The organism is Pseudomonas sp. Teo4, from assembly GCF_034387475.1.
Classification (GTDB): Bacteria; Pseudomonadota; Gammaproteobacteria; order Pseudomonadales; family Pseudomonadaceae; genus Aquipseudomonas.
In genome coordinates this window covers 1-55985 of sequence record NZ_JAXCIL010000006.1, presented here as the reverse complement: position 1 = coordinate 55985, position 55985 = coordinate 1, and the positions used below count along the sequence as shown (strand labels likewise).

The following is a 55985-nucleotide window of genomic DNA, read 5'->3' as shown; positions in this document are numbered from 1 at the left end:
CATCGGCCAGTGGTGCGAGCGCCGCTTCGGCGTGCCAACCGGCTGGCTGGACGCCGACCGCCACATCCTGCCGGTCAACGGCACCCGTGAGGCGCTGTTCGCCTTCACCCAGGCCGTGGTCAACCGCGCCGACGACGGCCTGGTGGTCAGCCCCAACCCGTTCTACCAGATCTACGAAGGCGCAGCCCTGCTGGCCGGCGCCACGCCACACTACCTGCCCTGCCTGGAAGCCAACGGTTTCAACCCGGACTTCGACGCAGTGCCAGCCGAAGTGTGGAAGCGCTGCCAGATCCTGTTCCTGTGCTCCCCAGGCAACCCGACGGGCGCCCTGGTACCCATGGACACCTTGAAGAAGCTGATCGCACTGGCCGACGAGCACGATTTCGTGATCGCCGCCGATGAGTGCTACAGCGAGCTGTACTTCGACGAAGACGCCCCGCCACCCGGCCTGCTGACCGCCTGTGCCGAACTGGGCCGCAGCGATTTCGCGCGTTGCGTGGTGTTCCACAGCCTGTCCAAGCGCTCCAACCTGCCTGGCCTGCGCTCGGGCTTCGTCGCTGGCGACGCCTCGATCATCAAGCCTTTCCTGCTGTACCGCACCTACCACGGCTGCGCCATGCCGGTTCAGACCCAACTGGCCAGCATCGCGGCCTGGCAGGACGAGGCCCACGTGCGCGAGAACCGCGATCAGTACCGTGCCAAGTACGATGCCGTGCTGGATATCCTGCAGCCGGTGCTGGACGTGCAGCGTCCAGATGGCAGCTTCTACCTCTGGGCCAAGGTGCCGGGCAGCGACGCCGACTTCACCCGCGACCTGTTCGAGGCGCAGCATGTGACCGTAGTGCCGGGCTCGTACCTGTCACGTGAGGTCGATGGTGTGAACCCAGGCGCTGGCCGCGTGCGCATGGCGCTGGTTGCGCCGCTGGCAGAGTGCATCGAGGCGGCAGAGCGGATTCGCGAATTCCTGCAAAACCGCTGACGGGTGGGGGGCCGCTGTGCGGCCCACGCTCGCATTGACTTATGTAGCGCCATCCGGCAATGGCGCTAGCCAATGCTCTGGCTTCCACTCCAACCTGGAATCCAGAGCATGCTTGAAATCATCGGTCAACAGCATCAACTGCCCCTTGCTGCCGAATACTCCAGCCCCGCCGACCGCAGTCGCCAGAAACGCTCCATCGGCTTTGCTGACAAGTTCTGGCCGACGGGCAGCACCCTACGCATATCCTTCGTCAACGAGCCAGGCAAAGCCCTGAAGAATGCGATCTTCGAGGCGGCGTGCACATGGCTGCCATTCGTCAACCTACAGTTCAAGCTCGTCGAAGACGACCTCTTTGAAGCTGAGATAAAGATCCACACCGGTGGCGATCCAAGTCAAAACCACTCCATGTATGGCACGGAGTCCCGAAAGGCTGCCGGAGCATCAATGGTGCTAGGCGTAACGCCAGACATGGACAGCTTCGAATACACCGTGATCCATGAGTTCGGCCACGCTTTGGGTATGCAGCATGAACACCAGCATCCAGAAGCCGACATACCCTGGGACATCCCAAAGGTTTACGCCTATTACGCAGCCAAAGGCCATGACCAGGAAACGGTCGATGAGTCCGTACTGGGCAAAAGCGATGATCCGCACATGAAAATCACCCCTTATGACCGCAACTCGATCATGCATTACCCGATAGACCAAGCGCTGACCCTGGGGGATTGGGAGGTCGGCATCAACCGGCAGATCAGCGAGAAGGACAAGGCCTTCATGCGCATGATCTACCCAAAGAGCTGATCACCTGACCTGCCCCAGGTTCGCTTCGCTCAAATCCAGCTCGCCCAGCACTTGGCGGACCACTTCGTCGCCCACCAGGTGCTGGCGATGCAGGTTGTACAACTCCAACCGCTGCGCCCGCAGCGCCCGCAAGCGCAAGCGCCGCTCCAGCAAGTCCATCTGCTCGGCCAGGGCTCTGGCCTCGGCGGTGTCGTTGTAGCTGTTCAATTCATCCCGATATTCAGCCATCAACCGTGCCTTGAGCTCGGTAGCCAAGGTCGCTTGCGCGGCATCCTGCGGAGCGCTGGTATCGATCACCTCTTCGGCCTCCAAGGCATGGATGGCGGCCTCAGCGGTGCGGCGCCAGGCTTCCTGGACCTCCTGATGAAGGCGCTCGTCAGGCGTTTTGGTTACGCCACGCAGCAAGAAGGGCAACGCAACACAGGCCGTGATCAATGACAGCAGAATGACACCGGCGGCAATGAAGATCAGCAGGTCACGCTCTGGGAAGGCCTTGCCCGCCCCGATCAGCAGCGGGATCGACATCACACCGGCCAGCGTCACTGCCCCTCGCACACCGCCCAGCGTCAGCAACCAGCAGGAGCGCGCGGTCGGCAACAGCACCAGCGCCGGTTTGCCGCGCCAGCGACGCACCACCCCCACGCCGCGCCAGATGCTTTGCACCCAGATGAAACGCAGCAGGATCAACGCCCCGAAAATGGCCAGGACATCCAGGCAGCGCCAGGCCAGGGTCGGCCAAACCGTCGTCTCGTGGCTGACCACCGCCTTGATGATGTCAGGCAACTGCAGCCCCAACAGCAGGAAGATCAAGCCGTTGAAGGCGAACTCCAGCAGCGACCAGACACTGCGGTTGAGTAACCGGGTGCTGGTCTGGCGTGGCAGCAGGTCGAGCCAGCTCTGCATCATGCCAGCAGCCACGGCCGAGAGAATGCCGGACACGCCGAGGCGCTCGGCCAGCACGTAAGCGGCGAATGGCAGCAACAACATGAACACCACGTGAGTGGCCGGGTCATCCCAGCCACGAGCGATCATCCAGGTCCGCAGGCGACCGATCAGCCAGCTCAAGGCGACACCGACGGCCAGGCCACCCAAGGCCACCAGCACAAACGTGAAGCTGGCCTCGGTCAGCGAAAACACGCCGGTAATGGCCGCTACCAGCGCAAACTTGAAGGTCACCAGGCCTGAGGCGTCGTTCATCAGCGCCTCGCCCTGGAGCATGTGCATCAGCGGCGTGGGCAGGCGGTCCTGGGTAATCGCCGAGACGGCCACGGCATCGGTCGGCGACAGCACGGCGGCCAAGGCGAAGGCCACCGGCAACGGAATCGTCGGCAGCAGCCAGTGAATGAAGTAGCCCGCCCCAACCACGGTGAACAGCACAAGGCCCACGGCCAAGGCGACCACCGGCCCGCGAATGCGCCACAGCTCGCGCTTGGGCATACGCCAGCCATCGGCGAACAACAACGGCGGCAGGAACAAGAACAGGAACAGCTCAGGGTCCAGGGCAACATGCAGCCCGAGGGTCGGCCAGGCCAGCAATGCCCCCGCCGCGATCTGCACCAGTGGCAACGGCAACGGGATGACTCGCCCGACCAGTTTCGACACGCTTACCAGCGTCAGCAAAATGAGCACGGTGTAGGCTGACTGCATCCGTAAAGGCTTCCTTTGTGAACCAGAATCGACATCAGGGCGAAACATCGCCATTGAAACAATATGTTAGCGGCGACTGGCGATCATGGGCCGCTGCACGATAGTCGCAGGCGGGTGGTGAATATGTAACATGATGATTCTTAGATTTGGCTATCGCCCGGGTCCGTCCTGGGCCAGCGTAGTCGCCAATGGGTAGGCCGTGGCGACTGAGGTATGTCTGAGATCGAGCGCCGCCCGCGCGGCGCATCGCGAGCAAGGCTCGCTCCTACGTTTGTTTCGGGCCAGTTATGCCTGCGCGATTTGCGCGCGAACGCCCTGGCGCATGGCTTGATTTCGAGTCGTATACACAAGGCGGTCGCGCGCGCTTGTCACAGACGTTATTGGCCGTAAACAAACGTAGGAGCGAGCCTTGCTCGCGATGCGCCGCGCGGGCGGCGCTCGGTTCGTGCAGCACTGCAAAACTCAACTCATACCCCCGTGGCACTGAAAGGATCGTTCCCGCATAATCCCCCGACTGACTTTCGGAAAAATGGAGAGATTGGGGAAGCCTGTCATCCCCAATGCACACGATGACCTACACGCTCTACGGCATCAAAGCCTGCGACACCATGAAAAAAGCCCGCACCTGGCTTGAAGAACAAGCCGTCGGCTACGAATTCCACGACTACAAGACCCAAGGCATCGACCGCGACAGCCTGAACCGCTGGTGCGACGAGCACGGCTGGGAAACCATCCTCAACCGTGCCGGCACCACCTTCCGCAAGCTCGACGACGCCAGCAAGGCCGACCTCGACCAGGCCAAGGCCGTCGAACTGATGCTGGCCCAGCCGTCGATGATCAAACGCCCGGTGCTCGACCTTGGCGCACGTACGCTGGTTGGCTTCAAGCCTGACCTGTACGCCGCCGCACTGTCCTGAGCCCCTCCCCTATTTCGCACGAGGTAATCACATGTCCACTACCCTGTTCAGCCTAGCCTTCGGTGTCGGCTCCCAGAACCGCCAGGGCACCTGGCTCGAAGTCTTCTACGCCCAACCGCTGGTCAACCCCAGCGCCGAGCTGGTCGCCGCCGTTGCGCCGATCCTTGGCTACGAAGGTGGCAACCAGGCCATCGCCTTCACCAACGCCCAGGCTGCACAACTGGCCGAGGCCCTGAAGGGCGTCGATGCCGCCCAGGCCGCCCTGCTGACCCGCCTGGCCGAAAGCCACAAGCCGCTGGTCGCCACCCTGCTGGCTGAAGATGCCGCGCTGACCTCGACTCCAGAGGCCTACCTGAAGCTGCACCTGCTGTCGCACCGCCTGGTCAAACCACACGGCGTGAGCCTGGCTGGCATCTTCCCGCTGCTGCCGAACGTCGCCTGGACCAACCAGGGCGCCGTCGACCTGAGCGAACTGGCCGAGCTGCAACTGGAAGCGCGCCTGAAGGGCGAGCTGCTGGAAGTGTTCTCGGTGGACAAGTTCCCGAAGATGACCGACTACGTGGTCCCGGCCGGCGTGCGTATCGCCGACACCGCCCGCGTACGCCTGGGCGCCTACATCGGCGAAGGCACCACCATCATGCACGAAGGCTTCGTCAACTTTAACGCCGGTACCGAAGGCCCAGGCATGATCGAAGGCCGCGTCTCGGCCGGCGTGTTCGTCGGCAAAGGTTCGGACCTGGGCGGCGGCTGCTCGACCATGGGCACCCTGTCCGGTGGCGGCAACATCGTCATCAAGGTCGGCGAAGGCTGCCTGATCGGCGCCAACGCCGGCATCGGCATTCCGCTGGGCGATCGCAACACCGTTGAAGCTGGCCTGTACATCACCGCCGGTACCAAGGTGAACCTGCTCGACGAGAACAACGAGCTGGTCAAGGTGGTCAAGGCCCGCGACCTGGCCGGCCAGACCGACCTGCTGTTCCGTCGCAACTCGCTGAACGGCGCCGTGGAGTGCAAGACTCACAAGTCGGCCATCGAGCTGAACGAAGCACTGCACGCCCACAACTGAGAACCCTGCACGGTTTGAAGTGATAAGATCGGGTCTGGCGTAATGCCAGACCCGATTTTCATTCCAGGCCCCGCGAACATGTTCCAGCCCTCCCCCTGGCGTGCCGACTTCCCCGCCATCGCCGCTCTGCAACGGCAGCACCAGACCTACCTGGACAGCGCCGCCACCACCCAGAAGCCCCAGGCCCTGCTTGATGCCCTGAGCCACTATTACGGCCATGGCGCGGCCAATGTGCATCGTGCCCAACACCTGCCCGGCGCCCTGGCCACCCAGGCATTCGAAACCAGCCGCGACAAGGTCGCCGCCTGGCTCAATGCCGCCGACGCCCAGCAGATCGTGTTCACCCACGGTGCCACCTCGGCGCTGAACCTGCTGGCCTATGGGCTGGAGCACCGTTTCGAGGCGGGCGACGAAATCGCCATCAGTGCCCTGGAGCACCACGCCAACCTGTTGCCCTGGCAGCAACTGGTACGACGGCGCAACCTGCGCCTGGTGGTACTGCCGCTGGACGAGCACGGCCGCATCGACCTGGACCAGGCACTGCAGTTGATCGGGCCCCGCACCCGGGTGCTGGCGGTCAGTCAGCTCTCCAACGTGCTGGGCACTTGGCAACCGCTACCGGCCCTGCTCGCCCATGCCCGCGCCCAAGGCGCAGTTACCGTGGTCGACGGCGCGCAAGGGGTGGTCCACGGCCGCCATGACGTGCAACAGCTGGGCTGCGACTTCTATGTGTTCTCCAGCCACAAGCTTTATGGTCCGGAAGGGGTCGGCGTGCTCTATGGCCAGCGCCAGGCCCTCGACCTGCTGCGCCACTGGCAGTTCGGCGGCGAGATGGTGCAAATGGCTGATTACCAGAGCGCCAGTTTCCGTCCGGCACCTTTAGGATTCGAAGCGGGTACGCCGCCGATTGCTGGTGTCATCGGCCTGGGCGCAACCCTGGACTACCTGGCCAGCCTTGACGTCCATGCCGTCGAAAACCATGAGGCGAGCCTGCACCAGCACCTGCTGCGAGGCCTGGCAGACCGCGACGGCATTCGTGTTTTGGGTACGCCCCAAGCAGCCCTGGCCAGCTTTGTGATTGAAGGTGTGCACAACGCTGATATCGCCCATCTGCTCACTGAACAAGGCATCGCTGTGCGCGCCGGCCATCATTGTGCAATGCCCTTGCTCAAGGGGCTGGGGCTGGAGGGGGCGATCCGGGTGTCGCTGGGTATCTACAACGACAGCGACGACCTGCAACGGTTCTTCGCTGCGCTCGATCAAGGCCTGGAGCTGCTGCGATGAGCCTGCCTGAACAAGCGCAACAGGCGCTGGACAGTTTCGAGCAGGCGCGCGGCTGGGAGCAGCGCGCACGCCTGCTGATGCAGTGGGGCGATCGCCTGGAGCCGCTGGAGGACGCTGACAAGACCGAGAGCAATCGGGTGCATGGTTGCGAGAGCTTGGTGTGGCTGGTGGCCAGCCAGGTCGACGGCCAATGGCGGTTCAAGGCTGCCAGCGATGCCCGGTTGTTGCGTGGATTGCTGGCGCTGCTGCTGGTGCGGGTTCAAGGGCTGTCCAGTCAAGACCTTGCCAACCTGGACTTGCGCGCCTGGTTCACCCAATTGGGCCTGGAGCGGCAGTTGTCGCCTTCGCGCAGTAACGGGTTACATGCGGTGCTGCAACGGATGGCTGAGTTGGCTCTGAATCTGCCTTGAACCCATCGCCGGCAAGCCGGCTCCCACAGGGTTACGCGACCCAGTGGGAGCCGGCGCAGCCTGCGATGGGCTGCATAGCAGCCCTAGTTCGCGATCATGCGAGGGCTTCGCCCTCGATCGCAGGCTGCGCCAGCTCCCACGGATCTCTCACCAAATCAATGAAATAGCTGTTGTTTGATAGGAGCGGGCTTGCCCGCGAAGAAGTCTACGCAATCTATTCCGGCTTGACCCGCTCCGACGGCCGCCGCGCCCCCGCCACCAGTTTCTCCACCGCCTTGCTCGCCGCCACCATGCCGAACGTCGCGGTCACCATCATCACCGCGCCAAAGCCCCCGGCGCAGTCCAGGCGCACGCCTTCACCGACAAAACTCTTCTGCAGGCACACGCTGCCATCGCCTTTCGGGTAGCGCAGCTGTTCGCTGGAGAACACGCAAGGCACGCCATAGTTGCGGCTTACGTTGCGCGAGAAGTTATAGTCACGGCGCAGGGTCGAACGTACCCGCGAGGCCAGCGGGTCGTTGAAGGTCTTGTTGAGGTCGCCGATCTGGATCTGGGTCGGGTCGATCTGACCACCGGCACCACCGGTGGTGACGATGGCGATCTTGCGCCGACGGCACCAGGCAATCAACGCGGCCTTGGCCATCACGCTGTCGATGCAGTCGATGACGCAGTCCATCTGCTCGGTGATGTATTCGGCCATGGTGTCGCGGGTGACGAAATCCGCCACCGCGTGCACCGTGCACGCGGGGTTGATCGCCCGCAGGCGCTCGGCCATTACCTCGACTTTTGGCCGCCCCACCTGCCCTTCCAGGGCATGGGCCTGGCGGTTGGTGTTGCTGACACACACGTCGTCCAGGTCGAACAGGGTGATCTCACCCACGCCGCTGCGGGCCAGGGCTTCGGCCGCCCATGAGCCGACCCCGCCGATGCCGACGACCGCCACATGGGCGCGGCTCAGCCGTTGCAGGCCTTCGTCGCCGTACAGCCGGGCAACGCCGGCAAAGCGTGGATCTTCTGTGCTCATGTTGGTACCCCGAAAAAACCGGCGCGCATTATAGGCCAAGAGCGCTTGCGGCCTCCATCGTTAGGAAAGTGCCTGGCAACCCTGCTTTAATGTCCTATCCCTTTTACAGAAATGGACGACGATGTCTTCACGCAAATTCGGCCTCAACCTGGTGGTGGTCCTGGCCATTGCCGCGCTGTTCACCGGGTTCTGGGCGCTGATCAACCGCCCGGTCTCCGCGCCTGCCTGGCCCGAGCAGATCTCCGGTTTCTCGTACTCGCCATTCCGCCTCGGGGAGAGCCCGCAAAAAGGCCAGTACCCCAGCGACGATGAAATACGCCAAGACCTGGAGCAGATGAGCAAGCTGACCGACAGCATCCGCATCTACACCGTCGAGGGCACCCAGGCCGAGATCCCACGCCTGGCCGAAGAGCTTGGTTTGCGCGTTACCTTGGGAATCTGGATCAGCCCGGACCTGGAGCGCAACGAACGCGAAATCACCAAAGCCATCGAGCTGGCCAACAACACACGCAGCGTAGTCCGTGTGGTCGTGGGCAACGAGGCACTGTTCCGCGAAGAGGTCACGCCCGAGGCGCTCATCCAGTACCTGGACCGGGTACGTGCGGCAGTGAAGGTGCCGGTCACCACCAGTGAACAATGGCACATCTGGAAGGAACACCCGGAAATTGCCAAGCATGTCGACCTGATTGCCGCGCACATCTTGCCCTATTGGGAATTCGTCCCGATGAAGGACTCGGTCAAGTTCGTGCTCGACCGCGCCCGTGAGCTCAAACAGCAGTTCCCGCGCAAACCACTGTTGCTGTCGGAAGTGGGTTGGCCAAGTAATGGCCGCATGCGCGGCGGTGCCGACGCCACACAGGCCGACCAGGCCATCTACTTGCGCACGCTGGTCAATACGTTGAACCGGCGCGGCTACAACTACTTCGTCATCGAGGCCTATGACCAACCCTGGAAGGCCAGCGACGAAGGGTCGGTGGGCGCCTATTGGGGGGTCTTCAACGCCGAACGCCAGCAGAAATTCAACTTCGACGGGCCGGTGGTGGCGATCCCGCAGTGGCGAGCCTTGGCAGTCGCCTCGGTAGTGCTGGCGATGATCGCGCTCACCGTACTGCTGATCGATGGCTCGGCCTTGCGCCAGCGCGGGCGCACTTTCCTCACCTTCATCACCTTCCTGTGCGGGTCGGTGCTGGTATGGATCGCATACGACTACAGCCAGCAGTACAGCACCTGGTTCAGCCTCACCGTGGGTGTGCTGCTGGCGCTCGGCGCCATGGGGGTGTTCATCGTCCTGCTGACCGAAGCCCATGAGCTGGCCGAGGCGGTCTGGATTCACAAGCGTCGTCGCGAGTTCCTGCCGGTGCAGGCCGATAGCGCCTATCGGCCGAAGGTTTCGGTGCATGTACCGTGCTACAACGAGCCGCCGGAAATGGTCAAGCAGACCCTCGATGCCCTGGCCGCGCTGGATTACCCGGACTATGAAGTGCTGGTGATCGACAACAACACCAAAGACCCCGCCGTATGGGAGCCGCTCAAGGCCCACTGCGAGAAACTGGGCGAGCGCTTCAAGTTCTTCCACGTCGCCCCGCTGGCTGGCTTCAAGGGCGGCGCGCTCAATTACCTGATTCCGCACACGGCCAAGGACGCCGAAGTGATCGCGGTCATCGACTCGGACTACTGCGTCGACCGCAATTGGCTCAAGCATATGGTGCCGCACTTCGCCGACCCCAAAATCGCCGTGGTGCAGTCGCCCCAGGATTACCGCGACCAACACGAAAGTGCCTTCAAGAAGCTCTGCTACAGCGAGTACAAGGGCTTCTTCCACATCGGCATGGTCACCCGCAACGACCGCGACGCGATCATCCAGCACGGCACCATGACCATGACCCGGCGCAGCGTGCTGGAAGAGCTGGGCTGGGCCGAATGGTGCATCTGCGAAGATGCCGAGCTGGGGCTGCGCGTATTCGAGAAGGGCCTGTCGGCAGCCTATGCCCACAACAGCTACGGCAAGGGCCTGATGCCCGACACCTTCATCGACTTCAAGAAACAGCGCTTCCGCTGGGCCTATGGCGCCATCCAGATCATCAAGCACCACGCCAGCGCGTTGCTACGGGGCAAGGACAGCGAACTGACCCGTGGCCAGCGCTACCACTTCCTGGCCGGCTGGCTGCCATGGATCGCCGATGGCATGAACATCTTCTTCACCGTCGGCGCACTGCTATGGTCGGCGGCGATGATCATCGTGCCGCACCGGGTCGACCCACCGCTGATGATCTTCGCCATCCCGCCGCTGGCGCTGTTCTTCTTCAAGGTTGGCAAGATCATCTTCCTCTACCGACGGGCGGTCGGCGTCAACCTCAAGGACGCCTTCGCTGCGGCGCTGGCTGGCTTGGCGCTGTCGCACACCATTGCCAAGGCGGTGCTGTACGGGTTCTTCACCAGCAGCATGCCGTTCTTCCGCACACCGAAGAATGCCGACAGCCATGGGCTGATGGTGGCGATTTCCGAGGCGCGGGAAGAGCTGTTCATCATGCTGTTGCTGTGGGGCGCTGCGGCCGGGATCTACCTGGTGCAGGGGCTGCCGAGTTCGGACATGCGTTTCTGGGTGGCGATGCTGCTGGTGCAGTCGTTGCCGTATCTGGCGGCGTTGGTGATGGCGTTTTTGTCATCGTTGCCCAAGCCAGCGGACAAGATCGCAGAGCCGCAGGAGGCCTGATTTCTTGGGCTGCCTTGCAGACCTATCGCCGGCAAGCCGGCTCCCACAAGGGCTCACTGCCAGCCTGTAGGAGCCGGCTTGCCGGCGATGGGGCGGTACAGGCAACTCAAGACAGTTGCTCCCACAAGGGCTCACTGCCAGCCTGTGGGAGCGGGCTTGCCGGCGATTGCCCCGTGCCGACCCACCTTGTTTGATATAAGATAACGCCCCTCAGTTTTCCCCGCCTTGCCTTGCCCCGGAGTCCCCCATGACGGCCCCAGCCGAGCTCTCGCCTACCCTTCAACTGGCCTGCGACCTGATCCGTCGTCCCTCGGTCACCCCCGTCGACGCCGACTGCCAGGCGCAGATGATGAACCGCCTGGGCGCCGTCGGCTTCCAGCTTGAGCCGATGCGCATCGAGGACGTCGACAACTTCTGGGCCACCCACGGCACTCAGGAAGGCCCGGTGCTGTGCTTCGCCGGCCACACCGACGTGGTCCCCACCGGCCCGGTGCAGCAGTGGCAGCATGAGCCTTTCGAAGCCCTGATCGATGCCGACGGCATGCTCTGCGGCCGGGGCGCCGCCGACATGAAAGGCAGCCTGGCCTCCATGGTGATCGCCAGCGAGCGCTTCGTGCAGGATTACCCGAACCACCGCGGTAAGGTCGCTTTCCTGATCACCAGCGACGAGGAAGGCCCGGCCCACCACGGTACCAAGGCTGTGGTCGAGCGCCTGAAGGCGCGCAACGAACGCCTGGACTGGTGCATTGTCGGTGAACCGTCGAGCACCACCCTGCTCGGTGACGTGGTCAAGAACGGCCGTCGCGGCTCGCTCGGCGCCAAGCTGACCGTGCGTGGCAAGCAGGGCCATGTGGCCTACCCGCACCTGGCCCGTAACCCGATTCACCTGGCCGCACCGGCCTTGGCTGAGCTGGCTGCCGAGCACTGGGACGAAGGCAACGCGTTCTTCCCGCCCACCAGTTTCCAGATTTCCAACCTCAACTCCGGCACCGGCGCCACCAACGTCGTGCCGGGCGAGCTGACCGCGCTGTTCAACTTCCGCTTCTCCACCGAGTCGACCGTCGAAGGCCTGCAGGCTCGTGTTTCGGCAATCCTCGACAAGCACGAACTGGAGTGGTCGATCGACTGGGCGCTGTCCGGCCTGCCGTTCCTCACCGAACCAGGCGAGTTGCTGGATGCCGTGTCGGCCAGCATCAAAGGCGTCACCGGCCGCGATACCCAACCGTCCACCAGCGGCGGCACCTCGGATGGCCGCTTCATCGCCACCATGGGCACCCAGGTCGTCGAACTGGGCCCGGTGAACGCCACCATCCACCAGGTAGATGAGCGAATCCTGGCCAGCGACCTCGACCTGCTGACCGAGATTTACTACCAGACCCTGGTCCGGTTGCTCGCCTGATGCTTGCCTGCCCTCTCTGCCAGGCCGCCCTGACGCGGCTCGACAATGGCGTCGTGTGCCCTGCGGGGCACCGTTTCGACCGCGCCCGCCAGGGTTACCTCAACCTGCTGCCGGTGCAGCACAAGAACAGCCGCGACCCAGGCGATAACCAGGCCATGGTCGAGGCACGCCGCGACTTCCTCGACGCCGGGCACTACGCCCCGGTGGCGCGCCGCCTGGCTGAACTGGCTGCCGAGCGCCAGCCCGGCGCCTGGCTGGACATCGGCTGCGGCGAAGGCTATTACACCGCGCAAATCGCCCAGGCACTGCCGGCCGCCGACGGTTACGCCCTGGACATTTCCCGGGAAGCCGTCAAGCGTGCCTGCCGCCGTGAGCCGTCAGTCACCTGGATGGTCGCCAGCATGGCCCGCGTGCCACTGCTGGACGCCAGCTGCCAGTTCATCGCCAGTGTATTCAGCCCGCTGGACTGGGCCGAAGCCAAACGCCTGCTCAGCCCGGGCGGCGGTCTGATGCGAGTTGGCCCCACCAGCGGCCACCTGATGGAATTGCGCGAAGTGCTCTACGATGAAGTACGCCCCTACGCCGACGACAAGCATCTGGCCCTGGTGCCGGAGGGCATGGCCCATGCCCACAGCGAAATCCTCGAGTTCCGTCTGAGCCTGGCCGACCCCAAAGCCCGTGCCGACCTGCTGGCCATGACCCCGCACGGCTGGCGCGCCAGCGCCGAAAAACGGGCGCGGGTAATCGACCAGCCCGAGCCGTTCGAGGTGACGGTATCCATGCGGTATGACTATTTCGTGCGCCAAGACTGAGCAAACCCGGAGCCCTTATGCGCCAACCTGATATCGAGATTTACCTGAAGGACGCCGACGTCGACCACAAGCAGATTGCCGAGTGGCTAGGCCAGGCAATCGGCCCTTGCAGCGACTGGCAACAGAAAGGCCAGACCTTCAAGTGCAAGGCCGGTAACATTCCAGTCACCTGGCTACCCAAGGCTGTAGGGAAATGGAACAGCTTGTATCTGGAGAGTGACCAGACCCCATGGGACGATGACGTCGCATGCGCCCGCGCTGCATTCGTTGCCCTGGGCGTGGAAGTGCGCTGTGCGCCGGGTGGCTGGGTAGAGGAAGATGGTGAAGAAGATGCCGACCGCTGGGTCCGCATCAGCGCCGACGGTGAAGAAGAGATCACCTGGCGTACTTGAACACTTTCTGGGTAGGAGCTGGCTTGGCTGGTGATCGCCGGCAAGCCAGCTCCTACAACCCGGGGCTCAGAGCCCGACTACGTCCTCGGCCTGCAGGCCTTTCTGGCCCTGCACGCAGGCGTATTCCACCCGCTGACCTTCGACCAGGGTACGATGCCCCTCACCGCGGATCGCCCGATAGTGGACGAATACATCCGCACCACCTTCGCGCTGAATGAAGCCATAGCCTTTGGCATCGTTGAACCACTTTACATTCCCAGTCTCACGAGACGACATCTGAACTACTCCGGATTTTTATTGTGAAGATCGCCTTGCAGACACAGGGTCACTGACCTGTGCCGACGCCGCTTGCCGAAATATCCTGCAAGTGGCAGGCCGAGTATATGACACAGAACAAAAAAATTTCATGACTGCCCCGCCAATTACCGTATTTTGCCGAACTTGCGCAGATACGGCAGACTAACTGGCTGGAAATTCACTGAAATTCACACCCAAGGCACACACCCCATGACTCGTTCCCCCCTGCGCCGCCTGATCTTCGGCGCCCTGCGTCGCGTGCTTTACCTGTGGGTGCGCTCCGAGACCATCAACCAGTCGTCCTTGACCCTCAAGCTCGACCGCGGTCGCCCGGTGTTCTACGCCTTGCCATCGCCGTCGCTCACCGACCTGGCCGTGATCGACCGCGAATGCACCAAAGCTGGGCTGCCACGCCCGGTACTGCCCGTGACCGTGGGCAGCCTGCACGAGCCTGCCGCCTTCTTCTACCTCACCCCCGACCCGGACTGGCTGGGCCGCCAGGACAAACGCGGCGCCCCGCCCACCCTGGAGCGCCTGGTCGCGGCCGTGAGCCAGCACGCCGAGGAAGATGCGCAGATCATCCCGGTCAGCGTGTTCTGGGGCCAGACCCCTGCCAGCGAATCCAGCCCCTGGAAACTGCTGTTCGCCGACAGCTGGGCCGTCACCGGCCGCCTGCGCCGATTGCTGACCATCCTCATTCTGGGGCGCAAGACCCGCGTGCAGTTCTCCGCGCCCATTCACCTGCGTGAACTGGTGCAGCACAACAAAGGCCACGAACGCACCGTGCGCATGGCCCAACGCCTGATGCGCGTGCACTTTCGCAACCTCAAGACGGCAGTCATCGGCCCCGACCTGTCGCACCGGCGCAACCTGGTCAAAGGCCTGGTCCACGACCCACTGGTACGCCAGGCCATCAGCGACGAGGCCGAGCGCGAGAACATTCCGTACGCCAAGGCCGAGGCCCAGGCGCTGCGCTATGGCAACGAAATCGCCTCGGACTACACCTACACCGCCATCCGCTTCCTTGAAGTGGTGCTCAGCTGGTTCTGGAACAAGATCTACGACGGCATCAAGGTCAACCATATCGAACAGGTCCAGGGCATCGCTCCCGGCCACGAAGTGATCTACGTCCCCTGCCATCGCAGCCACATCGACTACCTGTTGCTGTCCTACCTGCTGTTCCGCAACGGCCTGACGCCGCCGCACATCGCCGCCGGCATCAACCTCAACATGCCGGTCATCGGCGGCCTGTTGCGCCGTGGCGGGGCATTCTTCATGCGCCGCACCTTCAAGGGCAACCCGCTGTACACCGCCGTGTTCAACGAATACCTGCACACCCTGTTCACCAAGGGCTTCCCGGTGGAGTACTTCGTCGAGGGCGGCCGCTCGCGCACAGGGCGCATGCTGCAACCGCGCACCGGGATGCTGGCCATCACCCTGCGCAGCTTCCTGCGTTCGTCGCGCACGCCAATCGTTTTCGTACCGGTGTACATCGGTTACGAGCGGGTGCTCGAAGGCCGTACCTACCTGGGCGAACTGCGTGGGGCCAGCAAGAAGAAAGAGTCGATCTTCGACATCTTCAAGGTGTTCGGCGCGCTGAAGCAGCGCTTTGGCCAGGTATACGTCAACTTCGGCGAGCCGATCCGCCTGGCTGGGTTCCTGGACGCGCAGCAGCCCGGCTGGCGCGAGCAGGAACTGGGCCCGCAGTTCCGCCCGGCCTGGCTCAACGAGACCACCACGCGCCTGGGTGAGACCGTCGCTCGCCACCTCAACGAGGCGGCGGCGGTCAACCCGGTCAACCTGGTGGCCCTGGCGCTGCTGTCGACCAGCCGTCTGGCTCTGGACGAACGTGCCCTGACCCGTGTGCTCGACCTGTACCTGGCCTTGCTGCGCCAGGTGCCCTATTCCGAGCACACCACCTTGCCCGAAGGCGACGGCCAGGCCTTGATCGAACACGTGCGCGGCATGGACCTGCTCGCCGAACAGAAGGACGCGCTGGGCCGCATTCTCTATCTGGATGAAGCCAACGCGGTCTTGATGACCTATTACCGCAACAACGTCCTGCACATCTTCGCCCTGCCCGCGCTGCTGGCAAGCTTCTTCCTCAGCAGCTCGCGCATGAGCCGCGACCTGCTCGGCCAATACGTGCACGCGCTCTATCCATATCTGCAGGCCGAGCTGTTCCTGCGCTGGACGCCTGAACAACTGGACGAAGTGATCGACCAATGGCTGGCTGCGCTGGTCGAGCAGGGCCTGCTGCGACAGGAGAACGAGGTGTACATGCGCCCGGCACCGAGCTCACGGCAGTTCGTCTTGCTGACCCTGCTCGCCAGAACCATTACCCAGACCCTGCAGCGCTTCTACATGGCCACCTCACTGCTACTCAACAGTGGGCAGAACACCCTGAGCGCCGAAGAACTGGAAGATCTGTGCGTGATGATGGCCCAGCGCCTGTCGATCCTGCATGGACTGAATGCCCCGGAGTTCTTCGACAAGACTCTGTTCCGCCACTTCATCCAGACCCTGATCGAACAAGATGTGCTGCGCCCGGACAGCAGCGGCAAGCTGGGCTATCACGACAAGCTCGGTGAATTGGCAGAAGGTGTTGCCAAACGTGTGCTGTCGGCAGAACTGCGCCTGTCGATCCGCCAGGTGGCGCTGCACCGCGATGAGCCTGCGGATATCGCCCACGGGTAGTTTTTCACCCTGCTCCGAAGCCTTGAGAGGGACCAGCATCAACGTGCCGTAACAGCACCTCCCTCTCAAGTTACAAGGAGCATTGATATGCCAAGAATAAAGTCGCTCACCGTCGAAGTCGTTGCCGCCGACGACAATCAGCTTCCACTTTCCGGTCAACTTCACTTGAGTCTGTATGACGACTCACTGGCGGATGCGCCGGAGAACATTATTTCCGAACTACGTCTGCGCTGTGGCGAGTTGCCGATCACACTCGAACTACCCTTCGAGTGGAGCCAGATCGACCAGCGCCACACCTATGCCCTCTCTGCGAGCGTGCTAGAAGACGGCCAACTGCAGTACTTCAGTAGCATCCACCACCCCGTGGAGGCGGGAGTTGGTACATACCGAGTTACCGTCGACAAGATCAAGCCGGACACCAACGGCATCCACGACGGCAACCACGTGGACTGACCACCCGGCCGGGAAAATCCGCTAAAGTCCCTGGTGTTGGCCACAAGCCAGCGCCAAGGACACCGGAGATCCCATGAAAAAGCTCTTTATGCTGTGTTGCGCATCCTTGCTCGCAGCCTGTTCCAGCCATACCCCCTCCAATCAGGCCAGCCTGGATGGTGAAGTCTTCTACCTGCAACGTATTGCCCTGCCGCCTGCCGCCACCTTGAGCGTGGAACTGCAGGATGTCTCGCTGATGGATGCTCCTGCCGTGACCCTGGCCCGCCAGGCCGGCCCGGTCAAAGGCAATGTACCGCTGCCGTTCCACCTCACCTATGACCCAGCCCAAGTCAAACCTGGCCACCGCTATGCGGTCAGCGCTCGCATCGAACTGGACGGCAAGCTGTTGTTCATCAACACCGAGCACCACGGCGTTAAACTCGACGGCAGCGACCAGCAGCCAGTGCGAATCAAAGTCGACCCGGTTCGCTGAGCCCGTACATTTTCGTTGATAAGGAAATACTCATGATTCGCGCCTCCCTGCGCTTCACCACCCTGTGCGCCGGCCTGCTGCTGTCGGCCAGCGCCCTGGCCCTGTCGCTCGGCGACCTGACCCAGAAGGACGCCACCGGCGGCTTGAAGGATGCCCTCACCCAAGGCGCACAAATTGCCGTCAAGCAGCTGAGCACCCCGGGCGGGTTCAGCAACAACCCGGACGTGCGCATCGAACTGCCGGGCAACCTGGGCAAGGCCGCCAAGGCGATGAAGATGTTCGGCAAGGGTGAACAGGTCGAAGCCCTGGAAACCAGCATGAACAAGGCGGCTGAAGCAGCCGTGCCGCAAGCCCAGGCGATTCTGGTGGATGCTGTGAAGAACATGTCGGTGACCGACGCCAAGGGTATCCTGAGCGGTGGCGACGACTCGGCCACCCAGTACCTGAACAAGAGCAGCCGCGAACAGATCCGTGCCAAGTTCCTGCCGATCGTCAAGCAGGCCACCGACAAGGTTGGCCTGGCTCAGCAGTACAACAACTTCGCCGGCCAAGCCGTTGCGCTGGGCGTGGTCGATGCCAAGAGTGCGAGCATCGAGAACTACGTGACCGAGAAAGCGCTGGATGGCCTGTTCGAAATGATTGGCAAGCAAGAGCAGAGCATTCGCCAGAACCCGGCTGAGGCGGCTACCAGCCTGGCCAAGAAGGTGTTTGGCGCCCTCTGATGGCCTGATCGCCAGCAAGCTGCTCTCAGGGTTCAACACACAACTGATTGAATCAGTTGGGAACCTGTGGGAGCCGGCTTGCCGGCGAAAGGAGGGCAAAGCCCTCCCCTTCGATAATCAGCCCTTCTTCACCCTGAACCACGCCGCATACAACGCCGGCAGGAACAGCAGCGTCAAAACGGTCGCGACAATCAACCCGCCCATGATCGCCACAGCCATCGGCCCGTAGAACACGCTGCGCGACAGCGGAATCATCGCCAGCACCGCCGCCAGCGCAGTCAGCACGATGGGGCGGAAACGCCGCACCGTGGCTTCGATGATCGCCTGCCAACGGTCCAACCCCGCTGCGATGTCCTGCTCGATCTGGTCCACCAGAATCACCGAGTTGCGCATGATCATCCCTGCCAGGGCAATGGTGCCGAGCATGGCGACGAAGCCGAAAGGCTGGCGGAACACCAGCAGGAACAAGGTCACGCCAATCAGCCCCAACGGCGCGGTAAGGAACACCATCACCGTGCGCGAGAAGCTGCGCAGCTGGATCATCAGCAAGCTCAACACCACCACGATGAACAACGGCATGCCGGCGTTCACCGACTTCTGACCGCGCTCGGAGTCCTCCACCGTGCCGCCGACCTCCAGCAGATAACCGTCCGGCAACTTGGCCTTGATGTCGTTCAAGGTCGGCTCGATCTGCCGCACCAGTGTCGCCGGCTGTTCGTTGTCGTAGATGTCTGCACGCACGGTGACGGTCGGCAAGCGGTTGCGGTGCCAGATAATGCCTTCCTCGAAGCCGTATTCCAGGGTCGCCACCTGCGACAGGGCCACGCTCTGGCCGTTGTCGGTGGGCAGCGCAAGGCTGCCGAGGTTGCCCAGTTCGCCACGCTCCTGCTGGGTACCGCGCAGAAGAATCTCGATCAGCTCGTTGTCTTCACGGTACTGGCTTACCGACGTACCGGTGAGCGAGCTCTGCAGGAAGGTCGACAGGTCCGCGGTGCTCACCCCCAGGGCACGCGCACGGTCCTGGTCGATTTCCAGGAACACCGCCTTGCTCGGCTCTTCCCAGTCCAGGTGCACGTTCACCACATGCGGGTTCTCGCGTACCTTGTTGGCCACCTCGCGGGCCAACGCCCGGGCTTTCTCGATGTGCTCGCCGGTGACCCGGAACTGCACCGGGTAACCCACGGGCGGGCCGTTTTCCAGACGCGTGACACGGGCGCGCAGGTCGGGGAACTGCTGGTCCATGGTGTTGATCAACCAGCTGCGCAGGCGCTCGCGGTCCTCCATCGACTTGGCCAGGACCACGAACTGGGCGAAGCTGGCGGCGGGCAGTTGCTGGTCCAGCGGCAGGTAGAAGCGCGGCGAACCGGTACCCACGTAAGCTACGTAGTTGTCGATGCCTTCCTGCTGCTTGAGCAGTGCTTCCAGTTGCTTGACCCGTTCGGCGGTGTTGCTCAACGAAGCGCCTTCGGCCAGTTTCAGGTCGACCATCAGCTCGGGCCGACCGGAGGCCGGGAAGAACTGCTGGGGCACGAAACGGAACAGCAGGATGCTGCCGACGAAGGCCGCGATGGTCAGCAGGATGACCGTCTTGCGGCGCCGCACGCACCACTCCACCACACGCCGCACGCGTTGATAGAACGGCGTCGCATACGGGTCTGGCGCATGGCCGTCCTTGCCGTGCCGCGCCGCATGCAGCTTGGCCAGGTCCGGCAGCAGGCGCTCGCCCAGATAAGGCACGAACACCACCGCCGCGATCCACGACGTCAGCAGCGCAATGGTGACCACCTGGAAAATCGAACGGGTGTATTCACCGGTGCTCGATGCCGCCGTGGCAATCGGCAGGAAACCCGCAGCGGTAATCAAGGTGCCGGTGAGCATCGGGAACGCCGTGCTGCTCCAGGCGTAGCTGGCGGCCTTGAGCCGGTCGAAGCCTTGCTCCATCTTGATCGCCATCATTTCAACGGCAATGATCGCGTCGTCCACCAGCAAGCCCAAAGCCAGCACCAAGGCACCGAGCGAAATCTTGTGCAGGCCGATGCCGAAGTAATGCATGGCGGCAAAGGTCATGGCCAACACCAACGGGATGGCCAAGGCCACCACCAGGCCGGTGCGCAGCCCGAGGGAGAAGAAGCTCACCAGCAGCACGATGACCAGGGCTTCCACCAGCACCTGCACGAACTCGCCGACCCCGGCCTTGACAGCTGCAGGCTGGTCCGACACCTTGCGCAGCTCCATGCCGGCTGGCAGGCTGCGGGCCAGGCGCTCGAACTCGCCCTCCAACGCCTTGCCCAACACCAGGATGTCGCCCCCCTCCTTCATCGACACCGCCAGGCCAATGGCATCCTCGCCCATGAAGCGCATGCGCGGGGCGGGTGGGTCATTGAAACCACGGTGCACATCGGCGACATCGCCGATGCGGAAGGTACGATCGCCTACCCGGATGGGGAATTGGCGAATCTGGTCGACACTGTCGAAGCGCCCACTCACCCGCAGTTGCAAACGCTCGCTGGGGGTTTCGAAGAAACCTGCGGTGCTGACCGCGTTCTGTTCGCGCAGGGCTTGCTGCACGGCCTCCAACGGCACCCCGATGGTCGCCAGCTTGAGGTTGGACAGCTCGATCCAGATCTTCTCGTCCTGCAGGCCGATCAGCTCGACCTTGCCCACATCCTTCACCCGCTGCAGCTGGATCTGGATACGGTCGGCGTAATCCTTGAGCACGGCGTAGTCAAAGCCTTCGCCCGTCAGCGCATAGATATTGCCAAAGGTGGTGCCGAACTCGTCGTTGAAGAACGGCCCCTGGATTTCCGGCGGCAGGGTGTGGCGAATGTCCGCGACCTTCTTGCGGATCTGGTACCACAGCTCGGGGATATCCTTGGAGTGCAACGAGTCGCGGGCCATGAAGGTGACCTGAGACTCGCCGGGGCGGGAGAACGAAACGATCTTCTCGTACTCGCCCGTTTCCATCAGTTTTTTCTCGATGCGCTCGGTGACCTGGCGCGACACTTCTTCAGCGGTGGCGCCCGGCCACAGAGTGCGGATGACCATGGCCTTGAAGGTGAACGGCGGGTCTTCGCTCTGCCCCAGCTTGGTGTAGGACATGGCGCCAATGGCCGCCAACAGAATCATCAGGAACAGTACGATCTGGCGGTTACGCAACGCCCATGCGGAAAGGTTGAAACCCATCGGGACTTACTCCTTGGCCGTCAGGTTCACCACACGGTTGGTGCGATCCACAGGCCGCACCTCCTGCCCCTCGCGTAGCACATGGCCGCCGGCGGCGACCACCCAGTCGCCAGGGTTGAGGCCTTCGAGCACCGGCACGCTGTCGGTGCCATAGGCCCCAAGGCGCACAGTGGCCCGTTCCAGCCGGCTGTCCTGGGTAACCCGCCAGACATAGGCCTGACCGTTCTCCGCAGTCACGGCCGACAGCGGCACCGACAGCGGGATGACCCCGTCATGGGCGATGAACACCCGGGCACTCTGGCCCAACTCGGCGGGAGCCTGGGACGAGGTGAAGGCGATACGGGCAGCGAAGGTACGCGAACGCGGGTCGGCGGCAGGTGACAGCTCACGAATGCGTCCCTGGAACCGTTGGTTGGGATGCGACCACAGCTCGACACTCACGCTTTGCCCCACGCTGAAGCGGGCAAACTGCTGCTCCGGCAGGCCGATGGCCACCTCGCGCTCACCATCGGCGGCCAGGGTGAACACGGTCTGCCCGGCCGCGACCACCTGGCCGACTTCCACCTGACGCTTGGCAATCACCCCCGCCTGTGGCGCACGCAGCACCGCGTACTCAGCCTGGTTGCCAGCCACGTCGAACTCGGCCTTGGCCTGTTTCAGGCGTGCCAGCCCGGCACGGTAGAGGTTTTCGGCATTGTCGTACTGGGAGTGGCTGACCATCTGCCGGTCCAGCAGCTTCTGGTAGCGATCACGCTCGGCACGCACCAGCGACAGGTTGGCTTCGGCCGCCGCCAGCTGGGCGCGGTTGGCCTCCAGCTGCAGACGCACATCCTGCGGGTCGAGTTCGGCAAGCGGCTGGTCGGCCTTGACCCGCTGCCCCTCTTCGACCAAACGTTTGCTGACCTTGCCGCCAATACGGAACGCCAGCTCCGGCTCGAAGCGCGCACGTACTTCACCGGGGTAGCTGTCGGCGGAAGCTTCTGCGGGTTGCGGCTGCACGACCAGCGCCGGACGTGGCATGGCCGGTGGAGCGGCTTCCTGGCCACACGCCGTCAACAGCAAGACGGCGACAGCGGGCAGGGCGAGGGACAAGGCATGACGCAACATGATGAATCCTTTCGCGAAGAGCGCATCGAATATTTATACTGACGAGTATATTAAGTCAGGTAACCAGTGCCGGGAAGCCGGTGCCGGAAAGAAAATCGACATTAACGATTGGTCTGCCCTTGCAGCCGGATGCCGCCTGAACCGGTAAGATGGACGACTTTTCAACCAGATGCGGACTCCAATGCCCAACGACGCACCCAACGGCCCGGGCCGGCCCAAGGACCTGGCCAAGCGCGAGGCCATCCTCGAAGCGGCCAAGTCGCTGTTCCTCAGCCTTGGCTACGCCAACACCAGCATGGATGCGGTCGCTGCGGCGGCAGGTGTTTCGAAACTCACGGTCTACAGCCACTTCAACGACAAACAGACGCTGTTCGAGTCGGCGGTCATGGCTACCTGCCAGAACCAGTTGCCGGACTTGATCTTCGAGTACCCGCATGGGGCTGCGCTGGAGGATGTGCTGCTGAACATCGCCCGTGGCTTCCAGGCGCTGATCAGCAGTGACGAGGCGGTGAAACTGAGCCGTTTGATCATTGCCCTGGGCAGCCAGGACCCGGCGTTTGGCGAGTACTTCTACGAAGCCGGCCCCAAGCGGGTACTGGCCGGGATGGAAGCGTTGCTGCGCGCTGTGAACGAGCGGGGGTTGTTGCGCATCGACAATCCATTGAGCGCGGCAGAGCACTTCTTCTGCCTGGTCAAGGGCGCGCCGGATTACCGCTTGCTGCTGGGCTGCGCGGGGCCGCTTGAAGGGGATGAAGCCGAGGCACATGTGCGCGAAGTGGTCGGGGTGTTCATTCGGGCGTTTCAGGCCTAGACATCTGTGGGAGCGGGTTTACCCGCGAACAGGGGCAAAGCCCTTGCCATTCACCGCGATGGCGGCATTGCGGGTAAAACCGCTCCCACAGGCTAAGTGACAAGCGTCAGAAACACCCGATCAGGCCTTCAGCGCCTTCTTCGGGTAAATGTCGTACCGGCTCGACTTCCCTTCCAGGCTATGACTCGGCTTCGGCCCCTCGATAATCGGCGCCTTGCGCGGGCGCTTCACCACCACCCGGTGGCTGGCCAATGCCAGCGCCGCTTCCAGCAGCGCCGGCGCATCCAGGTCATCGCCCACCAACGGCCGGAACACGCGCATTTCCTTCTTCACCAGCGCACTCTTGTCGCGGTGCGGGAACATTGGGTCGAGGTAGATCACCTGCGGCGGCTCGCCTTGCCAGGCGCGCATGTGCTCGATGGCATTACCGGTCAGCAGGCGCATGCGACCGACGATTGGCGCCACTTCGTCATCGGCCCGCGCGCGCGCCAGGCCATCTTCCAGCAATGCGGCAATCAGCGGCTGGCGCTCGATCAGCGTCATCTGGCAGCCCAGGCTGGCCAACACGAACGCATCCTTGCCCAACCCCGCCGTGCAGTCGAGCACCTGCGGCCGAACGCCCTGTGCGATGCCCACGGCCTTGGCGATCATCTGCCCGTTGCCACCGCCGAACTGCCGCCGATGCGCAGCCTGGCCCTCGACGAAGTCCACGCGCACTGGCCCTGGCGCCTGCGGCCCCAACTGCTGGATCTGCAAGCCATCGGCGCCGATCTGCACGGCAAACGCTGCCTCGTCGTGTTCCAGCGGGAAGCCCAGGCGTTCGGCCCACTGCGCCGCCAGAGCGGTGAACTCAGCCGACAATGCCTCGACCCTGATACCCGTGCCCTGCTCTTGCTCTACCATCGACACCGCACTCGCAAAAAATTGATGACGCCACTCATGAATCACCGGCCAAGGCCGATACAGGCAATATCCCGCTATTCTGCCAGAGCACAACGCGCACGACTGCCATGTCAGAAAATCTTCCCATCGGCTTGACCTACTTGTCGCCTGTCGGCAACTACGGTCGGCAGAATACCCAGGCACTCGGGGGCGTCAGCCACCTGTGGCAGGATTTCTTTGCCCGCGCCATGGCCGAGCAGCAGGATGAAAGCGTCGATACCTTCAGCCAAGCGCTGGTGCAGTACGACAAGGACAGCGGCGAACCCATCGGCGGGGCCAGAGCGTTGGCGTTGATCGATGCCCAGCGTGCCTGCAGCGTCCACGATACCGTCGTGGAACCACCTGAACCGCTGTTCCTGCCCAAGGCCGAACTCGAGGCCAACCTGCTGGAGCCGGCCCCCGAACCGTTCAGCGCCGCCGAGCTGATCGCTCAGCAACGCCAGCTCGACCTGAACAACAGCTGGTTACGCCCGGTGGTGATGAGCCAAGGACACCCGCAACCCGAGCCTGGCCCTGGCCCTTCCCCGCGTCCGCTTCACCTGCCCATCGCCGAATTTGAAATGAACCTGCTCGACCCGGCGCCGGAGCCCTTCGACCAAGCCACCCTGGCCAAACAGCAGCATGACCTGGAGTTCGACACCCATTGGGCGCGCCCGGTGGTGCTGAACAACGTGCGCGTTCACGCCTGAGGTCAGCGGCGGAACAGGTCATTGAGCTGGGCGAACGGCAGTGCCTGCTCCCCATAACTGAACGTGCCCTGATCGCGGACTTCCTGTGCCGCACGCTGCAAGGCGCCCAGCGCCGCACGGGCCATTGAAGAACCCACACTGATGCGGCGTACGCCAAGGTCCTGCAATTGGTTGACACTGAGCGGCACGCCCGCCAAACCCATCAGGACATTCACAGGCTTGGGCGCCACCGCCTGGACCACCGCCCGTATCTCGTCGACGCTGCGTAGCCCAGGGGCATAGAGCACATCGGCCCCCGCCTCGGCGTAGGCCTGCAGGCGAAGAATGGTGTCATCCAGGTCCATGCGCCCGTGCAGCAGGTTCTCGGCGCGTGCGCACACAGTGAAGGGGAATGGCAGGCTACGCGCAGCCTGCACGGCGGCACGTACTCGCTCCACCGCCAGGCCGAAATCATAAATCGGCACATCGCTGCGGCCACTGGCATCTTCGATCGAACCACCCACCAGGCCCGTCTCGGCGGCGCGCAGGATAGTCTGGGCACACACCTCTGGCAGGTCGCCAAAGCCATTTTCAAGGTCGGCCGCGACGGGCAACGGTGTGGCATCGACGATTTCGCCCGCGTTATCCAGCGTATCGTCCAGGGTCAGGGCGCCTTCGGCGTCGGGCCGGCCAAGGCTGAAAGCCAGCCCGGCACTGGTGGTGGCCAGCGCCTCGAAGCCCAGGCTTGCCAACAGCTTGGCCGAACCGGCATCCCAGGGGTTGGGGATGACGAACGCGCCGTCGCGCTCATGCAGCGCCTTGAAGGCTTCGGCTCGCAGGGTTTGCACATCCATGGTCACAACCTCCGGCAGATCAGGGAGTGGTCAGAGTAGTCCCAATTGTTCGACCTCAGGGGCGCGCGGCAATTCCGGCAAGGCTGCCAGGCCAGGCAAGCGCGTCATCAGACGTTGATGAAAACGTTGCGCCAGTGCGGCCGCCAGGCGGTTGTCGGCGGTATGCAGGAACATGTACGGGCTCCGCCCCTCCTCGATCCAGGACGCGACCTTGTCGACCCACGGCGTAAGGAACGTCTCGTTGGCCTCAAGCTCCGGCAGGCCGATGAAACGCACCTGTGGATGCTGGCTGAAAGCTGCGGGTCGGGGCGGCACCTTCGGTTTTTTCGACTGGGCGTGCAACACGCCGGGGTCGCGCGAGGTGCTGCTGAACAAGGCGCGCGGGTCCAGGCAGATGCGCTCCACACAGCGCTCGCGCAACAGGCGGTTGAGCAGGCGCTCTTCATCGCCGCGGGCAAAGAACGCGTCATTGCGCACCTCTACCGCCACCGGCACCCCGATCTCATCCAGAAAGTGGCTTAACTCGGCCAACCGCGAAGGGCCGAACTGCGCAGGCAACTGCAGCCAGTATGGCGATACCCGCTGGCCCAGCGGCGCCAGCAGGCGCGTGAAGTCGAACGCCGACTCCAGCTGATCGCGCAAGTCGCCGCCATGGCTGATATCACTTGGGAACTTGGCGGTGAAACGAAAATGCTCAGGCATGACCTGCGCCCACCGTGCCACGGTACTGGGTGCAGGGCGTGCATAGAAAGTGGTGTTGCCTTCGACAGCGTTGAAAACCTGGCTGTAAAGACCAAGGAGTTCGCCAGTACGGGCGTCAGCGGGGTACAGGTAGTCGCGCCAGGCGTTTTCGCTCCAGGACGGGCAACCCACGAAATAAGGCAGAGGTGAGGGTGTCATCCCTCAAATGTACAGGTCGAGCCCCAGTACTTCCATGTCCCAGTCGGTAAAACCGGCCGTGTTCAGGTAACTGGCCAGTGCGGTCGCCGTACGACGGTCTCGGGCGCGGGGGAAAATCATGTCTTGCTGGCGGGCAGGCAAACCGCCACTGAGTCGACGTGGCGCGGATTGCTCGTCGATGGTTTCCTCGATCACCTCAGCATCATCGATGGACTCATCGCGTACCGGAGCCTTGCGCGGTGCACGCTTGATCGGATAGGACTGCGATGAGAAACCGTCGATACGCATGGAATGAGCACTCAGGACCAATGATGGCAATTTAGCAGCATCAGGGATCCGTCGCTAATGCTCGAGTGATAACTGGACCACAGTTCGCACAAAAGGTTTTATCGACAACCGCGATAACCGACGAACGACCGTCAGCGTGCCTTAGGCGTAGCTACATTATCGCGCAAGTACACCGGTTGTGCCTGATCGGCGGCAATAGCCTCGCCACGCGCCCAGGCAAAACCTGCCAGGCTGAGGATATCCAGGGCGTTGGGCAGTGCAGCGGCATCGCTGGCGCTGACCGGTACGGCCAAACGCTCGGCGTACCCCCAACCGGTGCCCGCTCCGAACCAATCACCGCTGCTGCCCTCAGGCAAGGTCACGCGCTCTGGCGGCAATACCGCTTCATGGCCAGCCAGGCGCATTTCGCCGGCCTCGGCCCGGTAGCAACCCCAGTACACCTCGTCCATGCGAGCATCGATGGCGGCGGCCACCTGCTGCACGCCGCGCTCGCGCAGCGCGCCCTGGGCCAGTGCGGCCAGGTTGGACACCGGCAGTACCGGGCGCTCAAGCGCAAAAGCCAGCCCCTGGACCACGCCAATGGCGATACGCACGCCGGTGAACGCGCCCGGGCCACGGCCGAAGGCGATGGCGTCCAGGCTGTTGAGCGCCACACCGGAGTCCGCGAGCAGCTGCTTGATCATCGGCAGCAGCTTCTGCGCGTGCATGCGCGGGATCACCTCGTAATGGCTGGTTACCTTGCCGTCATGCAGCAATGCGACGGAACAGGCTTCGGTGGCGGTATCCAGGGCCAGCAGGGTGGTCATCGAACGGTTTCCAGGCAACGGGGAAAAAGAGCGGCAGTATAAACGACAACGGCCCGCAAGCGGGCCGTCGTGACGCACGGTGATGGATCAGCTCAGGGCTGCCAGCACCTTGGCGGTGATCGACTCGACCGAACCTACGCCTTCGATGTGGCTGTACTTCGGTTTGCCAGCGTTGGCAGCCGACAGCTTCTGGTAGAAGTCCACCAGCGGCTTGGTCTGGCTGTGGTAGACCGACAGGCGGTGACGTACGGTTTCTTCCTTGTCGTCGTCGCGCTGGATCAGGTCTTCGCCAGTGACGTCGTCCTTGCCTTCCACTTTCGGCGGGTTGTACTGAATGTGGTAGGTACGGCCCGAGGCCAGGTGCACGCGGCGACCGGCCATGCGGCCAACGATTTCTTCGTCGTCCACGGCGATTTCAACCACGGCGTCGATGTCGACACCGGCGGCAACCATGGCTTCAGCCTGCGGAATGGTGCGCGGGAAACCGTCGAACAGGCAGCCGTTGGCGCAATCAGGCTGGGCGATGCGCTCCTTGACCAGGCTGATGATCAGCTCGTCGGAGACCAGCTGGCCGGCATCCATGACTTTCTTGAGCTCCAGGCCCAGTGGGGTACCAGCCTTGACGGCGGCACGCAGCATGTCACCGGTGGAGATCTGTGGAATACCGAACTTCTCGGTGATGAACTTTGCCTGAGTACCTTTACCGGCCCCGGGAGCTCCCAGCAGAATTACGCGCATCTTGTGCTCCTCATTTTTTTCTATGCAATTCAATGGATTCGGCGACCAGGGCCAAGTCCGGAAAATCGGGTATCGACCAGAAATCGGTCAAAAGGCTGCTCAAGATACACAGCGCCCGGCAGCCAGACAAGCGTCCCAAAGTTTCAGGATTGCGCCATATACGACCTGCCCACGAGGCGGTTGCGCCCGGCGCAACCGCCCTCCCCACCCGACAATGCCCTGCTCGCTTCACCCAGGCACTGCAACCGCTCATGCGCCTCAACCGGTATTGCGCAGGCCTGCGGCGATACCCGCCACGGTCACCAGCAAGGCCTGCTCCAACGGGCTATCCAGAGCGGCTTCACGGCTGCGCGATCGCGCCAGCAACTCGGCCTGCAGACGATGCAAAGGGTCCAGGTAGGTGTTGCGCAGGCTGATGAATTCCAGGGTCTCGGGGCTGTGTGCCAGTAGCACCGGCTGCCCGGTCAACCCCAGCACCACCTGGCATGACTGCGACAATAGGTCGCGCAGATGCGCACCTAAAGGAAGCAAGTGCGGTTGCACTAGACGTTCGTCGTAGGCCTCGGCAATTTGCGCATCGGCCTTGGCCAACACCATCTCCAGCATGTCGATGCGCGTGCGAAAGAACGGCCACTGTTCGCGCATCTGCGCCAGCAGTTCGCTCTGGCCACGGCTCAAGGCGTTGTTCAGGGCGGTCTCCCAGCCCAGCCAGGCCGGCAGCATCAAGCGGGTCTGGGTCCAGCCGAAGATCCACGGAATAGCCCGCAAGCTCTCGATACCGCCAGCGCGGCGCTTGGCCGGGCGGCTACCCAGCGGCAGACGCCCCAGTTCCTGCTCCGGCGTGGACTGGCGGAAATACTCGACGAAGTCAGGGTTCTCCCGAACTACGCCCCGATACGCTTTAAGCCCATCAGCGGCCAACTGGTCCATCACCTCGCGCCAGGCCGGTTCTGGAGGCGGCGGCGGCAGCAAGGTGGCCTCCAGCACGGCGGCCAGGTAAAGGTTGAGGTTCTGCTCGGCAATGCCTGGCAGGCCGAACTTGAAGCGGATCATCTCGCCTTGCTCGGTGGTGCGGAACCGCCCCGCCACCGAACCTGGCGGCTGTGACAGAATCGCAGCGTGGGCCGGGCCACCGCCGCGGCCAACGGTGCCGCCACGGCCGTGGAACAGCAACAGCTCGACCTGATGTTCATGGCAGATGCGCACCAGATTCTCCTGGGCACGGTACTGTGCCCAGGCCGCCGCCGTGGTGCCGGCATCCTTGGCCGAGTCGGAATAGCCGATCATCACCTCCTGCGGCCCGCGCAGGCTTGCACGGTAGCCGGGCAGGCCCAGCAGGCGCTCCATCACCGGGCCGGCGTTGTCCAGGTCGGCCAGGGTCTCGAACAGCGGCACCACGCGCATCGGGCGGGTAAGGCCGGCCTCTTTGAGCAGCAATTGCACCGCCAGTACGTCCGAGGCAGCCCCCGCCATCGAAATGACATAAGAGCCCAGGGACGCTGCCGGTGCAGCCGCGATCTCCCGACACGTGGCCAGCACCTCGGCGGTGTCGGCCTGGGGCTTGAAGTGCCCCGGCAGCAGTGGACGGCGGTTTTTCAGTTCGGTCTGGAGGAACTCGATCCGCCGGTCTTCATCCCAGTCGGCATAACTGCCAAGCCCCAGGTAGTCAGTGATTTCCGACAGCGCATCGCGGTGCCGAGCGGCGTCCTGGCGCACGTCGAGCCGGCCGAGGAACAGGCCAAAGGTCACTGCCCGGCGTAGGCAGTCAAGCAGCGGACCATCGGCGATCACGCCCATGCCGCAGGCATGCAGGGACTGATAGCACAGCTCCAGTGGCGCGATCAGGTCGCGGTTGTCTACCAGCACGTCGGCTTGCACCGGCTGCGCACTAGCCAGCGAGGCCTGCGCCCAGCTGCGGGTTGCACGCAGGCGGTCGCGCAGTTGCTTGAGCAGGGCACGGTAAGGTTCGGCGCTATCGCCCACCCGTTCACGCAGAGCAGCACTGGCCTGCTGCATGGACAGCTCGGCGGCCAGGGTATCGATGTCACGCAGGAACAGGTCGGCGGCCATCCAGCGGGCCAGCAGCAGCACCTCGCGGGTGACACTGGCCGTGACGTTGGGGTTGCCATCCCGGTCGCCGCCCATCCATGAAGCGAAACGGATAGGCGCCGCCTCCAGCGGCAGGTGCAGGCCGGTGGCCTCGAACAGCGCCTTATCGACTTTACGCAAGTGATTGGGAATGGCCTGCCACAAGGAGTGCTCGATCACCGCGAAGCCCCATTTGGCTTCATCTACCGGGGTCGGCCGGCTGCGGCGGATTTCCTCGGTGTGCCAGGCTTCGGCGATCAGCCTGCGCAGGCGCTCGCGAACCTGCTGACGCTCGGCGGGGATGAGGTCCCGGTGGTCCTGGGCGGCCAACTGGCCGGCGATGGCATCGTATTTCTGAATCAGGGTACGCCTGGCAACCTCGGTCGGGTGCGCGGTCAGTACCAGCTGGATGTCCAGCTTGGCCAGTTGTCGGGCCAGCGCATCGTTGCTGTGCCCAGCCTGCTTGAGGCGTGCAAGCAACTCGGGCAACACCCGCGACTCGAAAGGCTCTGGCTGGTCGGCGTCGCGGCGGCGAATCAGCTGATACTGCTCGGCCATGTTCGCCAGGTTGAGGAACTGGTTGAAGGCTCGGGCCACAGGCAGCAGATCTTCTTCGGCCAGATCGGCCAGGGTCGAGCTCAACTGCTCGCCCGCACTGCGGCGGTCGGCCTTGGCGCTGTGGCGGATGTCCTCGATCTTCTGCAAGAACGCCTCGCCGTGTTGCTGACGAATGGTTTCGCCCAGCAACTCACCCAACAGATGGACATCCTCACGCAAGCGCACATCGATATCAGTCATTGGCCCTCTCTCCGGCGCGGCTCGCCCGCGCTCTCGCTCAGGAAACAGCACTGGGACCAAGAGTGCCCACAGCCGGGCCAGCATGGCAAGCCGCGATCAGGCAAAGCAAACTAAAGTAAGGGGAAAGCGTCCGATGCAATGCTGCCCTCATAGGCGTTGAGAGAGGTGATCATGAAAATCCGTGAACTCATCCAGCACTGGGAACAGAACGCGGCAGGCACCCTGAGCCCGACCGGCCATACCCTGCACCTGGACCTTGAGTCCGAAGCGCGCCTGGCTGCGCTGATCGACATGTACCCCAAGCGCACGGCCGAGGAACTGCTCGGCGAACTGGTCGCCGCCGCGCTTGAGGAGCTGGAGGCCAGCCTTCCCTATGTGAAAGGCCAGCGGGTCATTTCCACCGACGAGCAAGGCGATCCGCTGTACGAGGACATCGGCCCTACTCCGCGCTTTCTGGCCCTGTCTCGCCATCACCTTCATGCTCTCAGCGACTCGGTCAAGGGCACCGAAAACTGACCTCCTGAACAACACTCCCGCACAGGCTTGACCCCATCGCCGCGGTTCGTCGCTACGACAAACCGCGGCGATGGCTTTTCCGGGCCGGGTGATTTTTTCTGAACTATTCGAAAAACGCCCAAGTCACAGCCATTAGCCACCACGCTAAAACCCTGCACAACTGCGGTTGTGCACTGTTCGGCGCCAGCGCGCGGTTATGTCAGGGAACAAGCGATGGACTGCTACGGACAACGTCGTCAACAGGAGTGATCCAATGGAACTGACCATCATCAAGCGCCACTCATCCACCCCCGTGCGTGGGCTCAAGCTGGCCGCGCTGGCCCTGGGCAGCAGCCTGGTTCTGGCGGGCTGTGCCGGCAACCCGCCCAGCGAGCAGTACGCCGTGACCCAGTCTGCGGTGAATTCGGCGGTCAGCGCTGGGGGCACCGAGTTCGCAGCCGTGGAAATGAAAGCTGCCCAGGACAAGTTCAAGCAGGCGGAAATCGCCATGCATGACAAAAAGTACGACGAAGCTAAACGTCTGGCCGAGCAGGCCGAATGGGACGCCCGCGTGGCCGAACGCAAGGCACAGGCCGCCAAGGCCCAGAAAGCCGTGCAGGAAGCCCGCCAGGGCGTTCAGGACGTGCGTGAGGAAGGCCTGCGCAGCGCTCAATGAGCCTGACCGTCGCAACCCCAGGCCAACCCCAGACTTCGCAACTGATCAAAGGATGAACACTATGCGTAATGCCATCATGATTCCCGCCCTGCTGGCCCTGAGTGTCGGCCTCGCCGCGTGCGCCCACGACCCGAATCCGAACCTGGAGTCGGCCCGCAGCAACTTCTCGGCCCTGCAAAGCGACCCACAGTCGAGCAAGGTCGCAGCTCTTGAAACCAAGGACGCCCAGGACTGGCTGAACAAGGCCGACAAGGCTTTCATGGAGCGTGAAGACAGCAATAAGGTCGACCAGCTGGCCTACCTGACCAACCAGCGCGTGGAAGTGGCGAAGCAGACCATCGCCCTGCGCTCGGCCGAAAACGAGCTGAAAAATGCCTCCGCCCAGCGCGCCCAGGCCAAGCTCGATGCCCGCGATGCGCAGATCGCCAAACTGCAGGACAGCCTCAATGCCAAGCAGACAGACCGAGGCACACTGGTGACCTTCGGTGACGTGCTGTTCGACTTCAACAAGGCCGAGCTCAAGAGCAACGCCTACCCCAACGTGACCAAGCTGGCCCAGTTCCTTCAGGAGAACCCGGAACGCAAGGTGATCGTCGAGGGCTACACCGACAGTGTCGGCTCGGCCAACTACAACCAGACCCTGTCCGAGCGCCGTGCCAATGCCGTACGCATGGCCCTGGTGCGCGCAGGCGTCGACCCGGCACGCATCGTTTCCCAGGGTTACGGCAAGGAGTACCCGGTTGCGGACAACACCAGCAACTCGGGGCGTGCGCAGAACCGTCGGGTGGAGGTGACCATCTCCAATGACAACCAGCCGGTGGCGCCGCGGGCGGTGAGCCAGGTGCAGTGAGGTCGAGAGGTGAAATGCCCCGCCGCAATAGCGGGGCTCTCACCCCATTCTTTAAAGATGCCTTTGAAAGCACCTTTAAAGACACTACAATCAACACTCATTTCATTGCGTTCACGGGTTGATACAACTATGACCTACCCCGTCCTGGCCGATCTGGCAGCATCCATCACTGACTTGAAAAAAGACCCCATGGGTACGATTCGCGAAGCTGCCGGTGAAACCGTGGTCATCCTCAATCGCAACGAGCCTGCATTCTATGCAGTGCCGCCAGAGCGTTACGAAGCAATGATGGAGCTGATCGACGATATGCAACTGGCTGAACTGGTACGCCAGCGACGCGGTGGCCCCACAGTGAAAGTGGATATCGATGAGCTCATCGCCGAAGCCCAAGCAAGCAAATCGCTACGATCTTGAGTTCAACCTCCGGGCACAGAGGGAGTTTCGGAAACTGGATGCCGAGCTGCAAATCCAGTTCGCACGAAAGCTCAAGGAACGACTGGATCAGCCCAGGGTAGAGAAAGACAAGCTCTCTGGCATGCCCGACTGCTACAAGATCAAGCTGAGGTCAGTCGGCTATCGTCTGGTTTACCAAGTCGTCGATGAACGCGTGGTAGTCATCGTCATTGCGGTGGGCAAGCGTGAACGAAACGACGTCTACACAGCGGCCAAGTCACGACTCATGTAGCTGCTCCGGTCACTGGCCCTGCTGCGGCGTCTCCCCACCCATGCAACGAATCGCCCGCTTGCGGTTGTCCACCAGTACGCCGGTCAGGCCTTTTTGCTGAGTATCGAACAGCACCAGCACCCCATCCACGCACTGCGCCACTTGCGGCGCCGGGTCGAGGGACACCTTGTAGTCCTCCCCCGGCACGGTCTTGAGCATGGTGTAATCCTGCAGCAACAACGCGTCCTCGGGCTTGGCGAAATGCAGGTAGCCGTAATACCAAAGGGCTCCCACCGTCACGATGATGCTGCCGACACCGGTCAGGATCAGAGGGATGGCGTTGCGTTCTTCACTCATTGCTTGTTCTTCTCGTCAGGGTAGTTAGGCACTTCGGCCAGCCGCCGCAGGCCGTTGAAATGGCTGGGGTCTTCAAGAAAACGCAGCATCACCTGGCGCCACACCGGGTCGGCGAAGGTCTGCACATGGCCTCCCCGGGTCAGCTGCAACACGCGCGGTGGCGGTACGTGCTGGTACAGGCTTATACCGTTGTCCATCGGTACCAGCTTGTCGTCGATGCTGTGGAAAAACAGCTTCGGCGGGCCGCTCAGTTGCTCGACCGAGCGGATCGCGCTGTCGCCGTCCGGCACCAGCCAGGACAGCGGCACCTGCAGCGGCCAGGTCATCCACGAAGTACTCAAGGCATAGCGGCCAACGGCGCGATAGCTTGCAGGCACGCCGTCGAACACCAGTGCGCTGAAGCGCTGGCGCTGTTCGGGGTTGGCCGCTAGATAATGGATCGCCATAGCCCCGCCGAGGCTCTGGCCCAGCAGCACCAGCGGCTTACCTTTGACCTCGGGGGCTTGGTCCAGCCAGGCCATGGCCGCGGCGATATCCTGATAGACCTCGGGCAAGGTCGGTTTGCCCTGGGACAGGCCGTAGCCACGGTAATCGATCATCAGCACCTGGTAGCCCTGCTCGGGCAGCCAGTAGCTGCCACCCAGGTGGCCTGGCAGGTTGCCGCCATTGCCGTGCAAGTGCAACACCGTGCCCTTGACCTCGACACCCACCTTGGCCGGCAGCCACCAACCATGCAGCCGGACGCCATCGGAGGTCACGAGGCTGACATCGCGGTAGTCGAGTTTGGCCCGCTCCGGGGTGAACGCCTGCCCAGGCTCCGGGTAGAACAGCAGGCTGCTGCAACCACTAAGCAGCAGGACCAGGCCCAGGACCAGCAGGCGGCAGCACTCAGAGAATGTTCGCGTAGTCGGCTTCAATACGGTCCAGGCTCAGGTGGTTGAGGAAGTTGGAGAAGCACATCCAGGCCGACAGCGCGCTAAGGTCTCGGAACTGCTCCGGCAGGTACTTGGGCGGCTCCACCAGGCCTTCTTCGACCAACTGGCGCAGGGTACGCATGTCTTCCAGGGTGGTCTTGCCGCAGAACAGCAACGGAATCTGTTCGAGCTTGCCCTTCTTCACGGCCAACTGAATGTAGTTGTAAACCATGATGAAGCCCTTGAGGTAGGACAAGTCCTTGGTGAATGGCAGACCATTGGGCACCGAGCCACGGAACACACGGCTGGCATTACTGTAGCACTGCGCCATTTCAAAGCCTTGCTCGCGGAAGAACCCGTAGACCTGCATGAAGTCCGCGCCCTCCTCGACCATGTGGATGGCCCGGGTGCGGTTGGTCAGCTTGCGCAAGCGGCTGGGGTAGGAGGCGAACGCGATCACCTCCATGAGGATCGCCAGCCCTTCCTGGGTCACCGTCGACGAGGGCGGCCCCTTGGCCAGGAACGTGCAGATCGGCTGGTTGAGGCCATTGAGCGTGGTACCCACATGCACCAAGCCCTCGTGAACTTCCAGGGCGCGCACGTCACGGCTGTTGAACATGGCATCGGCGCGTACCTTGATGTAGTCGGCGCCCGCCGCGGCATCGGCAACGATACCGTCCGACTCGAACACACGGATGGTCTCTTCGGCTTCGCCGAACACTTTGTTCAGGCGGCGCTGGAGGATATCCACGGCTTCTTTGGCGGTGAGGTTCTTCGGTTCGTCCTTGAGGTCGCCCCGGCCGTCGATGTTATTCAGGTAGTCCGACAGCATCAGGCCGAGGTCGGCCAGGGTTGGGTCACCGGCGTGGAACGCATCGGAGGCCGCGCCATAGAGCTCCTGCGAGATCAGCCCGAAGTCCTCGGTGCCGCGCGCTTCGAGCATGCGCACCACCATGCGGTATTCCTTGCACATGCGCCGCATGATCTGGCCCACCGGGTTGAACTGGCCCAACTGGCGGGTGATGTCACGCTCAATGCTCTGGAATTCGGCTTTCACCGCACTGGAATCGAACGACAGTGGCCGTGACTGGTAGTAGGCGCGGTCCACCGCCGGAGGTTCCTTGCCCTTGGCCTTGAGGAAACCCTGACGGATGCTGTCGTCCCACTTCACGGCGTCGAGCACGCGAATAGGGGTCTGCGCAGCGACGATGCGGTCGGACAACGCGCGTATGGTTTGCTGGTACTCGTCCACCGGGGGACTCCTTTCTAGAACAGGATACCTGTACCGGCGTCTTCGCGGCTAAAGCCGCTCCCACAGGGATAGCACAACTCTCTGGCGTGACACTGTACCTGTGGGAGCGGCTTCAGCCGCGAAGAAGCCAGCTCGGTCATTTGCCGGACCGCTGAAACCGCGCTACCTCGACGAACAGGTCGGAGTTGGCCGGATCGTCCAGATAAGCCAGCACCCGCGCCGACGGGCTGTCGATCACCACGCCTTCACCATTGTCTTCCGGCACCTCGGTGCTGCGCCCGGTCAACTCCTTCTTCTCGACCGCCTGCTGCACCTGCTCGACGTCGAGGTTGTAGACCACCAGCTCCTTGCCATCGACGATGTCGAAGCCGCCGATCAGGAAATTACCCCCCAGGCGCTTGGGCACCCCGGCCGACAGGTACCAGCGGTTGCCATGGCGCGACACGGTAAAGACGTACTCTTCAGGCTTTTTGCCCTTGGCCGTGGCAACCGCCTTGTAGGCATCGGCACCGCTGCGGCTGATGACCAGCTTCAGCGGCTCGCCCCAGGCATCCTTGCTGCTCCACTTGCCAAGCAATGCCTTGGGCGCCGCCTGGTTGCTCGGCAGCGGCTCATGGAAGGTCACCAGACAACCGCCCAGCAGCAGGAATGACAACGTCAACAACACCACACGCCAGGCTTTCATCAAGTTCTCCTTGAAAATTCGGTCTCAGCTCAGCCCGATGCCAACACCAAGTGCAAGTACCGGGTAAGCATAGCGAGCATCTGCCCATCGGCTTGCGCGTTCGCGTCCTTGAGCAGGCCCTGATATTCCATCTGCTCGATTATCGCCGTCAACATTTGGGCGTCCTGTTCCGGCTGCTGCGAGCCGACCACCTGCAGCAACTGCCGGGTGCCGTGCAGCAGGATCTGCTCGTGGGCGCAGACCAGCTCGGCCAGGCGCGGGCATAGCAAGGCCTCCTGACGGAAGGCTTGCTCGGCCATGAGGAAGTCACGGCGGTTGTGCAACTGGCGCGACACATAGTCGGCGGTCATGCGCGCCACTTCATCGGCCAACCGTGCCCGCGACTCCACGCTACCGTCACCCTGCGCCATCAACTGACGCAGCAGCACTTCGGTATTGGCCCACAGCTTGGCCATGTAGGCAGCGCTGCGCTCGACGTACTGGGCGAAGGTATCGGTGAGCAGGTCCTCGATGTCCTTGAAGTAGTACGTGGTGGCCGACAGCGGCACCCCGGCCTCGGCAGCCACGGCGCGGTGACGCACGCCACGTACGCCGTCACGCACGACGATGCGCATGGCGGCATCGAGGATCAGCTGGCGGCGCTGTTCGCTGCCTTGACGGGCGGTCTTGCGCCCTTGGTACTGCACGCTTTCGGCGACGGCGGTGGCGATGCCGGCGGCGCCTTGCTGGTCCATTGCGGGGGTCACGGGGGTACCTCAAGAAGAGTGGTTTGTCAGTGCTGGCCCTTTTGCGGGTAAACCCGCTCCCACAGGTACACCACAGGCCTCAAGAACTGTGCTGTAACTGTGGGAGCGGGTTTACCCGCGAAAGGGCCGGTACAACCGATACAAGTGTACAGGCAAGAAAAAGCCGCCTCGAAAGGCGGCTTGTTCAGACGACTCAGGCCTGCGGACGCATGTGCGGGAACAGGATCACGTCACGGATCGACGGCGAGTTGGTCAGCAGCATCACCAGACGGTCGATACCGATGCCTTCACCAGCGGTCGGCGGCATGCCGTATTCCAGGGCACGAACGAAGTCGGCATCGTAGTGCATGGCTTCGTCGTCACCCGCGTCCTTCTCGGCGACCTGAGCCAGGAAGCGCTCGGCCTGATCTTCGGCATCGTTGAGCTCGGAGTAGGCGTTGGCGATTTCGCGGCCACCGATGAACAGTTCGAAGCGGTCGGTCACGGCAGGGTTGTCGTCGTTGCGACGGGCCAGCGGCGAAACTTCGAACGGGTACTCGGTGATGAAATGCGGCTGCTCCAGCTTGTGCTCGACCAGCTCTTCGAAAATCATCACTTGCAGTTTGCCCAGGCCTTCGTGGCCCAGCACCTTGGCACCGGCCTTCTTGGCGATTTCACGGGCGCGGTCGACGTCTTGCAAGTCGGCGGCGGTGAGTTCCGGGTTGTACTTGAGGATCGAGTCGAACACCGACAGGCGGGCGAACGGCTCGCCGAAGTGGAACACCTTGTCGCCGTATGGCACGTCGGTGCTGCCCAGTACCAGCATCGCCAGCTCGCGGAACAGTTCCTCGGTGAGGTCCATGTTGTCGCGGTAGTCGGCATAAGCCTGGTAGAACTCGAGCATGGTGAACTCGGGGTTGTGCCGGGTCGAAACGCCTTCGTTACGGAAGTTGCGGTTGATCTCGAACACTTTCTCGAAGCCACCAACCACCAGGCGCTTGAGGTACAGCTCAGGCGCGATACGCAGGAACATGGCCATGTCCAGCGCGTTGTGGTGGGTTTCGAACGGCTTGGCCGCAGCGCCGCCCGGAATGGTCTGCAGCATCGGCGTTTCGACTTCGAGGAAGTCGCGCTCGATGAGGAATTTGCGGATGTGCGAGATCACCTGCGAACGCACGCGGAAAGTGTTGCGGGTTTCTTCGTTGACCATCAGGTCGACGTAACGCTGGCGGTAGCGCTGCTCGGTGTCGGTCAGGCCGTGGTGCTTGTCCGGCAGCGGGCGCAGCGACTTGGTCAGCAGGCGCACGTTGGTCATTTCCACGTACAGGTCGCCCTTGCCCGAACGGGCCAGGGTGCCTTCGGCGCTGATGATGTCGCCCAGGTCCCAGGTCTTGACGGCGGCCAGGGTTTCTTCCGGCAGCGTCTTGCGGTTGACGTAGACCTGAATGCGGCCAGTCATGTCCTGAATGACCATGAACGAGCCACGGTTGAGCATGATGCGACCTGCGACCTTGACCGGGATCGCTGCAGCTTCCAGCTCTTCCTTGGTCTTGTCCGCGTACTGTTTCTGCAGGTCGTTGCAGTAGCTGTCGCGGCGGAAGTCGTTGGGGAAGGCGTTGCCTTTGGCGCGCTCGGCGGCAAGTTTTTCCTTGCGCAGCGCGATCAGGGCGTTTTCTTCCTGTTGCAGGTCTTGCGGTTGGGTGTTGAGGTCGCTCATGTCGTCATTCTTTCCATCAGGTGTTCGTTGCCCCTGTCGGGCAGGGCACGCGATACGGGCCTACGGCCTCGTATCGCGGCGGTGGTGTGCGGTTTACAGGCCCTGCTTGAGGCTCGCTTCCAGATACTGGTCGAGGTCGCCGTCCAGAACCTTCTGGCAGTCGCTACGCTCGACGCCGGTACGCAGGTCCTTGATGCGCGAGTCATCGAGTACGTACGAGCGGATCTGGTGGCCCCAGCCGATGTCCGACTTGCTGTCTTCCAGCGCCTGCGAGGCGGCGTTGCGCTTCTGCATTTCCAGCTCGTACAACTTGGCCCGCAGCATTTTCATGGCGGTGTCTTTGTTGGCGTGCTGGGAGCGTTCGTTCTGGCAGGCCACCACGGTGTTGGTGGGCACGTGGGTGATACGTACCGCCGAGTCGGTGGTGTTCACGTGCTGACCGCCAGCGCCCGAGGAGCGGTAGGTATCGATACGCAGGTCGGACGGGTTGATATCGATCTCGACCTTGTCGTCGATCTCGGGCGAGACGAACACTGCCGAGAACGAGGTGTGGCGGCGAGCGCCGGAGTCGAACGGGCTCTTGCGCACCAGGCGGTGTACACCGATTTCGGTGCGCAGCCAGCCGAAGGCGTATTCGCCCTTGATGTGCACGGTGGCGCCCTTGATACCGGCGACTTCACCTTCGGAAAGCTCGATGATGGTGGCGTCGAAACCACGCTTGTCGGCCCAGCGCAGGTACATGCGCAGCAGGATGTTCGCCCAGTCCTGCGCCTCGGTACCACCGGAGCCGGCCTGGATGTCCAGGTAGGCGTTGTTCATGTCCATCTCGCCGCTGAACATGCGACGGAACTCAAGCTGGGCCAGGTTTTCTTCCAGGCTTTCCAGCTCGGTCACGACATCGCTGACGGCGGCTTCGTCATTCTCTTCGACGGCCATGTCGAGCAAGTCCTTGCTGTCGACCAGGCCGTTGGACAGTTTGTCCAGGGTCTCGACGACCTGCGCCAGCATGGCACGCTCGCGGCCCAGTGCCTGGGCGTACTCGGGCTTGTTCCAGACGTTGGGGTCTTCCAGCTCGCGATTGACTTCGATCAGGCGGTCATGCTTGTGATCGTAGTCAAAGATACCCCCGAATGGACTGGGAACGCTCGGTGAGGTCCTTGATGGTGTTCAGGATCGGTTGGATTTCCATGGGCGGGCAGCTCTCGTGCGAATTCGGTGAAAAGCCCGCGAGTATAACCCAGTCTTGAGTATGGCGGCAGACCCGCTGGGCAGTAGAAAAGGTGCTGGGAGAACGATCTTGGCAGCCTGTTCCGGCCCTATCGCCGGCAAGCCGGCTCCCACGGGTTCGGCGCCGACCTTATGGGGTGCGCTGTATCTGTGGGAGCCGGCTTGCCGGCGATAAGGCTCAGGCGATACCGACCTGGTTGCGCCCGTTGTTCTTGGCCAGGTACAACCCTTTGTCCGCCGCCGAAATCAACTGGCGGCAATGGCTGCCGATGCTCGGCGTCTGGGTCGCCAGGCCGATGCTCACGGTCAGCCGCGAATCGGCCTGGGGCGCGCTGTGCGGAATATTCAGGCCAAGCACCGTCTGGCGCAGCTTCTCGGCAACCAGCCGCGCACCACCTGGCGAGGTGTTGGGCAACACCAGGGCGAATTCCTCGCCACCGTAACGCGCCGGCAGGTCTGTGGGGCGCGAGCACGAACCGCGGATGGCCTCGGCGACCTGACGCAAGGCCTCATCGCCCGCCAAGTGGCCGAAGCTGTCGTTGTAGGCCTTGAAGTAGTCGACATCGATCATCAGCAGGGAAATCTGCTGTTGCTCGCGCATGGCACGACGCCACTCCAGTTCCAGGTACTCATCGAAGTGACGGCGGTTGGACAGCCCGGTAAGGCCGTCGGAGTTCATCAGCCGCTGCAGCATGAGGTTGGTGTCGAGCAACTGCTGTTGGCTGACACGCAGGGCGCGGTAGGCCTCGTCACGCTGCAGCAAGGTCAGGTAGGAACGCGAGTGGTAGCGGATGCGCGCCACCAGTTCGATGGTGTCCGGCAACTTCACCAGGTAATCGTTGGCCCCGGCGGCAAAGGCCGCGCTCTTGACCAAGGGGTCTTCCTTGGTCGACAGGACGATGATCGGAATGTCCTGAGTGGCCGGGTTGTTACGGTACTCGCGCACCAGGGTCAGCCCGTCGAGGCCCGGCATGATCAGGTCTTGAAGGATCACCGTCGGCTTGATGCGCATGGCCTGTGCCACAGCCTGGTGTGGGTCGGCACAGAAGTGGAAGTCGATGTTCTCCTCATGCGCCAGGCCACGACGCACCGCCTCGCCAATCATCGCCTGATCGTCGACCAGCAGGACCATTGCCGAGTTTTCATTGGTGGTCGTGAAACCGTCGATCGGTAGATCATTCATCCGTAATCACCCAGTCACTGCCGGCCAGGCGGCGTGATGCAATACATATCGTCATTTAACAAAGATTTCCATCAGTCGCCCGGCGATTCGTTCCAGCGGGCGTATCTCGACCGCCGCGTCGATGGCCGCGGCAGCCTTGGGCATGCCATACACAGCGCTGCTGGCCTGGTCCTGCGCGATGGTCAGGAAGCCCTGCTGGCGCATCATTTTGAGGCCCTGAGCGCCATCGCGGCCCATGCCGGTAAGCAGCACGCCTACCGCGTCACCGCTCCAGAAACGTGCCACGCTTTCGAAGAACACGTCGATCGAAGGTCGGTAGATTTCGTTCACCGGCTCGGCAGTGTAGGCCAGTTGGCCATTCTGCAGCAGGCGAATATGGTGGTTGGTGCCAGCCAGCAGCACCTGCCCTGGCTGCGGCGGCTCGCCTTCACGGGCCAGGCGCACCGGCAAACCGCAGGCGGTGCTGAGCCATTCGGCCATGCCGGCGGCGAACACCTGGTCGACATGCTGCACCAGCACGATGGCGGCTGGAAACTCCCGCGGCAAGCCTTTGAGCAGCACCTCGAGCGCGGCCGGCCCTCCGGCTGAAGAGCCGATGGCCACCAGACCACGGCGCTGCGAGGCCGAACGCAGCGGCGCGGACACCGGCTTCGTCGCGCTCGCCCGTTGCTGGCCAATCAGCCAACCGATATTGAGGATTTTGCGCAACAGCGGCGCCGCTGCCTCACGCGCATCTCCCGCACCCAATGCTGGCGTATCGACAACGTCCAAGGCGCCGTGGCCCATGGCCTCGAACACCCGGTGCACGTTCTGCTTGCGGTCGACCGTGACGATGACGATGGCACATGGGGTCTCGGCCATGATCTGGCGCGTGGCCTCGACACCATCCATCACCGGCATGATCAGGTCCATCAGAATCAGGTCCGGCAGTTCCTCACTGCAGCGGCGCACAGCTTCGGCGCCGTTGCTGGCCACCCAGACCACTTGGTGTGCAGGCTCGAAAGCCAGCGCCCGGCGCAGCGCTTCGACGGCCAGTGGCATGTCATTAACGATGGCGATCTTCATCCCTGAGCACCCCCAATCAGCTCCAACACGGCATCCAGCAACGCATCGTCGTGGAAGCTGGCTTTAGCCAAATAGTAGTCGGCGCCAGCATCCAGGCCACGTCTGCGATCTTCTTCGCGATCCTTGTACGACACCACCATCACCGGCAGGGTCTGCAGGCGTTGGTCTCGGCGCACCAGCGTGACCAGCTCGATACCGTCCATGCGCGGCATGTCGATATCGGTAATCAGCAGGTCGAAGTCCTCGCCGCGCAAGGCGTTCCAGCCATCCATGCCATCGACCGCAACCGCTACCTCATAACCGCGGTTGCTCAGCAGCTTGCGTTGCAGCTCGCGCACCGTCAGCGAGTCGTCGACCACCAGAATGCGTTTGCGATTGGCGCCACGCACGCCCTGGGCACTGCGTTCGATACGTTCAAGGCGGCCGGTGCTGAGCAATTTCTCGACCGACCGCAACAGGTCTTCGACATCGACGATCAGCACCACCGAGCCATCATCCAGCAGCGCACCGGCGGAAATATCCTGAACCTTGCCCAACCGCGGGTCGAGCGGCATCACCACCAGTACCCGCTCGCCAATCAGACGCTCCACGGCCACGCCATACAACTGTTCACGCTCGCGGATCACCACCACCCGCAGGCTGCTTTCATCCCCCTGCCCAGCCGGGCGGTTGAGCAACTGGGTTGCGGCGACCAGGCCTATATGACGGCCTTCGTGCCAGAAATGCTGGCGACCTTCGATCTGCACGATCTCTTCGGCGGCCACTTCCAAGGTGCGCTCGATGTGTGCCAGCGGGAAGGCGTACGCTTCGCCGCCGACCTCGACCACCAGGCTGCGCACCACCGACAGCGTCAGCGGCACCTCCAGCCGAAAACGACAGCCCTGGCCGGCGACCTGAGTCAGCTCGATGGCGCCACGCAGGTCTCGCACCATGTGCTGCACGGCATCCAGGCCAACACCGCGCCCGGACACTTCAGTCACCTTGTCACGCAGGCTGAAGCCCGGCAGGAACAGGAAGGTGAGCAACTCCGCCTCGCTCATTCGCGCCAGGGTCTCGGCAGGCGACAGCCCGCGCTCGGCGATGCTGTGGCGCAGTCGCTCCAGGTCGATGCCAGCTCCGTCGTCACTCAATTCGAGCATCAACAGCCCGGCCTGGTGCGAGGCGCGCAAGCGAATCACCCCCTCCGCGGGTTTGCCTGCCAACACCCGCCGCTCGGGCAACTCGATGCCATGGTCGACGGCGTTGCGCAGCAGATGGGTCAGTGGCGCTTCGAGCTTTTCCAATACGTCGCGATCGACCTGGGTCTTGTCGCCCTCGATCTGCAGGCGCACCTGTTTACCCAGCGAGCGGCCGAGGTCGCGGACCATGCGGCTTTGCCCGGTCAGCACATCGGCGAAGGGCCGCATGCGGCAGGCCAGGGCGGTGTCGTACAGCAATTGCGCACGCTGGCTGGCCTGCCAGCCGAACTCATCAAGGTCGGCGGCCTGTTGCTGCAAGATTTCCTGGGTTTCTGCCAGCAACCGCTGGGTTTGGGCCAGGGCCTCGAGCACTTCAAGGCTCTGGCCGCTGTCTTCGAGCTGGGTTTTAAGACCATCGAGTGCGCGCATGCCTTGCCCATGCATGCGTTTGAGGCGCTGCAGGGTGGCCAGGTAAGGCTTGAGTCGCTGGGTCTCGACCAGCGACTTGCTGGAAAGGTCGAGCAGACTGTTGAGGCGGTCGGCGGTGACGCGCAATACCCGCTCGCCCCCCTCGCCGCCGCGCTTGCCCGGCTTGCGCTGCGGCGGCTCACTGTCGGGCTCTGGCTCCACCAGCACAGGCGCAGGCTCGATCACAGGTGGTTGCAACACCTCCTCCGGTTGCGTCAGCACAACCTGCGGGGTTGCTGGCGCGGGCGTGGTAGGGTCCAGCAGGCTCGCCATCTGCGTCAGGAAAGCCGGCACGGCCGCTTCGCCGGCCGGGTCTCCCGGGGTGGCGATATGCAACAACAGGTCGGTGCCCCGCAGCAGGGTGTCGATATGCTCGGCACTCAGCAACAGCCGCCCTTCCTGAGCGGCCACCAGGCAGTCCTCCATGATGTGGGCAACGCTGACCCCGGCATCGATGCCAACGATTCGCGCCGCACCTTTGAGGGAGTGGGCCGCACGCATGCAGGCTTCCAGCTGGTCAGCCTGGGTCGGGTTGCGCTCCAGGGCCATCAGCCCTGCACTGAGCACTTGGGTCTGGGCCTCGGCTTCCAGGCTGAACAGTTCGAGCAGCGAAGCGTCACGCAATTGCTCTGGGGTCATGACAGGCTCCGCTGCACGGCAGACAGTAATTGGGGATCGTCCAGCACGCGCACGCTGCGTCCGCGCCACTGCAACACGCCTGCAGTGAAAGGAGCACCTTGTTGATCGCCCTCCAGCAAAGCCGGGTCGAGACGGTGAATACCGTCGATTTCGTCCACCGCCATCACCACCGGCCCACCCACGGCGGCCAGGATCAACAAACGCGGCATGGCCCTGGCACTGCGTGAAACACCAGGCATGGCCTCAACCCCCAACAGATCGGCCAGCGACAGACACGGCACCAACGCGCCGCGTACATTGGCCACCCCCTGCAGCACCCGCGAACGTTGGTGCGGCAACGAATGCACGGGCTGAACCGGGGCAATTTCGGCAAGACTGGCGGTGGCCAAGGCCATCCACTCTTCGCCAAGCCGGAACAACAGCATCGAACGGCCCACGCATGCCTCTGCCTGCGCCACCACTTGCGACGAGTCGTCCTGCACCAACGCGTAGCGATCCAACAAGCGCGTGGCGGCTGCGGCATAGACTTCGCAATTGCGACAGTGCACGTGCCGCTCCAGCAACGGGCACTGCTTGTCACCGTGCACGCCAATGCGGTTCCAGCAGTCGTCGATGCGGTCGTCATCCTGAGCGATCAACTCCATCGCGGTATCGCCCTTCATCGTTCAGACTCCCGGCCCACGCGTGCGGCACGCTCCTGCAAACGTCGTGCGCCCGCCTCGTCACCTTGGGCTGCCAGCAGGGCGGCCAGGTGCACCAGGGCCTCCGGATGTTGAGGGTCCAGGTAGAGCGCCTTGCGATAGTGGACCAACGCTTGCGGGGCATTGCCGTCGGTGTCGCTGAGCAGCCCCAACCAGTAATAAACCTGGGCCTTGGGCGCGAACTGGCGTAGATAGCGCTGGCAACCGGCCAGGGCTTGGGCGCTGTCACCGGCGTTGGCCTGGCGTGCGATGCTGGCCAGCAATTCGCTTTCGCTTTCGCGCGGTTCGGGTGCAGCTTGGGCCAACTGGGGCGAGCGCAGAGCACGTGGCGCCGGCACTGGCGCAGGTGGCGGCAGTGGCGAGCGTGGCGCGAATGGCGATGCCACCGTGCGCCGGGGCCTGGCCTCGGGCACTGACGTACTGCCATCTTGGCGAACATAGGCGAACGACTGGGCAATACCCAGCGGACGCATACCCAGGCGTGCAAGCAAGCTGCCTTCGGCCGGGCCGATGAACAATACCCCCTGAGCATGGACCAGGCGCTTGAGCACCTCGAACACCCGCTGCTGGGTCGGCACATCGAAGTAGATGAGCAGGTTGCGACAGAACACGAAGTCGTACAGGCCATTCCGGCTGGACAGCGCCGGGTCGAGCACATTGCCCACCTGTAGCGTCACTTGCTGGCACACCCGCTCATCCAGCTTATGGGAGTCCTCGAGTTTATGGAAATGGCGTTCACGGAACGCCAGCTCATTGCCCCGGAACGAATTGCGTCCGTAGACAGCTTGCTGCGCCTTGGCCACCGAATTGGGGCTGATATCGGTACCGTCGATGTGAAACGACGAGCCGCTCAAGCCCGCATCAAGCAAGGCCATGGCCAGCGAATAGGGTTCCTCGCCAGTCGAACAAGGCAGGCTGAGCAGGCGCAGCGGGCGCTCACCGGCCAGTTCCGCCAGGCGTGTCCGGGCCAACCCGACCAGGGCGGTGAATGACTCCGGGTAACGGAAAAACCAGGTCTCCGGAACGATCACGGCTTCGATGAGCGCTTGTTGCTCGTCAGCCGATTGCTGCAGGTGCAGCCAGTAATCGTCCAGGTCGGTGGCTTCGAGTGCGGCGCAGCGCTGGCGCAGGGCACGTTCGACCATCGGCTCGCCCACCGATTCCACATCCAGGCCGATGCGTTCCTGCAGAAAACGGAAATAGCGTTGCAGGCTCATGTCGGCACCTGCAGGGGCTCGGCCGGGAACAACAGCGCACGCACGCTATCCGACAACAGGTCGTCCACCTCGATGCGCTGCAGCATGCCATCGGCATCCTGGCGAACAGGCCCCAGGTAAGGCGCCTCTGGGTTGTCCAGGCCGTAGGGCTGGAACTCTTCGGGGCGACAGCGCAAGGTGTCGGTGGCTTGCTCGAGGATCAGGCCCAGTTGCTGGCCTTCACGGTAGCGCACCAGCACCAGGCGCGTGCTGGTGCGCTGCGCGGCTGGCACTGCGAAACTCAAGGCCGAAAGGTCGACCACCGGCACCAGGACGCCTCTATGGGCCAGAACGCCCGCAACCCACGCTGGCGCCTGGGCAATCGGCTTCAGCGGACGACGCGGCAGTACCTCGATGACCTCGCGGACATCCAGGGCGAAGCGCTGCTCGCCGATACGAAACTGCAGGTACAGCGCGCCCTTGGCATTGGCCGCCACTTCCGAGTGGGGGTGAAGGTCACTCATCGTCGTCAGACTTTGAAGCGCGACACACCGCCGCGCAGGCCTGCAGCCACCTGGCTCAGCTCGTCGATGGCGAAGCTGGCCTGGCGCAACGATTCCACCGTCTGGGTGCTGGCGTCGCTGAGCTGGGCCAGCGCCTGGTTGATCTGCTCGGCGCCCGTGGCCTGGGCCTGCATGCCGTCATTGACCATCAGCACCCGTGGCGCCAGGGCCTGAACCTGGTGGATGATCTGACTGAGCTGCTCACCCACCTGCTGCACCTCGAACATGCCACGGCGCACTTCTTCGGAGAACTTGTCCATGCCCATCACCCCGGCCGACACGGCCGACTGGATTTCGCGCACCATTTGCTCGATATCGTAGGTGGCCACGGCGGTCTGGTCGGCCAGGCGGCGCACCTCGGTGGCGACCACGGCGAAGCCTCGGCCGTACTCACCGGCCTTTTCAGCCTCGATGGCGGCATTGAGCGACAGCAAGTTGGTCTGGTCGGCAACCTTGACGATGGTCACCACCACCTGGGTAATGTTGCTGGCTTTCTCGTTGAGGATCGCCAGCTTGGCATTGACCAGTTCGGCGGCGCCCATCACCTGATGCATGGTCTCTTCCATTCGCGCCAGGCCCTGCTGACCGGAACCGGCAAGGCTGGAGGCCTGATCGGCAGCGCTGGTGACCTCGGTCATGGTGCGGACCAGGTCACGGGAAGTGGCGGCAATCTCCCGCGAAGTGGCGCCAATTTCGGTGGTGGTGGCGGCGGTTTCGGTGGCGGTGGCCTGCTGCTGCTTGGAGGTGGCGGCGATCTCGGTCACCGAAGTGGTCACCTGCACCGAGGAACGCTGGGCCTGGGACACCAGGTTGGCCAGGGCCTCGGCCATTTCGTTGAAACCGGTCTCGATAGCACCGAATTCGTCCTTGCGGTCCAGGCTGAGGCGCATGCTCAGGTCACCCGAGCGCAGTTTGTCGAGGGCATGGACGATACGCTGCATGGGTGCGGTAATGGCCCGCATCAGCAGGAGCCCACAGATACCTGCCGCCACGATCGCCAGCAACAGCGAGACCAACATGCTGCCCTTGGCAGTGCTCACTGCGGAGACGATCTCCTTGGTGTCGGCATCGGCGGACTCCCGATTGTGTTCGATGACCGTATTGAGGTGCTTGCGCCCATCCAGCCAGGCCGGGGTAAGCACCTCGATGATCAGCCGCTCGGCTTCCGCGTAGTCGCGCTGACGGTAGGCCTCCAGCACCTGACCGATGATCTTGAGGTAGCTCTCTTCCATCTGAATGAAGGTGTCGAACCGGGCCTGATCGTCGCTGTCCTGGATGGTGCCCTGATAGTTCGCCATCTGTTGCTTGAGACGGTCCTCGAAGCTTTTGAACAAATCCATGTCGGCCGTGGTGATTTCACGGTGCTTGGACAACCCGACCAATTGCTGGCTGGTGACGTAACTGTCGACCCAGGCACTGCGAATCATCGAACTGTAGTAGAGCCCAGGGATGCTGTCGGTCCCCACGGCTTCCTCAGCGCTTTCAATCGTCACCAGCCGCGAGTAGGCGGCCACGATCATCAGCAGCATGATGGCGATGATCACGGCGAAACTTGCCAGGATCCGTTGGCGCAAGGTCCAGTTCTTCACATTCAGCCCTCAGGAATTCACAACGAGCGGGAAAAATCGCCGAAGTATAGCCCAGGCTTCCTACGCTTTTGCGGCTGAAGTTCGCAGTTTCAGGCGTCCATGCCCTAAAGAGTGGCCTTTTGCCGCATCATTGCGCCGCAGCCAGCCTGACCTGGGCTTCCAGCTCCTGACGCAAGGCCGGGTCCAGGCGCAGCTGGCGTGCCAGTTCATCCAGGTAGGCACGCTCCATGAAATTCTCCTGATCGACCATCATCACGCTGGCCAGGTACATCTCGGCGGCCATTTCCGGCGTCTGCGCAGCGCGAGCCACCTCGGCCGGGTCCAGCGGCTTGTTCAGCTCGTCGTGCAACCAGTGTTGCAGCTCACGGTCGCTGTCCAGGCGGGTGAACTCACCTTCGATCAAGGCACGCTCGCGGTCATCGATATGGCCATCGGACTTGGCCGCTGCCACCAATGCCCGCAGTACCGCCTGGCTGTGCTGCTCGGCCTGGGACGCTGGCAGGCGGTCGAGGGTCTGCGGTTCGGTGCCCTGCCCCGTACCCTGGCGTGCCTGCCAGTTGCCATAGGCCTTGTAGGCCAGCACGCCGAGCGCCGCCAAGCCGCCGTAGGTCAGGACTTTGCCGCCGTACTTGCGCGCTTTCTTGTTGCCCAGCAGCAAGCCCATCGCCCCGGCTGCCAGGGCACCGCCGCCAGCGCCGGAGAGCAGGCTGCCCAGGCCACCGGCACTTGCGGCAGGCTTGCCTGCAGAGCCTGAGGTGGTTTGTTTGTTCAGCAGTTCCTGGCCAGATTTGAGCAGTTGGTCGAGCAGGCCTCGGGTGTTCATGTGCACGTCTCCACGGTGCGTAAAGTCACCGCCAGAGTAAGGCTTGCCGGGGCGGACACCACCGCTGGATTTGCTTCCAGATGTTGCGTTACCGGCGCAAAACCCAACTAGACTCGACTTCGCCAACAACCCGCACAACCGCACTACGCTTATAACAAAGGCTTCACCGCTTTCTTGATGACTGCCCCGACCAAGATCTCCAAGAAGAGGGAACACCATGTCAGTGCACAAGACCGCATTGCTCGGCGCCGTGAGCGGCGCGTTGCTGGCCAGCGCCGGCCTGCAGGCCGCCGACTTGCCCAAGGCCCTGGGTGCCGGCGAAGGGCGACTGGATATCGTCGCCTGGCCCGGCTACATCGAGCGCGGTGAAAGCGACAAGGCCTACGACTGGGTCACAGGTTTCGAAAAGGAAACCGGCTGCAAGGTCAGCGTGAAGACCGCCGCCACCTCCGATGAGATGGTCAGCCTGATGACCAAGGGCGGCTACGACCTGGTCACCGCCTCGGGCGACGCCTCGCTGCGCCTGATCGTCGGCAAGCGGGTGCAGCCCATCAATACCGCGCTGATCCCCAACTGGAAGCACATCGACCCGCGCCTGCAGAACGGCGGCTGGTACGTGGTCGACGAGCAGGTCTACGGCACCCCGTACCAGTGGGGGCCGAACGTGCTGCTGTACAACACCAACGTGTTCAAGCAGCCACCCGCCAGCTGGGGCGTGGTCTTCGAGCCGCAGGACCTGCCCGACGGCAAGCCGAACAAAGGCCGGGTACAGGCCTATGACGGGCCGATCTACATCGCCGATGCCGCGCTGTATCTGAAATCGGCCAAGCCCGAACTGGGCATCCAGGACCCCTACGAGCTCAACGAAACCCAGTACAAGGCCGTGCTGGAACTGCTGCGCCAACAGCAACCGCTGATCCACCGCTACTGGCATGACGCAACGGTGCAGATGAGCGATGTGAAGAACGAAGGTGTGGTCGCCTCCAGCTCCTGGGGCTACATGGTCAACGGCCTGAAAGCCGAGAACCAGCCCGTGGCCTCGACCATACCGAAGGAAGGCGCCACCGGCTGGGCCGACACCACCATGCTGCACAGCGAGGCCAAGCACCCGAACTGCGCCTACAAGTGGATGGACTGGTCGTTGCAGCCGAAAGTGCAAGGGGATGTCGCGGCGTGGTTCGGCTCGCTGCCAGCAGTGCCTGCGGCGTGCACCGGCAGCGAGCTGCTCGGAGCCGAAGGGTGCAAGACCAACGGTTTCGACAATTTCGACAAGATTGCCTTCTGGAAAACGCCACAGGCCCAAGGTGGCAAGTTCGTGCCGTATAGCCGTTGGACACAGGACTACATTGCGATCATGGGCGGTCGGTAAGGTCGATTGATGCCTGTGTCAGCCTCTTCGCGGGTAAACCCGCTCCCACAGGGTTCAGTGAGTTTCCTGTGGGAGCGGGTTTACCCGCGAAGAGGCCAGCACTGGCAACCCAACATCAGCTGAGTACCGCCCATGCCCCATGCAGTCCAGTTCACCCAGGTTTCCCGCACCTTCGGCGAGGTCAAGGCCGTCGACCAGGTCAGCATCGACATCGAAGACGGCGAGTTCTTCTCCATGCTCGGCCCTTCAGGCTCGGGCAAAACCACCTGCCTGCGACTGATCGCAGGCTTCGAACAACCCAGCAGCGGTTCAATCCGCATTCACGGTATCGAAGCCACTGGCGTGCCGCCCTACCAGCGCGACGTCAACACCGTGTTCCAGGACTACGCACTGTTTCCGCACATGAACGTGCGTGACAACATCGCCTACGGCCTGAAGGTCAAGGGTGTGGCCAAGGCCGAGCGCCATGCCCGCGCCGATGAAGCCCTGGCAATGGTTGCGCTCTCGGGCTACGGCGAACGCAAACCTGCGCAACTCTCAGGTGGCCAACGTCAGCGCGTGGCCCTGGCCCGCGCCCTGGTCAACCGCCCTCGGGTCCTGCTGCTGGACGAACCCCTCGGCGCCCTGGACCTCAAGCTGCGCGAACAGATGCAAGGCGAGCTGAAGAAACTGCAGCGCCAACTGGGCATCACCTTCGTTTTCGTCACCCACGACCAGACCGAGGCCCTGTCGATGTCCGACCGGGTGGCCGTGTTCAACCGCGGTCGCATCGAACAGGTCGATACGCCGCGCAACCTGTACATGAAGCCGGCCACCACCTTCGTCGCCGAGTTCGTCGGCACCTCCAACGTGCTGCGTGGCGAACTGGCCATGCAGCTTAGCGGCAGCGCCACACCGTTTTCCATTCGCCCCGAACACATCCGCCTGGGCGAGCCGGCCACCGGGGCTGATGTCCAGGTCAGTGGTTTGCTGCACGACATCCAGTACCAGGGCAGCGCCACCCGTTATGAAATCCAGCTGGACAGCGGCCAGTTGCTGGCGGTAAGCCACGCCAACGACCGTTGGCAGGATCAGGCTCAGCCCTGGCAACCGGGTCAGCGAGTACATGCGCGCTGGCCGCGCGAAGCCATGACGGTCCTGCGTGAAACCCACCTCGACGAGGGCCGCTGACATGAGCCAGGCCGTGGCATCCACAGGCCTGCTGCGCAGGTTTTCCAACCTGCTCTACCGCCGGCCCAACCTGTACCTGGCGCTGTTGCTGATACCGCCACTGACCTGGTTCGGCGCCATCTACCTGGGGTCGCTGCTGAACCTGCTCTGGCAAGGTTTCTATACCTTCGACGACTTCACCATGGCGGTGACCCCGGACCTGACCCTGGGCAACTTCGCCGCCCTGTTCAACCCGTCGAACTTCGACATCATCCTGCGCACCCTGAGCATGGCCGTGGCGGTGTCGCTGGCCAGCGCCGTACTGGCCTTCCCCATCGCCTACTACATGGCGCGCTACACCAGTGGCAGGACCAAGGCGTTTTTCTACATCGCCGTGATGATGCCGATGTGGGCCAGCTGTATCGTCAAGACCTACGCCTGGACTTTGCTGCTGGCCAAGGGCGGCGTCGCCCAGTGGTTCGTTCAGCAGTTGCACCTCGAAGGCCTGCTGCAACTGGTGCTGGCGGTGCCGGGGGTGGGCGGCAGCACCTTGTCCACCTCGCACCTGGGGCGTTTCATGGTGTTCGTCTACATATGGCTGCCGTTCATGATCCTGCCAGTCCAGGCCTCGCTGGAACGCCTGCCACCGTCGCTGCTGCAGGCCTCGGCCGACCTGGGGGCGACGCCGGGGCAAACCTTCGTGCAAGTGGTTTTGCCGCTTTCCATACCCGGCATCGCCGCAGGCTCGATCTTCACCTTCAGCCTCACCCTCGGCGACTTCATCGTCCCGCAGCTGATCGGCCCGCCCGGATACTTCATCGGCAGCATGGTCTACGCCCAGCAAGGGGCCATCGGCAACATGCCGATGGCTGCTGCCTTCACCCTGGTGCCCATCGTGCTGATCGCGGTCTACCTCTCAATCGTCAAACGCCTGGGAGCCTTCGATGCACTCTGAACGCGCCTCGCTGGGGCTGCACCTGGCCGCGTGGGGCGGGCTGCTGTTCCTGCATTTTCCGATCCTGATCATCATCCTCTATGCCTTCAACACCGAGGATGCGGCCTTCAGCTTCCCGCCAAAGGGCTTCACCCTGAACTGGTTCGCCGTGGCGTTCATGCGGCCAGATGTACTCGAAGCCATCAAACTGTCGCTGCAAGTCGCCTGCCTGGCCACCTTGATTGCCCTGGTGCTCGGCACCCTGGCCTCGGCGGCGCTGTATCGGCGCAGTTTCTTTGGCAAGGAAAGCATCTCGCTGATGCTGATCCTGCCCATCGCCCTGCCCGGTATCATCACCGGCATCGCTTTACTGTCAGCGTTCAAGACCTTGGGCATCGAGCCTGGTGTATTCACCATCGTGGTCGGCCACGCGACCTTTTGCGTGGTGATCGTCTACAACAACGTCATTGCCCGTCTGCGACGCACCTCCCAGAGCCTGATCGAAGCCTCGATGGACCTGGGTGCCGACGGTTGGCAGACCTTCCGCTACATCATTCTGCCCAACCTGGGCTCGGCCCTGCTGGCCGGCGGCATGCTGGCGTTCGCCTTGTCGTTCGACGAGATCATCGTCACCACCTTCACCGCCGGCCATGAGCGCACCCTGCCGATCTGGTTGCTCAACCAGTTGAGCCGCCCCCGCGATGTGCCGGTCACCAATGTCGTCGCCATGCTGGTGATGCTGGTGACCATGTTGCCGATCCTCGGCGCCTATTACCTGACCCGTGGCGGCGAAAGCGTCGCGGGCAGCGGCAAATGACCCTGGAGGAGTCTTCCATGCAAACCCAAATGCTCATTAATGGCCGTCTGGTGACCGGCGAAGGGCCGACCTGGACCGTGCTCAACCCAGCCCTGGGCAGTGCCCTGGCGCAAATCAACGAAGCCACCGAGGCACAGGTCGACCAGGCCGTACGCGCGGCCGACCTGGCCTTCGAAAGCTGGTCCCAGACCAGCCCCAAGGACCGCTCCCTGGCGCTGCTGGCGTTGGCCGACACCATTGAAAACCACGGCGAAGAGCTGGCCAGACTGGAGTCGCAGAACTGCGGCAAGCCCTTTACGGCGGCACTGAATGACGAGATTCCGGCCATTGCCGATGTGTTCCGCTACTTCGCCGGAGCTGCGCGCTGCATGGGCGGCTCGGCGGCTGCCGAATACCTGCCCGGGCACACCTCGATGATCCGCCGTGACCCACTCGGCGTGGTTGCCTCGATCGCCCCCTGGAACTACCCGCTGATGATGCTGGCCTGGAAGATCGCGCCAGCGCTGGCGGCGGGCAATACCGTGGTGATCAAGCCCTCGGAGTTGACCCCGCTGACCGCGCTGCGCCTGGGTGAACTGGCGCAGGACCTGCTGCCACCGGGTGTGCTCAACATCCTTTTCGGCCGCGGCCAGACAGTAGGCAACCCGCTGGTCACCCACCCCAAGGTGCGCATGGTGTCGCTGACCGGCTCCATCCCCACCGGTGCGCACATCATTGGTGCCACGGCTGACAGCGTGAAGCGCATGCACATGGAGTTGGGCGGCAAGGCGCCTGTGCTGGTGTTCGACGATGCCGACATTGATGCAGCCATCGACGGCATTCGCACCTTCGGCTTCTACAACGCCGGCCAGGACTGCACGGCCGCCTGTCGCCTGTATGTGCAAGCTGGCATCTACGAACAATTCGTCGAACGACTGGGCAAAGCGGTGGCCAGCCTTAAACCCGGCCTGCAGGACGCTGAAGACACCGAGCTTGGCCCACTGATCAGCGCCCAGCATCGCGACAAAGTCGCAGGCCTGGTACAGCGCGCCGTCGCCCAGCCGCATATCCGCCTGGTCACCGGCGGCAAGGCCCTGCCAGGTGAGGGTTTCTTCTTCGAACCGACCGTGCTGGCCGATGCCCTGCAGGATGACGAGATCGTGCGCCACGAAGTATTCGGCCCGGTGGTTTCGGTCACCCGTTTCAGTGACGAAGCCCAGGCCCTGGCGTGGGCGAATGACTCGGAATATGGCCTGGCATCCTCGGTATGGACCCGCGACACCGGCCGCGCCCACCGCCTGGCGGCACGTTTGCAATACGGCTGCACCTGGGTCAACACCCATTTCATGCTGGTCAGCGAAATGCCCCATGGTGGGCAGAAGCACTCAGGCTACGGCAAGGACCTGTCGATGTTTGGGCTGGAGGACTACACCTGTGTGCGGCATGTGATGTTCAAGCATTGAGGTATGACGCGAGTGCTCTAGCGCCATTGATATCGGGCG

53 protein-coding genes (1 of these 53 running past the window's edge) are annotated in these 55985 nt (G+C 63.2%); 26 read left to right on the top strand and 27 right to left on the bottom strand.

From position 1 onward, the window contains the following. Positions 1–979: the 3' portion of a succinyldiaminopimelate transaminase gene (gene dapC / locus PspTeo4_RS29475; protein ID WP_322367119.1), read on the top strand. The gene continues 218 nt to the left of window position 1, outside the view; the window shows 979 of its 1197 coding nt (coding positions 219–1197); its start codon lies off the left edge, out of view; it ends in the stop codon at positions 977–979. Positions 980–1087: 108 nt separating this feature from the next. Then, positions 1088–1780: a M12 family metallopeptidase gene (locus PspTeo4_RS29470; protein WP_322367118.1), complete on the top strand. Its 693-nt coding sequence runs from the start codon at positions 1088–1090 to the stop codon at positions 1778–1780. Here the strand turns inward: PspTeo4_RS29470 and PspTeo4_RS29465 are convergent, their stop codons facing one another. Next, positions 1781–3427, bottom strand: coding sequence for a Na+/H+ antiporter (locus PspTeo4_RS29465; protein ID WP_322367117.1), 1647 nt, complete (start codon positions 3425–3427; stop codon positions 1781–1783). It abuts the gene before it with no gap. Positions 3428–3996: 569 nt separating this feature from the next. Between PspTeo4_RS29465 and PspTeo4_RS29460 the strand changes: the two genes are divergently transcribed. The 4 genes from PspTeo4_RS29460 (at position 3997) to PspTeo4_RS29445 (ending at position 7104) form a co-directional block, all read left to right on the top strand. Continuing rightward, positions 3997–4344: an ArsC family reductase gene (locus PspTeo4_RS29460; RefSeq protein ID WP_322367130.1), complete on the top strand. Its 348-nt coding sequence runs from the start codon at positions 3997–3999 to the stop codon at positions 4342–4344. 31 nt (positions 4345–4375) lie between these two features. Then, on the top strand, positions 4376–5410 hold the full coding sequence (gene dapD / locus PspTeo4_RS29455) for a 2,3,4,5-tetrahydropyridine-2,6-dicarboxylate N-succinyltransferase (protein ID WP_322367116.1): 1035 nt from the start codon (positions 4376–4378) through the stop codon (positions 5408–5410). A 78-nt stretch (positions 5411–5488) separates the two neighbouring features. Beyond that, positions 5489–6694: a cysteine desulfurase gene (locus tag PspTeo4_RS29450; protein WP_322367115.1), complete on the top strand. Its 1206-nt coding sequence runs from the start codon at positions 5489–5491 to the stop codon at positions 6692–6694. Next, complete coding sequence (locus PspTeo4_RS29445) at positions 6691–7104, top strand: SufE family protein (protein ID WP_322367113.1); 414 nt, start codon at positions 6691–6693, stop codon at positions 7102–7104. Before PspTeo4_RS29450 ends, PspTeo4_RS29445 begins: the two co-directional genes overlap by 4 nt. A gap of 214 nt (positions 7105–7318) precedes the next feature. Here the strand turns inward: PspTeo4_RS29445 and tcdA are convergent, their stop codons facing one another. Next, a complete protein-coding gene (tcdA, locus tag PspTeo4_RS29440; RefSeq protein ID WP_322367112.1) occupies positions 7319–8128 on the bottom strand; it encodes a tRNA cyclic N6-threonylcarbamoyladenosine(37) synthase TcdA in 810 nt (269 codons plus the stop codon). Between the two features lie 121 nt (positions 8129–8249). On the opposite strand from tcdA, the gene PspTeo4_RS29435 reads away from it, so the two are divergent. From PspTeo4_RS29435 to PspTeo4_RS29420, 4 genes are all read left to right on the top strand, one after another. After that, positions 8250–10841, top strand: a complete 2592-nt coding sequence (locus tag PspTeo4_RS29435; protein ID WP_322367111.1) for a glycosyltransferase — start codon at positions 8250–8252, stop codon at positions 10839–10841. 247 nt (positions 10842–11088) lie between these two features. Beyond that, the gene (dapE, locus tag PspTeo4_RS29430; RefSeq protein WP_322367110.1) at positions 11089–12240 is read left to right on the top strand and encodes a succinyl-diaminopimelate desuccinylase; all 1152 of its coding nucleotides are present in this window, start codon (positions 11089–11091) and stop codon (positions 12238–12240) included. Continuing rightward, the gene (locus PspTeo4_RS29425; protein WP_322367109.1) at positions 12240–13052 is read left to right on the top strand and encodes a putative RNA methyltransferase; all 813 of its coding nucleotides are present in this window, start codon (positions 12240–12242) and stop codon (positions 13050–13052) included. The genes dapE and PspTeo4_RS29425 overlap by 1 nt, the downstream gene beginning before the upstream one ends. Positions 13053–13069: 17 nt before the next feature. Then, positions 13070–13444, top strand: a complete 375-nt coding sequence (locus PspTeo4_RS29420; RefSeq protein ID WP_322367108.1) for a hypothetical protein — start codon at positions 13070–13072, stop codon at positions 13442–13444. A 66-nt stretch (positions 13445–13510) separates the two neighbouring features. Here PspTeo4_RS29420 and PspTeo4_RS29415 read toward each other — a convergent pair whose 3' ends face one another. Continuing rightward, on the bottom strand, positions 13511–13720 hold the full coding sequence (locus tag PspTeo4_RS29415) for a cold-shock protein (RefSeq protein ID WP_003252255.1): 210 nt from the start codon (positions 13718–13720) through the stop codon (positions 13511–13513). Positions 13721–13951: 231 nt separating this feature from the next. Between PspTeo4_RS29415 and plsB the strand changes: the two genes are divergently transcribed. The 4 genes from plsB to PspTeo4_RS29395 all read left to right on the top strand — a co-directional run bounded on the left by plsB (position 13952) and on the right by PspTeo4_RS29395 (position 18085). Further along, positions 13952–16438: a glycerol-3-phosphate 1-O-acyltransferase PlsB gene (plsB, locus tag PspTeo4_RS29410; protein ID WP_322367107.1), complete on the top strand. Its 2487-nt coding sequence runs from the start codon at positions 13952–13954 to the stop codon at positions 16436–16438. 87 nt (positions 16439–16525) lie between these two features. Further along, on the top strand, positions 16526–16891 hold the full coding sequence (locus PspTeo4_RS29405; RefSeq protein ID WP_322367106.1) for a YbaY family lipoprotein: 366 nt from the start codon (positions 16526–16528) through the stop codon (positions 16889–16891). A gap of 73 nt (positions 16892–16964) precedes the next feature. After that, on the top strand, positions 16965–17363 hold the full coding sequence (locus PspTeo4_RS29400) for a YbaY family lipoprotein (RefSeq protein ID WP_322367105.1): 399 nt from the start codon (positions 16965–16967) through the stop codon (positions 17361–17363). Between the two features lie 32 nt (positions 17364–17395). Then, positions 17396–18085, top strand: a complete 690-nt coding sequence (locus tag PspTeo4_RS29395) for a DUF4197 domain-containing protein (RefSeq protein WP_322367104.1) — start codon at positions 17396–17398, stop codon at positions 18083–18085. Between the two features lie 117 nt (positions 18086–18202). Here PspTeo4_RS29395 and PspTeo4_RS29390 read toward each other — a convergent pair whose 3' ends face one another. Together PspTeo4_RS29390 and PspTeo4_RS29385 are read right to left on the bottom strand one after the other, a co-directional pair. Next, entirely contained in the window at positions 18203–21268 is a 3066-nt protein-coding gene (locus PspTeo4_RS29390; RefSeq protein ID WP_322367103.1) for an efflux RND transporter permease subunit, read from the bottom strand. A 6-nt stretch (positions 21269–21274) separates the two neighbouring features. Further along, a complete protein-coding gene (locus PspTeo4_RS29385) occupies positions 21275–22375 on the bottom strand; it encodes an efflux RND transporter periplasmic adaptor subunit (RefSeq protein ID WP_322367102.1) in 1101 nt (366 codons plus the stop codon). A 169-nt stretch (positions 22376–22544) separates the two neighbouring features. Here PspTeo4_RS29385 and PspTeo4_RS29380 point away from each other — a divergent pair, with 169 nt between their 5' ends. Then, entirely contained in the window at positions 22545–23186 is a 642-nt protein-coding gene (locus PspTeo4_RS29380; protein ID WP_322367101.1) for a TetR/AcrR family transcriptional regulator, read from the top strand. 120 nt (positions 23187–23306) lie between these two features. Here PspTeo4_RS29380 and PspTeo4_RS29375 read toward each other — a convergent pair whose 3' ends face one another. Continuing rightward, the gene (locus tag PspTeo4_RS29375; RefSeq protein WP_322367100.1) at positions 23307–24089 is read right to left on the bottom strand and encodes a class I SAM-dependent methyltransferase; all 783 of its coding nucleotides are present in this window, start codon (positions 24087–24089) and stop codon (positions 23307–23309) included. Between the two features lie 107 nt (positions 24090–24196). On the opposite strand from PspTeo4_RS29375, the gene PspTeo4_RS29370 reads away from it, so the two are divergent. Continuing rightward, a complete protein-coding gene (locus tag PspTeo4_RS29370) occupies positions 24197–24817 on the top strand; it encodes an energy transducer TonB (RefSeq protein ID WP_322367099.1) in 621 nt (206 codons plus the stop codon). Between the two features lie 2 nt (positions 24818–24819). Here PspTeo4_RS29370 and PspTeo4_RS29365 read toward each other — a convergent pair whose 3' ends face one another. The 6 genes from PspTeo4_RS29365 to ppc all read right to left on the bottom strand — a co-directional run bounded on the left by PspTeo4_RS29365 (position 24820) and on the right by ppc (position 31268). Beyond that, on the bottom strand, positions 24820–25650 hold the full coding sequence (locus PspTeo4_RS29365; protein WP_322367098.1) for an isocitrate lyase/phosphoenolpyruvate mutase family protein: 831 nt from the start codon (positions 25648–25650) through the stop codon (positions 24820–24822). A gap of 30 nt (positions 25651–25680) precedes the next feature. Next, positions 25681–26550: a DUF72 domain-containing protein gene (locus tag PspTeo4_RS29360; RefSeq protein ID WP_322367097.1), complete on the bottom strand. Its 870-nt coding sequence runs from the start codon at positions 26548–26550 to the stop codon at positions 25681–25683. A gap of 3 nt (positions 26551–26553) precedes the next feature. Beyond that, positions 26554–26838, bottom strand: coding sequence for a hypothetical protein (locus PspTeo4_RS29355; protein ID WP_322367096.1), 285 nt, complete (start codon positions 26836–26838; stop codon positions 26554–26556). Positions 26839–26969: 131 nt separating this feature from the next. Next, positions 26970–27644: a tRNA (adenosine(37)-N6)-threonylcarbamoyltransferase complex dimerization subunit type 1 TsaB gene (gene tsaB / locus PspTeo4_RS29350; protein ID WP_322367095.1), complete on the bottom strand. Its 675-nt coding sequence runs from the start codon at positions 27642–27644 to the stop codon at positions 26970–26972. An 87-nt stretch (positions 27645–27731) separates the two neighbouring features. Then, positions 27732–28382, bottom strand: a complete 651-nt coding sequence (gene adk / locus PspTeo4_RS29345) for an adenylate kinase (protein WP_028691565.1) — start codon at positions 28380–28382, stop codon at positions 27732–27734. A gap of 258 nt (positions 28383–28640) precedes the next feature. After that, entirely contained in the window at positions 28641–31268 is a 2628-nt protein-coding gene (ppc, locus tag PspTeo4_RS29340) for a phosphoenolpyruvate carboxylase (protein ID WP_322367094.1), read from the bottom strand. Between the two features lie 171 nt (positions 31269–31439). Here ppc and PspTeo4_RS29335 point away from each other — a divergent pair, with 171 nt between their 5' ends. The 5 genes from PspTeo4_RS29335 to PspTeo4_RS29315 all read left to right on the top strand — a co-directional run bounded on the left by PspTeo4_RS29335 (position 31440) and on the right by PspTeo4_RS29315 (position 33974). Then, complete coding sequence (locus tag PspTeo4_RS29335; protein WP_322367093.1) at positions 31440–31784, top strand: pilin assembly protein; 345 nt, start codon at positions 31440–31442, stop codon at positions 31782–31784. Between the two features lie 253 nt (positions 31785–32037). Further along, positions 32038–32439, top strand: coding sequence for a DUF4398 domain-containing protein (locus tag PspTeo4_RS29330; RefSeq protein WP_322367091.1), 402 nt, complete (start codon positions 32038–32040; stop codon positions 32437–32439). Between the two features lie 61 nt (positions 32440–32500). Continuing rightward, positions 32501–33289 (top strand): OmpA family protein, encoded by a 789-nt coding sequence (locus PspTeo4_RS29325; protein WP_322367090.1) that lies wholly within the window; start codon positions 32501–32503, stop codon positions 33287–33289. A gap of 129 nt (positions 33290–33418) precedes the next feature. Next, the gene (locus PspTeo4_RS29320; RefSeq protein WP_322367089.1) at positions 33419–33703 is read left to right on the top strand and encodes a type II toxin-antitoxin system Phd/YefM family antitoxin; all 285 of its coding nucleotides are present in this window, start codon (positions 33419–33421) and stop codon (positions 33701–33703) included. Continuing rightward, positions 33657–33974, top strand: coding sequence for a type II toxin-antitoxin system RelE/ParE family toxin (locus PspTeo4_RS29315; protein WP_322367088.1), 318 nt, complete (start codon positions 33657–33659; stop codon positions 33972–33974). The genes PspTeo4_RS29320 and PspTeo4_RS29315 overlap by 47 nt, the downstream gene beginning before the upstream one ends. Positions 33975–33983: 9 nt before the next feature. Here the strand turns inward: PspTeo4_RS29315 and PspTeo4_RS29310 are convergent, their stop codons facing one another. From PspTeo4_RS29310 to PspTeo4_RS29240, 15 genes are all read right to left on the bottom strand, one after another. After that, the gene (locus PspTeo4_RS29310) at positions 33984–34310 is read right to left on the bottom strand and encodes a hypothetical protein (protein WP_322367087.1); all 327 of its coding nucleotides are present in this window, start codon (positions 34308–34310) and stop codon (positions 33984–33986) included. Continuing rightward, positions 34307–35227: an alpha/beta hydrolase gene (locus PspTeo4_RS29305; protein WP_322367086.1), complete on the bottom strand. Its 921-nt coding sequence runs from the start codon at positions 35225–35227 to the stop codon at positions 34307–34309. Before PspTeo4_RS29305 ends, PspTeo4_RS29310 begins: the two co-directional genes overlap by 4 nt. After that, positions 35199–36476, bottom strand: coding sequence for a flavohemoglobin expression-modulating QEGLA motif protein (locus tag PspTeo4_RS29300; protein WP_322367085.1), 1278 nt, complete (start codon positions 36474–36476; stop codon positions 35199–35201). The genes PspTeo4_RS29305 and PspTeo4_RS29300 overlap by 29 nt, the downstream gene beginning before the upstream one ends. 136 nt (positions 36477–36612) lie before the next feature. Beyond that, complete coding sequence (locus PspTeo4_RS29295; RefSeq protein WP_322367084.1) at positions 36613–37161, bottom strand: hypothetical protein; 549 nt, start codon at positions 37159–37161, stop codon at positions 36613–36615. A gap of 29 nt (positions 37162–37190) precedes the next feature. After that, complete coding sequence (locus tag PspTeo4_RS29290; protein WP_322367129.1) at positions 37191–37895, bottom strand: TetR/AcrR family transcriptional regulator; 705 nt, start codon at positions 37893–37895, stop codon at positions 37191–37193. Between the two features lie 205 nt (positions 37896–38100). Further along, on the bottom strand, positions 38101–39603 hold the full coding sequence (gene lysS, locus PspTeo4_RS29285; RefSeq protein ID WP_322367083.1) for a lysine--tRNA ligase: 1503 nt from the start codon (positions 39601–39603) through the stop codon (positions 38101–38103). A gap of 93 nt (positions 39604–39696) precedes the next feature. Next, a protein-coding gene (gene prfB / locus PspTeo4_RS29280; protein ID WP_322367082.1) for a peptide chain release factor 2 occupies positions 39697–40792 on the bottom strand; the annotation gives its coding sequence in 2 pieces (ribosomal slippage) (positions 39697–40719 and positions 40721–40792; 1095 coding nt in all). A 216-nt stretch (positions 40793–41008) separates the two neighbouring features. After that, positions 41009–42013 (bottom strand): Wsp signal transduction system regulator diguanylate cyclase WspR, encoded by a 1005-nt coding sequence (gene wspR / locus PspTeo4_RS29275; protein ID WP_322367081.1) that lies wholly within the window; start codon positions 42011–42013, stop codon positions 41009–41011. 51 nt (positions 42014–42064) lie between these two features. Continuing rightward, positions 42065–43078: a chemotaxis response regulator protein-glutamate methylesterase gene (locus PspTeo4_RS29270; protein WP_322367080.1), complete on the bottom strand. Its 1014-nt coding sequence runs from the start codon at positions 43076–43078 to the stop codon at positions 42065–42067. After that, a complete protein-coding gene (locus tag PspTeo4_RS29265) occupies positions 43075–45363 on the bottom strand; it encodes a hybrid sensor histidine kinase/response regulator (protein ID WP_322367079.1) in 2289 nt (762 codons plus the stop codon). Before PspTeo4_RS29265 ends, PspTeo4_RS29270 begins: the two co-directional genes overlap by 4 nt. Beyond that, positions 45360–46025 (bottom strand): chemotaxis protein CheW, encoded by a 666-nt coding sequence (locus PspTeo4_RS29260; RefSeq protein WP_322367078.1) that lies wholly within the window; start codon positions 46023–46025, stop codon positions 45360–45362. Before PspTeo4_RS29260 ends, PspTeo4_RS29265 begins: the two co-directional genes overlap by 4 nt. Then, positions 46022–47281, bottom strand: coding sequence for a CheR family methyltransferase (locus PspTeo4_RS29255; protein ID WP_322367077.1), 1260 nt, complete (start codon positions 47279–47281; stop codon positions 46022–46024). The genes PspTeo4_RS29260 and PspTeo4_RS29255 overlap by 4 nt, the downstream gene beginning before the upstream one ends. Next, entirely contained in the window at positions 47278–47784 is a 507-nt protein-coding gene (locus tag PspTeo4_RS29250; protein ID WP_322367076.1) for a chemotaxis protein CheW, read from the bottom strand. The genes PspTeo4_RS29255 and PspTeo4_RS29250 overlap by 4 nt, the downstream gene beginning before the upstream one ends. 5 nt (positions 47785–47789) lie before the next feature. Further along, positions 47790–49412, bottom strand: coding sequence for a methyl-accepting chemotaxis protein (locus PspTeo4_RS29245; RefSeq protein WP_322367075.1), 1623 nt, complete (start codon positions 49410–49412; stop codon positions 47790–47792). 127 nt (positions 49413–49539) lie between these two features. Continuing rightward, positions 49540–50235: a tellurite resistance TerB family protein gene (locus tag PspTeo4_RS29240; RefSeq protein WP_322367074.1), complete on the bottom strand. Its 696-nt coding sequence runs from the start codon at positions 50233–50235 to the stop codon at positions 49540–49542. A 217-nt stretch (positions 50236–50452) separates the two neighbouring features. Here PspTeo4_RS29240 and ydcS point away from each other — a divergent pair, with 217 nt between their 5' ends. The 5 genes from ydcS to PspTeo4_RS29215 all read left to right on the top strand — a co-directional run bounded on the left by ydcS (position 50453) and on the right by PspTeo4_RS29215 (position 55946). Next, complete coding sequence (ydcS, locus tag PspTeo4_RS29235) at positions 50453–51604, top strand: putative ABC transporter substrate-binding protein YdcS (RefSeq protein WP_322367073.1); 1152 nt, start codon at positions 50453–50455, stop codon at positions 51602–51604. 132 nt (positions 51605–51736) lie between these two features. Further along, on the top strand, positions 51737–52774 hold the full coding sequence (locus tag PspTeo4_RS29230) for an ABC transporter ATP-binding protein (protein ID WP_322367072.1): 1038 nt from the start codon (positions 51737–51739) through the stop codon (positions 52772–52774). A 1-nt stretch (position 52775) separates the two neighbouring features. Beyond that, the gene (locus tag PspTeo4_RS29225) at positions 52776–53708 is read left to right on the top strand and encodes an ABC transporter permease (protein WP_322367071.1); all 933 of its coding nucleotides are present in this window, start codon (positions 52776–52778) and stop codon (positions 53706–53708) included. Then, entirely contained in the window at positions 53698–54504 is an 807-nt protein-coding gene (locus PspTeo4_RS29220; RefSeq protein WP_322367070.1) for an ABC transporter permease, read from the top strand. Before PspTeo4_RS29225 ends, PspTeo4_RS29220 begins: the two co-directional genes overlap by 11 nt. A 17-nt stretch (positions 54505–54521) precedes the next feature. Then, positions 54522–55946 (top strand): gamma-aminobutyraldehyde dehydrogenase, encoded by a 1425-nt coding sequence (locus PspTeo4_RS29215; RefSeq protein WP_322367069.1) that lies wholly within the window; start codon positions 54522–54524, stop codon positions 55944–55946. The last annotated feature ends 39 nt before the right edge of the window (positions 55947–55985 follow it).

What these genes read in the sequence shown, in the direction of transcription:
- PspTeo4_RS29470 (WP_322367118.1), top strand. Translation starts at nt 1,088, where the DNA reads ATGCTTGAAATCATCGGTCAACAGCATCAACTGCCCCTTGCTGCCGAA.
- PspTeo4_RS29465 (WP_322367117.1), bottom strand. Translation starts at nt 3,427, where the DNA reads ATGCAGTCAGCCTACACCGTGCTCATTTTGCTGACGCTGGTAAGCGTG.
- PspTeo4_RS29460 (WP_322367130.1), top strand. Translation starts at nt 3,997, where the DNA reads ATGACCTACACGCTCTACGGCATCAAAGCCTGCGACACCATGAAAAAA.
- dapD (WP_322367116.1), top strand. Translation starts at nt 4,376, where the DNA reads ATGTCCACTACCCTGTTCAGCCTAGCCTTCGGTGTCGGCTCCCAGAAC.
- PspTeo4_RS29450 (WP_322367115.1), top strand. Translation starts at nt 5,489, where the DNA reads ATGTTCCAGCCCTCCCCCTGGCGTGCCGACTTCCCCGCCATCGCCGCT.
- PspTeo4_RS29445 (WP_322367113.1), top strand. Translation starts at nt 6,691, where the DNA reads ATGAGCCTGCCTGAACAAGCGCAACAGGCGCTGGACAGTTTCGAGCAG.
- tcdA (WP_322367112.1), bottom strand. Translation starts at nt 8,128, where the DNA reads ATGAGCACAGAAGATCCACGCTTTGCCGGCGTTGCCCGGCTGTACGGC.
- PspTeo4_RS29435 (WP_322367111.1), top strand. Translation starts at nt 8,250, where the DNA reads ATGTCTTCACGCAAATTCGGCCTCAACCTGGTGGTGGTCCTGGCCATT.
- dapE (WP_322367110.1), top strand. Translation starts at nt 11,089, where the DNA reads ATGACGGCCCCAGCCGAGCTCTCGCCTACCCTTCAACTGGCCTGCGAC.
- PspTeo4_RS29425 (WP_322367109.1), top strand. Translation starts at nt 12,240, where the DNA reads ATGCTTGCCTGCCCTCTCTGCCAGGCCGCCCTGACGCGGCTCGACAAT.
- PspTeo4_RS29420 (WP_322367108.1), top strand. Translation starts at nt 13,070, where the DNA reads ATGCGCCAACCTGATATCGAGATTTACCTGAAGGACGCCGACGTCGAC.
- PspTeo4_RS29415 (WP_003252255.1), bottom strand. Translation starts at nt 13,720, where the DNA reads ATGTCGTCTCGTGAGACTGGGAATGTAAAGTGGTTCAACGATGCCAAA.
- plsB (WP_322367107.1), top strand. Translation starts at nt 13,952, where the DNA reads ATGACTCGTTCCCCCCTGCGCCGCCTGATCTTCGGCGCCCTGCGTCGC.
- PspTeo4_RS29405 (WP_322367106.1), top strand. Translation starts at nt 16,526, where the DNA reads ATGCCAAGAATAAAGTCGCTCACCGTCGAAGTCGTTGCCGCCGACGAC.
- PspTeo4_RS29400 (WP_322367105.1), top strand. Translation starts at nt 16,965, where the DNA reads ATGAAAAAGCTCTTTATGCTGTGTTGCGCATCCTTGCTCGCAGCCTGT.
- PspTeo4_RS29395 (WP_322367104.1), top strand. Translation starts at nt 17,396, where the DNA reads ATGATTCGCGCCTCCCTGCGCTTCACCACCCTGTGCGCCGGCCTGCTG.
- PspTeo4_RS29390 (WP_322367103.1), bottom strand. Translation starts at nt 21,268, where the DNA reads ATGGGTTTCAACCTTTCCGCATGGGCGTTGCGTAACCGCCAGATCGTA.
- PspTeo4_RS29385 (WP_322367102.1), bottom strand. Translation starts at nt 22,375, where the DNA reads ATGTTGCGTCATGCCTTGTCCCTCGCCCTGCCCGCTGTCGCCGTCTTG.
- PspTeo4_RS29380 (WP_322367101.1), top strand. Translation starts at nt 22,545, where the DNA reads ATGCGGACTCCAATGCCCAACGACGCACCCAACGGCCCGGGCCGGCCC.
- PspTeo4_RS29375 (WP_322367100.1), bottom strand. Translation starts at nt 24,089, where the DNA reads ATGGTAGAGCAAGAGCAGGGCACGGGTATCAGGGTCGAGGCATTGTCG.
- PspTeo4_RS29370 (WP_322367099.1), top strand. Translation starts at nt 24,197, where the DNA reads ATGTCAGAAAATCTTCCCATCGGCTTGACCTACTTGTCGCCTGTCGGC.
- PspTeo4_RS29365 (WP_322367098.1), bottom strand. Translation starts at nt 25,650, where the DNA reads ATGGATGTGCAAACCCTGCGAGCCGAAGCCTTCAAGGCGCTGCATGAG.
- PspTeo4_RS29360 (WP_322367097.1), bottom strand. Translation starts at nt 26,550, where the DNA reads ATGACACCCTCACCTCTGCCTTATTTCGTGGGTTGCCCGTCCTGGAGC.
- PspTeo4_RS29355 (WP_322367096.1), bottom strand. Translation starts at nt 26,838, where the DNA reads ATGCGTATCGACGGTTTCTCATCGCAGTCCTATCCGATCAAGCGTGCA.
- tsaB (WP_322367095.1), bottom strand. Translation starts at nt 27,644, where the DNA reads ATGACCACCCTGCTGGCCCTGGATACCGCCACCGAAGCCTGTTCCGTC.
- adk (WP_028691565.1), bottom strand. Translation starts at nt 28,382, where the DNA reads ATGCGCGTAATTCTGCTGGGAGCTCCCGGGGCCGGTAAAGGTACTCAG.
- ppc (WP_322367094.1), bottom strand. Translation starts at nt 31,268, where the DNA reads ATGACTGATATCGATGTGCGCTTGCGTGAGGATGTCCATCTGTTGGGT.
- PspTeo4_RS29335 (WP_322367093.1), top strand. Translation starts at nt 31,440, where the DNA reads ATGAAAATCCGTGAACTCATCCAGCACTGGGAACAGAACGCGGCAGGC.
- PspTeo4_RS29330 (WP_322367091.1), top strand. Translation starts at nt 32,038, where the DNA reads ATGGAACTGACCATCATCAAGCGCCACTCATCCACCCCCGTGCGTGGG.
- PspTeo4_RS29325 (WP_322367090.1), top strand. Translation starts at nt 32,501, where the DNA reads ATGCGTAATGCCATCATGATTCCCGCCCTGCTGGCCCTGAGTGTCGGC.
- PspTeo4_RS29320 (WP_322367089.1), top strand. Translation starts at nt 33,419, where the DNA reads ATGACCTACCCCGTCCTGGCCGATCTGGCAGCATCCATCACTGACTTG.
- PspTeo4_RS29315 (WP_322367088.1), top strand. Translation starts at nt 33,657, where the DNA reads ATGAGCTCATCGCCGAAGCCCAAGCAAGCAAATCGCTACGATCTTGAG.
- PspTeo4_RS29310 (WP_322367087.1), bottom strand. Translation starts at nt 34,310, where the DNA reads ATGAGTGAAGAACGCAACGCCATCCCTCTGATCCTGACCGGTGTCGGC.
- PspTeo4_RS29295 (WP_322367084.1), bottom strand. Translation starts at nt 37,161, where the DNA reads ATGAAAGCCTGGCGTGTGGTGTTGTTGACGTTGTCATTCCTGCTGCTG.
- PspTeo4_RS29290 (WP_322367129.1), bottom strand. Translation starts at nt 37,895, where the DNA reads ATGGACCAGCAAGGCGCCGCCGGCATCGCCACCGCCGTCGCCGAAAGC.
- lysS (WP_322367083.1), bottom strand. Translation starts at nt 39,603, where the DNA reads ATGAGCGACCTCAACACCCAACCGCAAGACCTGCAACAGGAAGAAAAC.
- wspR (WP_322367081.1), bottom strand. Translation starts at nt 42,013, where the DNA reads ATGAATGATCTACCGATCGACGGTTTCACGACCACCAATGAAAACTCG.
- PspTeo4_RS29270 (WP_322367080.1), bottom strand. Translation starts at nt 43,078, where the DNA reads ATGAAGATCGCCATCGTTAATGACATGCCACTGGCCGTCGAAGCGCTG.
- PspTeo4_RS29265 (WP_322367079.1), bottom strand. Translation starts at nt 45,363, where the DNA reads ATGACCCCAGAGCAATTGCGTGACGCTTCGCTGCTCGAACTGTTCAGC.
- PspTeo4_RS29260 (WP_322367078.1), bottom strand. Translation starts at nt 46,025, where the DNA reads ATGAAGGGCGATACCGCGATGGAGTTGATCGCTCAGGATGACGACCGC.
- PspTeo4_RS29255 (WP_322367077.1), bottom strand. Translation starts at nt 47,281, where the DNA reads ATGAGCCTGCAACGCTATTTCCGTTTTCTGCAGGAACGCATCGGCCTG.
- PspTeo4_RS29250 (WP_322367076.1), bottom strand. Translation starts at nt 47,784, where the DNA reads ATGAGTGACCTTCACCCCCACTCGGAAGTGGCGGCCAATGCCAAGGGC.
- PspTeo4_RS29240 (WP_322367074.1), bottom strand. Translation starts at nt 50,235, where the DNA reads ATGAACACCCGAGGCCTGCTCGACCAACTGCTCAAATCTGGCCAGGAA.
- ydcS (WP_322367073.1), top strand. Translation starts at nt 50,453, where the DNA reads ATGTCAGTGCACAAGACCGCATTGCTCGGCGCCGTGAGCGGCGCGTTG.
- PspTeo4_RS29230 (WP_322367072.1), top strand. Translation starts at nt 51,737, where the DNA reads ATGCCCCATGCAGTCCAGTTCACCCAGGTTTCCCGCACCTTCGGCGAG.
- PspTeo4_RS29225 (WP_322367071.1), top strand. Translation starts at nt 52,776, where the DNA reads ATGAGCCAGGCCGTGGCATCCACAGGCCTGCTGCGCAGGTTTTCCAAC.
- PspTeo4_RS29220 (WP_322367070.1), top strand. Translation starts at nt 53,698, where the DNA reads ATGCACTCTGAACGCGCCTCGCTGGGGCTGCACCTGGCCGCGTGGGGC.
- PspTeo4_RS29215 (WP_322367069.1), top strand. Translation starts at nt 54,522, where the DNA reads ATGCAAACCCAAATGCTCATTAATGGCCGTCTGGTGACCGGCGAAGGG.